This window comes from Candidatus Enterococcus ikei, from assembly GCF_017316105.1.
Taxonomy (GTDB): Bacteria; Bacillota; Bacilli; order Lactobacillales; family Enterococcaceae; genus Enterococcus_L; species Enterococcus_L ikei.
Genome location: NZ_JAFLWD010000011.1, coordinates 57,672 through 111,538, shown reverse-complemented (window position 1 = coordinate 111,538; position 53,867 = coordinate 57,672). Strand labels below are relative to the sequence as shown.

Here is a 53,867-nt window from a genome sequence, read left to right as displayed (position 1 = left end):
GTTAAACTAACAAGAGATGTTCCCAGGAAAAAAATACCAATTAAACCTAATATAATTTTTTTCAAAATAAATAATTCCTTTCTTATGTAAAATATTAATCTACAATTTATAGAATAGTAGATAGAAAAATTATAGTATGAAATTAAACAAATAGCAATAAATAATATTTTTTTTTGATAAGTAATTCGAACTAAAATCTGTGAGAATAGGAAGTTTAAAGCTGTCGTGGTATGTTTTGTTGAAAGAAAGTATATTAAATAATCTAGAAAAAAGAGGGGGATGCTCAAAAAAATGGAATTTATTTAAAGATATAGATATTAACTGTTTATTATAGGATGTCTATCTGTTTGTTATTCTTTTAACTAAGTAAAGGTAGTTTGAAAATGAAAAAAATCAAGTTATTAGGAACACTAGGGTTGGGATTACTATTTATCGGACTAGCATCAACTTGCTCATGCAGAGGATGAGTATTACGGAGAACGTGGTTATCCTACAAAGCAATATGGTTATACAGATGAATATGCTATCGCTTTAGAATTACCGCTACTAGGAATACCGACATTTTTCCCGGATGCTACAAATGATCCAACTTTACAATTTGGAGTATTCAAAATTACAGATCTTGAAAAAATGAATTATTTTGAAGCAGAAGCAGATATGAACAGTATAGACATGTTGCAGTACGCAAAAAATCTAAAGGAAGCGCAGATATTCGGAAAAGTAAGTGATCTAAGACCTTTAGGTAATACCAAAAATCTTGAGCACCTATCTTATAGTGGGCCAGCTACTTCGTTAGATTTTATTAAAAACTTAAAAAAATTAGAATCTGTATTTATTGACGCGACTAGCTATGATAATCATCATTCAGAGAACAATGATGATTATAAAGCAATTACAGATATCTCCATTTTTGACGAGTTAGAAAATGTAAAAGATATTTCTGTAAGCAGTAATGACAGACCGTTTCTGACTGTCAGTTTGAAAAAAGAAATGACAAAATATGTACTAGTGAATCCATTTATTCTCTCAAAACAATTTAAAAATGCAGCTTTGGAGATTACATCTACTACTCCAGGATTTACGTTTGAAAATGATATCCTAACTTGGGATAATTTATCACCTGAAACAAAAGAGTTGGAAATTTCATGGAAGATCAAAGGCTCATCCAACAAATTTAAATTTGCAGGGGAAAGTAAGATTCCTCTTTATTGGAAATAATAAGCATAGGAAAATTAGGGTAGAAGCTTGAAGTACATTCAAGTATTTTATCCATTTGACTGTAAGTGTAAAAAAATATAAAACAAACAGGCTCACTTGAACTAAGGAGCCTGTTTGTTGTAAGTATTATTATGTTTGTTGAAACTGACTATTATATAAAGAAGCATATAACGAAGGTTTCGCCAATAACTCTTGGTGATTCCCTTTTTCTACAATATCGCCATCTTTCATCACTAAAATCAAATCAGCATTTTCAATCGTAGATAAACGGTGTGCAATCACAAAACTTGTTCGATTGTTTGTCACTTCATCCATCGCTTTTTGAATATGAGCTTCTGTTCTGGTATCAACACTAGATGTTGCTTCATCCAAAATAACTACAGGAGGATTGGCCAAAATAATTCTGGCAATCGTCAATAATTGTTGCTGACCTTGTGACAATGAGCCGTTTTCACTGGAAATGATCGAATCATAGCCATTTGGCAATGTCCGAATAAAGTGATCACATTGGGCGATTTTAGCAGCTTCGATGACTTCTTCCCGTGTTGCGTCCATTCTTCCGTACGCGATGTTTTCCGCAATCGTTCCTTCAAATAGCCACGTATTTTGTAAAACCATCCCGAACATTGCACGTAGATTTGTTCTTGAAAGATCTGTGATATCTACGCCATCAAAGGTGATACGACCTCCATTTAATTCATAAAAACGCATGAGTAAGTTTACTAACGTTGTTTTACCTGCACCAGTTGGTCCGACGATCGCTACCATTTGTTTCGGTTTAACCGTGAAATCAACTTGCTTCATCAACATTTTTTCTTCTGTATAACCAAACTGAACGTTATCAAAAGCAATGGCGCCAGTTGGTTGATCGATGATTTGTAAGTTTGCTTTTTCTGGCACATCATCTTCAGCATCTAAAATCTCAAAGATCCGATCCACAGCTGCCAAGGCTGCTTGAATCGAGTTGATGACATAAGAAGCTGTAGAAATCGGTTCAGAAATTTGATTGATATATTGTAGATACGCTTGTAGTAAACCGATTGTGATACCGCCTTGTAAGACTAAGAATGCACCAATGATCGCACTGACGATAAAAGCCAATTGATTGATTAAACGAATCGCTGGATAAATCGCAAAGTTCATAAATTGCGCACTTAGAAATGCTTTGTAATGTTTTTGGTTCGTTTCTGAAATGACGTCTTTGGCATGATCTTGTTGATTAAATGTTTTCGTCACTAAATTCCCAGATAAAAATTCTTCTGTTTTATTATTTAAAATCCCAAGTTCAGCCTGACTTGCTTCGGCTAGTTTTTTGTTTTTGTTGGCAATTTTACCAGTTAAGTATGAGCTTCCTGCAATCAGGACAACGACGATCAATGTCAGTTTTACGTCAATGTAGAATAACATGATCCCGGCAAAGACGATCGTTGAGATCGATGTGAAGAATTGATTGATCCCAGTTAAGAAAACTTGTGATAGCTGATTTAAACTGGTTGTTGTTCGGCTTAAGATATCCCCTACTTGATGTTGATCGAAAAAGGCCATTGGTAATGATTTGAACTTTTTCGTAACTTCTTTTCTGACTCTTAATGTGATACGTTCGCTTAGGGAAGCCATCACACGTTCTTGTGTGTAAGACATTAAACTACTGATGACTGAAAATACGATCAGGATCAAAACGGGTGTCAATAAAGCTTCTTGCACCATTGGGAACGTGATATGACCGACTCCGTGGGTTTTGATCAGGGTAAGCAAATCATCAATAGCGATACCCATGATGAAAGGCATAGCAATGACTAAGGCATTCCCAATCAAACTACATAGAATCAAACCGAAAAATATCGGGCGTTCAGGTCGAATTAATTGAAAGAATCGTTTTAATGTTTGTTTATTTAATTTTTCCATCAGACTAGCGCTCCTTCCTTGATAATCCCTTGTGAGCGTGCAAACTCTTGGTAGGTTTTATTATTTTGTAATAGTTGGCTGTGTGTTCCTTGACCAACGATTTTTCCTTCATCTAGGACAATAATATTGTCTGCTTGTTGGATCGTGCTTAATCTTTGGGCAACGATCAGCAACGTTTTATCTGCCATTTCTTCTTTTAACGCGAGTCTTAACGCGGCATCTGTTTGATAATCAAGCGCTGAAAAGCTATCGTCAAAGATATAAATATCCGCAGGTTTGATCAACGCTCGAGCGATACATAAACGTTGTCTTTGACCACCTGAGAAGTTCGTTCCGCCTTGAGCTACGAATGAATCATAGCCATCTTCTAACGTAGCAAGATAAGAAGCAAGTTGAGAAATTTCAGCCGCTCGATCCATATCTTCTTTAGTGGCTTCTGGATAGCCCATCAATAAGTTGCTCTTGATGGTTCCGCTAAATAGAAAAGCTTTTTGAGGAACGTAGCTGATCTTAGAACGTAGCTCTTCTTGTGTGACATTTCTAATATCCACACCATCGAATAAAATCGCGCCTTCAGAGACATCGCTAAGTCGTAATAATAATTTTGCTACCGTACTTTTACCAGAACCAGTCCCGCCAACGATGGCAGTTGTTTTGCCTTTTGGAATACTGAAATGAATATCCTCTAAAACGGGTTCATCTGCTTGATCATAACTAAATGTTACATGGTTTAAATCAATCAAGGCATCTTGTGATCCAGTTTCTTCAAGTAAAACAGGTTGGTCCGTATCTAAAATTTGATCTTGTGTATTCAAAATCTCTTCGATTCTTTTTACTGAAGCGAGTGATCTTGGTAGCATAACTAAAACCATTGCTGCAATCATCAAGTACGCAAGCGTTAGTAAAGAATATTCAACGACTGCTGAAACAGTACCGATTTGCAAAGTACCAACAGCAACTAAATTTCCGCCAAACCATAGAATAGAAGAGAAAACCACACCCATCAACAAGAAGGCAACAGGAGTAATAAAAGCAAAAATACTATTTACTCGGATCATGCCATTTGCGTAATCAGAAAATGTTTTATTTGTTCGTTCTTCTTCATAATCTTGATTGTTAAAAGCTCGAATCATATTGATTCCTGTGAAAAATTCTCGTAAGGTTACAATGATTTTGTCCATTTTAGGTTGGATCAATAAGGAAAGTGGTGTTCCTTTTTTCATTAAGATATAAACGATCAACCCAAAAGTGGCAATTGCGATCAGTGGTACTAAAGCTAATGTCGCTGAATAAGTGAATGTCATATAAAGCGAGAATATGGCAATGATCGGTGCTGGTAAAATCAGTTGTAGAAACAACACGATCATTTGTTGAATATTATCAACATCATTTGTCATTCTTGTGAGCAATGAACCTGTTCCAAAATTATCTGCATCTTTAATAGAAAATGTTTGTAGTTTGTCGAAAAACATCTCCCGTGTTTCCAAACCAAATTTAGCGGCTACTTTAGCGGAAAGATAACTTCCAGCAATTGCTGAAAGCGCACCAAATAAAGCCATGGCGAGCATTTTAAGCCCAATTGTTTTGATGGATTGTTCGTCGCCGCTTGCAATCCCCACATCGATTAATTGTGCTACTAGTAACGGCACACCAAGTGTCCCGATAATTTGTAAACATAAACAAATGACTGTAGCAAAAATAAGTGTCCTATTCTTTTTAATGAAAAACTGAATGATTTTCATGTAAATTCCTCCTTTTCAAGACTCAAAGGGAATTCTACACCTTCAAGTCACTTGAAGGTCAACGATTTTTGTTTATAATTAGAATAAGAGGTGATTTTTATGGAAAAAGAGAAATTATTGACAGTAGGACAAGTCGCTGAAATCACGAATTTGCCAAAGTCGAAAATCCGTTATTGGGATGATATGAATCTACTGACCTCATCTAGAAACCAGCACAATGGTTATCGAATGTTTGACATGGAAGATATCTTAACAATCAGTGATATCGATTTTTATCGAAGGTTGGATATTCCCATTAATAAAATGACGAATCTTTATCGAAAATCACCAGAAGAATTATGGGCAATACTAGATGAGACTGAAAAACGAGTTGCCGCAGAATTAGCTGAACTAGAGAAAAAGAAACAAGGGATCAAACACAGAAAAGACCAATTATTAAGTTTGATCGAGTTGAAAGAAAAAGAATTTCTTGACGAACCATTGGATATAGAACGAATCATCCCAATTGATTTAAAAGATCCGAATGAATTACATGCATACATTGATAATCCTTCTAGCTTAGTGGTGTATATTGATTCTAAAAATGAAAAAGAAATCACCTATGGCTTTGCCGTGACAACAAAAGAATTTGTAGAAGAAGTGACGATTTGGCAACAACCTGAGCAACAAAACAAATCATATAAGCAATTCCTATTAACAATCAAATCAGATGATCCTTTAGAAAATAATTTCCAATCAATAAAAGGAAAATTGGAGCAACAAGGCTATCAAACTGGAACAATGGTAGGACGATATATTATGACTGCAGAGGAACAAGACGGATTTTATAGAGATTATTACAAGGCTTGGGTCGAAGTGAGTAAATAATGTTGGGCATAAAAATCGTAATATTGATAGGAAGGTGCTATGATTTATCCAATTACAAAAGGATGATCAGCAATGGAAAAATTACAAACAATTCAAGAAGTAGTAACCTTTATAAATGAAAATCATCTTGCTTTTTTGTATGTCTCGCAAGAAGACTGTTCAGTGTGCCATGCCCTCAGACCAAAATTGATGGAGCTGTTAAAAAAATACCCTAAAATTGAACTAAGAGAAGTTGAAGCAGATCAGGTCAAAGCTATTTCAGCAGAATATTTGATTTTTTCAGCACCGACATTGCTTTTTTTCGTTGATGGAAAAGAGTATCTTCGTGAAGGAAAGTTTGTTCAGTTTCAAAAATTAGCCGACGCAATCGCGCAAATTTATTCATTTGAATCAAATAAAGTATAGTTTAAAATCAGTAAATTCAGGGGCTTTGGTAATGTGTAAGGGTGTTTGTTGTCAAAATGTAAGCGTACTATTGACAAAGAAAATAAGTCGTTGTATACTTTGGTCAACGGATCGTTACTGGTTAAGCAGGCGTGACCTTTCACATTACTTTTTTTGGTGATGTTTGATATGGTCAGGTCTTTTTTCGTTTTTCAAGTCAAGAACAGGAGATAATTTCAATGAAAATACTGAAAGTTTTTAATAATAATGTTTCTTTGGTTTTAAATGATGACAACATCGAAGAAATCATTATGGGCAAAGGCGTTGGCTTTAACAAGCGTGAAGGTGACGTGATCGATTCAGCCCTGATTGAAAAAAGGTTTGTTCTTGAAGGTAATAATTCCGTTAACAATTTAGATAATCTGCTTGCACGAATCGATATTGAAGATATTGAACTGGCCAGTGATATTATTCAATTAGGGGAAGCAGAATTAGAACAGTCCATTGATGATTCCATTTTGCTGACATTGTCCGATCATATCGGTTTTGTTTTAAATCGAGCTGCAGAAGGATTACAAATGCGCTCACCACTGGAATGGGACATCAAACAGATTTATACGAAAGAATATGCATTTGCGTTGAAAGCCGTTCAAATGATGCGGGAGAAAACAGGGATTGCTATTCCAGATCAAGAAGCAGCTTTTATAACCCTTCATTTTGTCAATGCCTATAATTCTACTAGCAATATGAACGAAACGATGCTGACAACCAAAATCATTCAAAGCATTATTGACATTATTAAATACCATTATGGCAAAGAATATGATGAGACATCTTATGATTTTACTCGTTTCATTACCCATATTCGTTACTTTGTCAAAAGACAGTTGGATAAAGAAATTTCATCAAATGAGGATTCATCTTTGATTAATCTGATCGCTGTCAAATATGAACAAGATTATCAGTGTGCAGTCAAGATCAAAACATTTTTGGAACAACAATATGATTGGGTGATTTCCAATGATGAATTGATGTACTTAACACTTCACTTAAATCGCTTATCAAGCAATCAATAGGATCGTTACTGGTGAAGCAGGCGTGACCTAAGAAAAACACTTATTGTATAAGTGTTTCTTAGGTCACTTTTTTTATAAAAAAATGAATCGAAGAGAGGAACTACCATCATGCGTTATGAAGAAGAGAGTAAAAAAATCATCGAACTTGTCGGCGGCAAGTCGAACATCAATAGTTTAGTTCACTGTGCGACACGTTTAAGATTCAGTTTGAAGAATACAAAGAAAGCGGACAAAGAAGCTTTAGAAAAACTATCGTATGTAATGTCAGTAGTCAACAGTGGCGGACAATATCAAGTAGTAATCGGCAGTAAAGTACCAGATTATTATGCGGCGATTCAATCACTCGCTGATTTAAACGAAGATGCCCCTAAGACTGAGAAAAAACTAAGTTTTAATTATGTATTCGAAGTGATTTCTGGCGCTTTTTCACCATTGATTCCAGCAATGGCAGGTTCTGGAATGATCAAAGCTGTATTAACGATTTTAGTTGAAATGAACTTGTTGGCGGACACTAGTTCAACTTACATGGTACTAAGTGCAGCAAGTAATGCGATCTTTTACTTCTTACCTGTTTTCTTAGGAATAACGTTGACGAAAAAAATCGGTGGCAATATGTATGTTGGTGGCGTGATCGGTGCAGCTTTACTTGAACCATCGTTTACTGGCATGATCGGTCAGGAAAAGCTAGATTTTTTAGGAATCAATTTAAACGTTGTCGATTATGCAACAACCATTTTTCCGATATTTGTAGCAATTTTTATCTACTCATTCGTGGATAAAATCTTACGCAAAATCATTTTTAGAGACCTTCAATTATTTGCAGTGCCAATGTTTAGTTTAATGATCATGGTTCCATTAACGGCGTTGCTTTTCGGTCCATTTGGAACAGTGATTGGGGATGCGTTGTCACAAGGCGTGATGTGGTTGATTGGTAAAAGTGCGTTGCTTTCAGGAATCGTATTAGGTGGCGGAATGCCATTTATGGTTATGTTTGGCTTGCATTGGGGCTTTTCACCAATTACGCTTGAAAACTTGACCGTTATGGGTGGTGACCCGATTGAAGGAATGGCTGTTGCGGCTGTTTTTGCTCAAATCGGGATCGCAATTGGTTTTTATTTGAAATCTAAAAAGCATTCAAAAATGAAAGCTTTAGCTGGACCGTTAGCGTTGACTGGTTTATTTGCGGGAGTAACTGAACCGATTGTTTATGGACTGATTTTAAGATACAAACGTTTATTGCCTATCATAGCGATTTCTGGTGCCATTGGTGGTGCAATTTGTGGCGTGACAGGTGTTACGATGAATGCTTATGTATTCCATAATATTTTCTCTATCCCAGTTTATACACCAAAAATCGGTTATTTCATCGGAGTGGGTGCCGCTTTGATCGCAGGTGCAGTATTGACGTATTTCTTCGGTGTCAAAGAAGATGAAATGACAGATTTCTTACCTGAAACAGATCAAGGGGAAGATGATTTTCAAGAAGAACCGGTGAGCGAACAAGTAATGAATGAAACAACAGTTTATGCACCGCTTGAAGGAACAGTGATTCCTTTGAAAGAAGTAGATGATGATGTTTTCTCTAGTGAAATTGCTGGAAAAGGGGTTGCCATTATCCCGACTAATAATAAAGTAGTTGCGCCATTTGATGGAACTGTCGTAGCGATTTTCCCATCAAAACATGCGATTGGGTTAAAATCAAACGGGGGCAGTGAATTATTGATCCATATCGGAATCAATACTGTCAATTTAAATGGTGAACATTTTGAAACAAAAGTTGAAATGGGTGATACGATTACGCGTGGGCAAACCTTATTAGTTTTTGATCGTGAAAAGATCGAACAAGAAGGCTATGCAATGACATCGCCAGTTATTTTGACAGATGCACCAAGTATGGAAACGATGGACATTGTCAATACTACTGAGTCAGTAACACCAGAAACCAAACTATTTGTTGTAGGCTCAAGCAAGGAGGAAACGGAGAAATGAGAAACGATTTTTTATGGGGTGGCGCAGTAGCTGCTCATCAAGTTGAAGGTGGGTTTAATCAAGGCGGCAAAGGCATAAGCATTGCTGATGTAATGACCTCTGGTTCAAAAGATCATGCGCGAGAAATTACAGATGGTATTATAGATGGAAAATTCTATCCCAACCATGAAGCAATCGATTTCTATGGCCATTACAAGGAAGATGTTCAGTTATTTGCTGAAATGGGCTTTAAATGTCTAAGAACGAGTATTGCCTGGACCAGAATTTTTCCAAATGGAAATGAACAAGAACCGAATGAAGCTGGACTAGCGTTTTATGATGATTTATTTGATGAATTATTAAAATATGGTATTGAGCCAGTGATTACTTTGTCTCACTTTGAAATGCCGTATCATTTGGTTAAAAACTACGGGGGCTGGCGTAGTCGTGAACTGATCGGCTTTTTTACGAAATTTGCTGTAACCGTGATGGAGCGCTATAAAAATAAAGTGAAATATTGGATGACCTTTAATGAAATCAATAATCAACGCATCTTGGAAAATCCAATTTATTCATTTACTAACTCAGGTATTTTGTATCAAGAAGCTGAAGATAAATTAAAAACGATGTACCAAGCAGCGCATTATCAATTTGTAGCAGGTGCGATCACAGTTGCTGAAGGGAAAAAAATCAATCCTGATTTCCAAATCGGCTGTATGCTGGCAGCAACTCCAAATTATCCACTGACAAGTGATCCAAATGATATTATCGCTGCCCAACAAGAAGATGAAAAGCAGTTATTTTTCACGGATGTTCAAGTTAGAGGGAATTATCCACGTTGGACGATCAAAGAGTGGGAAAGAAATGGTTATGAACTGGATATTACGGATGAAGATTTACAAAAACTAAAAGCTGGAACAGTAGATTATATTGGTATCAGCTACTATTTAAGCAATACGATTTCAACACGACCAGAAGCAATTCGTTTAGAAGATGACTTGCTTGGAGACAGCTCTCTTGTTGAAAATCCTTATGTCAGTATGACGGAATGGGGCTGGTCGATTGATCCGGCTGGATTACGTCATTATCTAAATCTTTTAAGTAATCGTTATGAGCGCCCCATCTTTATTGTAGAAAATGGTTTTGGCTATGCAGACGAGCTAGTTGAAGACAAGATTCATGATATAGAAAGAATCGATTTTCTTAGCCAGCATATCCAAGAAATGAAAAAAGCTATCGAATTAGACGGTGTAGATGTTTTAGGCTACACGGTTTGGGGCTGTATCGATCCGATTTCATTTACCACCGGAGAAATGCGCAAACGTTATGGTTTTATTTATGTAGATCGTGACAATCAAGGGAATGGTTCATTAAAACGAATCAAAAAAGATTCGTTTGAGTGGTATAAACACTTGATCCAAACAAACGGAGCAGAAGTATAATTCATAGTTCTCTCACTGTATTTTAGTAAAATAAATACAGTGAGAGCTTTTTTGTGTAAAAAAGCATAAAATAGAGTGGACAACGTAGAATGGGGAATGAACAAATGAGAAAGAAAATTGGGTTTATTTTACTCAGTATAATAGTAATTTTAGTTGCAATTATTTATTTTGGTGGAGAGAAAGAACAGAACGAAGAAACGCTATTTAAGAAAGAAGCCATTGAATTTTGGGTAGTCAGTGATCCTCATTATATCGATAAAAGCTTAACGGATTCAGGTTTAGCCTTTAAAAAAATCAAACAGACAGCAGCGGGAAAAGAACTTGATTATCAAAAAGAAAGCTGGCAGGCTTTTATCAATAAAGCGATCGAGCAAAAGCCGGATATGTTGATCATTACAGGAGATTTAACATTAAACGGTGAAAAAGTCAGCGCAGAAAAACTAGCCGAACTACTCAAACAATTAACAAACAAAGGAATCAACGTTTTTGTGATTCCAGGAAATCACGATGTTAATGATGGCTGGGCTAGAAAATTTGTTGAAGAGAAACAAGAAAAAACAGAGGCGATCTCAATCGCTGATTTTAAAGAAATATTTGCCGATTTTGGCTATCAAAATGCCACAAATTACGATAAACATTCATTAAGCTATTCAGTGGCAGTCAACCCAAAATATAATTTTCTTTTCCTTGATTCCAATATATATCCTGAAGACAATCAACCTCAAACAAGACCTGCAACTGGAGGAACGATTCGCGGAAAAACAATGAAATGGGTCAAAAAGCAACTAGAAAAAGCGAAACAAGAAAAGAAAAAAACACTGGTGTTTGTACATCACAATATTTATGCCCATAACAAGCTATTATCAAGCGGCTTTGTGCTTAATAATGCGGACGACTTCAAGCAAGTTTTAGCGGATTATCAAGTACCAATTGTTTTTTCAGGCCATATTCATGCTCAAGATATCATGACTGAAACAATCAATAATCAACCACTAACTGAAATTGTGTCCAGCTCTTTTTCGATCGCACCTCAAGGTTATGGTGTAGTGAAACTAAACGGCAATTCATTTGACTATCAAAAACAAGAAAATACGCATTCCGTTTCTGAAATAGAAAATTATCCCCAATATATCAAAGAACTGTTTATTGAAGATGGAAAAAGACTGGGTTATTCTCAGTTGATCGATGCTGGATTATCCGATAGCAAACAACTAGATATTGCAGCTGAATTTGTGGGAGAAGTAAATTATCGCTTTTTCTCTGGGAATGATTTTATTACGGATAAAGAAGTGGAGAAAATCAAAACAGAAGCAGGTTATCAAATCATTACTGAAAATAGTAAATTTTTAAAAGAGTACATCGATTCGATTATCCAAGATAAAAACCAAGAAGACAATCGATTGAAACAGAATTTTAACTAATACAATTTTTGCAAACTTCCCAAATTTCAGATGAATGAGGGAAGTTTTTCTATTGATAGCTTTTGGTTATCATACCTGCGAATAAACTATTATCAGTTTCGGGCGTTTTGTACTATCATAATAAGATAAAGAAAACGCTATAACATAAACGATAAAATGAAGTAGAGGAGCGAAAAAAATGGAATTGATTTCAGGTGAAAAGGGATTTGAATTGGTACACCAAAGTGGCAACTGGGTACTAAAAAAAGAGATTGGTTTTTCTCCAGTTGAAATGTTAGTAGCATCTATCGGCGCATGCGGAGCCTATGTCTATGAAAAAATATTAACTAATTCTCACGTTGATTTTACGATTGAAAAGGTAGATATCTCTTATGAACGAGCAGAAGCTAAACAAGCGAAACCGTTAAGTAGCGTGGCAATTACTTTTTCAATTCGTGTCTCAGAAGAAGAACAAGGAAAAGCTGAGCGAGCATTGAAATTGATTGGAAAGAATTGTCCAGTCATACAATCGTTAGATCCAGAAATAGCAGTTGTTGAAAAAGTCACTTTTGTTTAGTTGATCCCTAATTATTATAATAGGAGGAATAGAATGAAAAAGTTTTTTGCAATTAGTGCGCTGGCACTTTTATTTTTTGTAACAGGTTGTAATTCGGCTGAAAAAACAGGGACAAACGAATCAAAAAAAGCAGTCGTTCACTTTACGGAGCCAGCAGAACTACTAACACTTGATACAACGCAAGAAGAAGATTTCACTAGTTTCAATGCTCAAAATCAAGTCCTTGAAGGGCTTTACCAATTAAATAAAAAAGATGAAACAATTCCTGCTGTAGCCAAAGAGTTGCCAGAAATCAGTGAAGATAAACAAACCTATACGATTTCTTTAAGAGAAGATGCAAAATGGTCGAATGGTGATTCAGTCACTAGCAAGGACTTTTTATACGCGTGGAGACGAGCAGTGACACCAGCCACAGCGCCATCATATGCTAGCTTATTTGTTTCTTCCATAAAAAATGCAGCGGCTATTTATCAAGGGGAAATGAAGCCAGACCAACTCGGTGTAGAAGCGCCAGATGAGCATACCTTAGTCGTTCATCTGATCAAGCCGATTCCTTATTTTACATCATTACTAACGTTTGAAACCTTTTTCCCAATCAACCAAACGTTTGCTGAAAAACAAGGCAGTGACTATGGAACATCAGCTAAAACAACACTTTATAATGGTCCCTTTGTTCTAGAAGGTTGGGAACAAAATTCTGATACTTGGAAATATGTCAAAAATCCAAAGTATTGGGATAAGGAGAATGTAAAAGTCGGTGAAATTCAAACAACTGTTGTAAAATCAACCAGCACAGCAGTCAATTTATACCAAACCGATGAACTTGATCGTGTAGTATTAGATGGAGAATTCTCGAAACAATATAAAAATGATCCAGATTTTCAAAATCAAAATGACACCAAAATGGGCTATCTTCGCTTTAATCAAGGACAAGGCAAGCTTTTAGAAAATCTCGACTTAAGAAAAGCTATCTCTCTGGCAATTGATCGTGATACGTTTGTCAAAAACATTTTAGGAGACGGATCTATTGCAGCAACAGGTTTTATTCCGCAAAACTTCGTACAAAATCCTAAAACTGGTGAAGATTTCCGCCAAGAAAGTGGAAGTCAGCAAACCTTTAATAAAGAAGCAGCTAAAAAAGCTTTTGATCAAGCTAAAAAGGAATTGAACAAAGACGAAATAACGTTGGTTTACCTAACCAAGGATACGGATACTGAGAAAAAAACAGCTGAATATTTAGCGAGTCAAATCTCAGAAGTATTGCCAGGAATTAAATTAGAGATCACCACATTGCCAAGCAATAACTTACAAGAGCGCTACTTATCTGGTGATTATGATATTGCTTTTGGTCAGTGGATGCCTGATTTTAAAGATGCGATCACATTTTTAGACATGTTTGCTTCAACTTCAGGGTTAAATCATGTCAATTATAAAAATCCGGCATATGATCAATTGATTAAAGCTGCGTCGGATACGGATGCATTAGATGAGGAAAAAAGATGGTCAGATTTATTACAAGCAGAACATCTTTTATTAGCAGAAGACTATACGATTGCACCGATTTATCAGCAGCAGACAGCTTTATTGCAAAAGAAAAATATTAGCGGTGTGGTAAAACATGGTTTTGGCTCACCGTATAGCTTTAAATATATTCAAGTAGAAGAAAAAGAATAGATAAAAGTTAGAGCAAAGTCTTTTGGGACATTGGCTCTAGCTTTTTTTTTCGTAAAAAAAGAATAACTTTCACTTGACACATGAATATATGTTCATGTATTATAGGTGTATAACATATGAACGGATAATCATTTGAAAAAACATAGTGTATATTTTCAGAAAACAACCAAAAAGGAGGAAGAATAAAATGGAAACAACTAAAGCGCATACTCATAACTGTACAAACAAAAAAGGGCATGATCACGATCACGACAGCAGTCATGGACATAGCCACAACCATGGCAAATCGCCAGTTATTTTATTTTTCACAGGATTAGCTATTTTCATCGTTGCATTTTTTATCAAGGAAAGCTCACTTTTACAAAATATTCTTTTTGTCAGTGCAATGCTATTATCTGGATATCATATTATCTTGGAAGGTATTGTCGATACGATCAATGAATCAAAAGCACAACGAAAATTTATACCGAATGTTCATATTTTGATGACACTAGCTGCATTTGGTGCGACCATCATTGGAAATTATGAAGAAGGGGCATTACTCATCATTATCTTTGCGGCAGCTCATTTTCTTGAAGAATATGCAGAAGGCCGTAGTAAAAGAGAAATTACGAACTTGCTTAAAATGAACCCAACAGAAGCTCGTTTGATTCAAGCCGATGGTAGTGTGAAGACAGTAGATGTAGCTGTCTTGAAAATCGGTGATAAATTGCAAGTTCTCAACGGTGACCAAATTGCCACAGATGGAATTATTCTTTCAGGACGTACTTCGATCGATGAATCTTCGATTAATGGTGAAAGTATCCCTAGAGAAAAAACAGTTGGTGACGAAGTGTTTGGTAGTACGATCAATGGCAGTGGGACATTTACGATGGAGGTTACGAAAGATAGCAGTGATACAGTTTTTGCTAAGATTCTTCAATTAGTCAATCAGTCTCAATCAAATCTGTCAAAAACAGCTACGAAGATCCAAAAACTAGAACCGTATTATGTGACGATCGTCTTGATTTTAGTCCCGATTTTTATAGCAGCTGGACCATTTCTATTTAACTGGTCATGGAATGAAAGCTTTTACCGTGGCATGGTATTTTTGATCTCTGCCTCCCCTTGTGCGCTTGCGGCAAGTGCAGTACCAGCGACGTTATCAGGAATTTCCAACTTAGCTAAAAGAGGAGTTTTATTTAAAGGCGGTTCTTATTTAGCAAACTTGGCAACCATCAAATCAGTCGCCTTTGATAAAACTGGAACATTGACCAAAGGCAAACCATCCGTTACTGATTTTTATTTTTTAACAGATGCAACGGAATTAACGGAGCAAAACTGTATTGACCTAATTGTAGCAATGGAAAAAACAGCCAATCATCCATTAGCGAATGCAATCCTAGACAAATTTAAAGCAGAAACAGAACTAACGTTGACGGTTGAAAATGAAATTGGCCAAGGGCTAGTGACAGAATATCTTGGCGATACGTATCAAATCGGCAAACCAGAAATTTTCAGTTTAGTTAATACCCAAATTAATGCTCATAATGAACAATACGCAAAAGAAGGGAAAACCGTTGTTTATTTTGCTAAAAATAATGAAGTGATCGGTTTGATCGCTATGATGGATGTACCTAATGAAAATGCCAAAACAGTCATTAATTACTTAAAATCACAAGGAATCCATACAACGATGATCACTGGAGATGCTGTATTAACAGGTCAAGCAGTTGGTCGTCAAATCGGGATTGATGAAGTGATTGGAAATGTATTGCCGGAAAATAAAGCGGCAATCATCAAAGATCAACAAGCTCGCTTTGGTAATGTGGCGATGTTAGGAGATGGTGTTAATGATGCTCCTGCATTGGTAACAGCTGATATCGGTGTAGCAATGGGTGATGGCACAGATATCGCTATCGATGTAGCTGATGCTGTATTGATGCAAAATGATTTGACTAAATTTAGCTATGCACATAAAATTTCTAAACGTTTGGATCGAGTAGTTTGGCAAAATATTCTCTTTTCAATGTTCATCGTAGTTCTCTTGATTACCATGAATATCTTTGGAAAAATGGATATTACGATTGGTGTGATTGCCCATGAAGGAAGTACGTTATTAGTTATACTAAATGGATTACGTTTACTGATCCCATCAAAGGACTAATAAAAATGAACGTGTTTAGCTCAGAGAACCAAAAAATTACTATCTAACCAATGCTTATCTATAACAAGAAGGTATCAAATTGCCAGAGGATGAGGCAAAACTAAATTTAGTTTTGCTTCATCCTCAGTTTTTTTGTCGTTATCACAATAAATAGTATCGGTAAATTAGGAACTAGCAAATATGTTTTTTTTACGATAAAAAACTTAAAATGAAAAAATATTATTAAGTAATTAGTTTGGAGAAAATAAGATATAGTAAAAATATCAATAACAAATATAAATATAGAAAAAATATGATTATCTATGGAATCGTTGTTTTTTTATGTAATTAGTTTGATATTTCAAGTTAATAATAAGGCGGCACTTGTATTTGAGTTAGCAAGTGATAAAGTTGAATTAAAGGGAAACTTGGGCATACGAGGCTTTCTCTGTGCTGAATGATAGCTGTTGATCATAATTGCTAACGAATTAAATAGATTAACAAAATAGGATGCCGCTTATATGCATAATTAATGTGAAATGAAAAATATTTATATAATGATATATTGATAAAAAAACAATAATTTTGTTATGTCTGAATTTGTTTTTTTGTAAAATAATGAAAAATATGTATTTGGTTGTGCAAAGAATAGTAATACGCCGTTAATTCAGTTTGTTTGTTGAGCCGTTATCTGATAAAATAGGGGAAGGTAGGTATAGTTTGAGCATTTTTGTCAATAAAAAAATTACCGTACGTGTCATTATAGTTACATATACAAGCAACTCATATAATTTACTTAATAGTTAGTTACGTACATTAAAAATAATCAATAAAAGAAAAGCCCCATTTTTGTAGAAGGAAGTGAGCATATGCTAAAAATTTTTGGCAAAGGTAAAAAAAGAAAAAAATACGAAAATTACGATGAATATGATGATGAAGATTACGACGACGAAGATTATGATGACGACGACTACGATGACGAAGATTATGATGACGACGACTACGATGATGATGAATATGATGACGACGACGAAGATTATGATGACGACTACGATGATGATGAAGATTACGAAGAAGACGATGATGACTACGACGATGATGATGATGATGAATATGATGACGAAGAGGAAGATGCTCGTCCGTTATTCTCAAGGAAAAAGAAAACACCTGCACCAAGAAAACCTAGTCCAAAGAAAAAAAGACCACCAGTTAATGAAATTATCGATGACGGTGAACTAGAAGAACTTCAAGAAGAAAATGAACAGCTTCAAGCTGACGTTCGTGAGTTAAAAACAGAATTGCGTAAAAGTAAAAGAGACCTCACACGTTTACAAAATGAAGTAGAAGCTGCACGTCAAACAAACGAGTCATTAGAAAATGAATTATCGATGGTGCAAGCTGTGCCAAAAGATTATGATGCTCGTATGGCAGAACTTGAACAAGTGAAAAGTAAATATAATAACCTTTTACGTGAAAGTAATCGCCAAATGGATGAGACTGACTTAAATCGTAAAAAAGCTGAGCGCTTTGCGAATAAAATCAGACAGTATGAACAAGAGTTATTGGCCAAACAAGAAGAAATAGATAAACTTTCAGAAGACCGTATCGTAATCATGTCGTCAGATACGCCTACTGACAAAGGTGTCTATGAAGAACTAGCAAAAGTTCGTCAAGAGTTAGAAACAGCAAAACAACAGTTAGCAAACAAAACAGCTGATGTTGATCAACAATTGACAAAAGAAGATATTGGCGAAGTCTTATTGGATGCTAAAAAACAAGCAAAAGAAATTATCAATCAAGCAAATCAACACGCAAATATGATTAACGAAGAAACAAAGAGAAAAGCTAACGTTTTAAAACGCTTAGAACGTGCTGAACAAGAATACCAAAACTATTACAAACGCATCAAAGATGTTAAGGAAGAATCAGAACAAGCCTTCAACCAAATCATCAACTTGGTGAAAGAAGATTCAGATCAATAAGAAAAGAGAGGACACAATGTGAAAAAAAGAAATCTAAACAGTAAAAAGTTACGATTATTAAGTGTAGGGTTGCTTACTTCAAGTGCTGTCCTTTCTGTTACTGATGTTCAACCAATTCTTGCTAAAGAAATCGATGATTCAGCAACAATAGGTTCTCAAGAACAAGAGCATGTAGAAATACTATCTTCAACTAAGGAACATGAAACGACAGAAAGTACAGTGGAAGGCACAGAAACTAGTTCTTCTTCTGGTAGCACTACAACTTCTTCGACAGAAGCTTCAACGGAAGAAAATAGTAGTGAATCAATAAGCTCGACTGAGGAGACCAGTTCTACACAGGAGACGACAGAGTCAACAGACACATCTACTACGTCAACAACTGAGTCAACGACTAGTAGCTCGACAAATACGTCAAGTAGTAGTACTACAAGCACGACTAGTTCAACAACGACTCCGTCAAAACCTAAACCTAAACCTAAACCTAAGCCACAACCAAGTAAACCGTCAAAACCTAAGCCAAATAATCCGACACCGCCAGTTCAAGGGCCTATTCAGCAGCCGAGTACAACGTCGCGGCCTAGTAGACCAAGTACTGGAACGGTGACTGGAAATAATACAAATAGTAGTTCAGCTGGTTCAGATCAGGTATTTCATATCAGTCCTAATCTGACAACCAAAAGTTTTGTTAAAGTAATTGGCGAAGATGCTCGCTCGATCGCTGGTGAGAACAATTTATATGCTTCAGTGATGATTGCGCAGGCAATTTTAGAAAGTGCTTCTGGAAATAGTGCACTAGCTTCTGCACCTAACTATAATTTATTTGGAATAAAAGGTAGCTATGAAGGTGCCAGCGCCAATTTTCTAACGAGTGAAGATAATGGTTCTGGGAGCATGTTTACGATTCGTTCCAATTTTAGAAAGTATCCATCGTATAAAGAATCACTTGGAGATTATGTAAAGCTTCTTAGAGGTGGTACCGATTCTAGCAGTGCTTTTTATAGTGGTACTTGGAAAACCAATACAAAATCTTATAAAGATGCAACGAAATTCCTAACAGGTCGTTATGCAACAGATACTAGCTATAATTCAAAATTGAATGGCTTGATTGATGCGTATGATTTAACGCAATATGATACATTGAAAGATAAAGGAAAAACTAAAAAAGCTAAAAAAATTACGTTGAACACTTCTTTTGATAAGCTAGAGAAGAAAGATGACAAAAAAGATCAAAATATTGAATACCTTACACATATTGTGAAAAAAGGTGAGTCACTTAAATCAATCAGTGATCTTTACAATATTTCTACACTAGCTATTTTAGAGAAAAATCAATTGGATCGTCGGATGCTATTTATCGGTCAAAAATTGAGTGTTCCAAAACAAGAAGATAAAATTACTGCAGTACCGAAAGAAGCAGCAGTAGATCGCTCATTAGAGATGGTTCAAAAGCTATCTAATGCATTTTCAAGCAAAGAGACTAAGCAAAAAACAACTAAAAAAGCAGCAACTAAAAAAGAAACAAAAGCAAAAGATTATCAAGTGAGTGCAACTCGCAAGAAAACAAAAGAAACATACGAAGTGAAAAAAGGCGATACGTTAGCAAGTATTTCTAAAAAAACTGGTATCTCAGTGTGGTCGTTAAAAGAGTGGAACGACTTGGATCAATATTTCTTAACTGAAGGACAGCAGCTTGTTTTAGCGCCAGTTTATGATCTTCAATCATAAAAAGAAGAAAGGAGAACGGTTTAATGAATGATTATTTCGATGTGTTTTTTCACCAACAAGCAATCCCATTCACTACAGGGACCGTTCTCTATCAAAAAGATAGCACAGAAGAAATAGTTGAGGCGTGTGAAACGCTCTATGAACGGTCAACAGGGGATTTTCTTACTTTTCTGGAGAACGATGAGATCTCTAGAAAAGTTATTTCTTCACCATTAAAAAAATATGTTGAGATTCAATTTTTCCATGCCCAATTGAATTGGGATGTATTATTGGAAGAACTAGAAGAACTTTTTCCACAGTTTATTTGGACCAAGATACTTGAAGAGGTCGATGGCGTTTTTAGTACATATTTATGTGAATTGATTCCTGTTTCTTTTAACACTGGGGAAGAACCGGTTCACTTTACTGTTTCAGCGAGTCTAAAGCAAATGGGTTATTCTAATGGGGAATCAGTTAGTAGTATTTTAGAGGCTAAACTTATCTCTGCTTTTCAAGAAGAAGAGGAAGTAACGATAGCTGCTGAAACCATAAGTTTTCCAGTAGAAGTATCTATAGAAGAGAATGTTGAACAAGAAGACATTGAAGAACCAGTTTTCTCTGAAAAGGATGAAGAAGAAGCTGAATCAAGTAGTGAACCAGTGGAGGAAGCTAATTTAGTGGTTCCTGTTCGATCAGGTGAAAATGAACTCTTGTTTTTAAAAGAAAGCTTGAAACGAGAGAAAGCGTCAAAGGAACGCGTGCGGGTAGCAAAAGAAAAATTGGAGTACGAGCTGCTCGCCATCGAAAACAGCTTACTCGTTAGTGGGTTAAAACGATTCAAAAAGCATCAAAAAACATCAATTGATGAAGAAGACTGGTATAAGCCTGTCCGAATTGATTTGATTCAGTATGATGATTTGTATAAAAAAGCTAAGTTTATCGAACAATCTTGGCGCTTAAACCACCAATTAGTAACAACTACTGAAAAAATGACAGTAACCAAAGATCAATGGGTCTATGAACGAGCGCGCATTGAAAAAATCAAAAATAGTGTATCAGAAATGGATTTACAATCTATGATGGAACAATGCCATTTGATCAATGAGCGGGTAAAAATTCGCCCAGGGTTTTTATTTTTTAAACCAAGAGTGAAATTATATCAAATCGATTATGAACAATTAGAAAAGATTAGTGCTTTTTTCGATATTATTCAAACAGAAAATAGGTTATTAGAATCAGTAATCGAGCAAAAAAATCTAAATGCATAACCAATAATGAAGAAAGCAGAAATGCTAGGTAACTACCTGGTTTTCTGTTTTTTTGTTTTTTACAAAAGAATATGGGCTTTAAAGTGTCTATTTTTTACCTTTGAAATACAGAAATTTATTGAAAAAGAGACGCTGAATCATAAAAAATCAGCTAAAAACTCTGTAATAATTCTGAGTTTTTGTAACATAACATTCGTTATAAAATATGACAAGAAGAAATTTCAGAAAAAAACATGATTTCTTTCACTAGAAAATTTTGATGAAAACTCAGTGCGAACAAGTGTTTCTGCGACTTTTTTTTACAAGCTGTCATGTAACGAAAACACTCGTAACGAATTGTCACTATATCTTCACCTATGAAATATTTTTAGATGTTAAAGTATGCAAAGTCGATAAACAAACGACGAAAATATTTTTTACAAAGGAGAAACAACATGAAATCACTTAAAACGATTTTATTAGCAACAACTTTGACTGCAGGATTTGGTATTTTTATGGGAACGACTGACGCGCACGCTGATAGCTTATATACAGTAAAATCTGGAGATACATTATCTACTATCTCTCATCAATTCAGCGGAGACAACGGCTTGATCGATTTAATCGCAAAAGATAATAATATTTCTAATATAAATATGATCTTTGAAGGGGAACAACTAACGATCAGAACTGCTGAAGAAGCAAAGCAAGTACCAGTTCAACAGGAAACTGCTGAACAAGTAACTCCAGCACCTGAACAAGTAACACCAGTACAAGAAGCACCAGTTGCACAAGAAACAGCTTCAACAACTGTAGCAACTACGTCATCTGCCAAAGAATGGATTGCTCAAAAAGAATCTAGCGGTTCTTATGGTGCTACAAATGGTAAATATATTGGTAGATATCAATTAGACGCTTCATACTTAAATGGAGATTATTCAGAAGCAAATCAAGAACGTGTGGCAGATAGCTATGTAGCAGGACGCTATGGTTCATGGGAAGCAGCTCAAGCTTTCTGGATGGCTAATGGTTGGTATTAAGCCAAAACAAGCAAGTAGTTAACTAAGTCATAAAATAAACAGAGAAGCAGCCTTTTGAAGGGCTGCTTCTTTTTTATACAATCAGTATGCTGATAGGCGACTTTATCTCAGATGTGAGTATAATTTAAGTAGATGAATACTATTTGAGGAAGGAGGAAGAACGATACCTAGCTGATATATACATCTCAAAACAAGAACGATTAGCATTATGGCAGAATAGCAAGAAATAATTACCAATTACGGGACAGAGCTAGGGAATCCACAATTTACGAGCAGGAGGGAAAGTCTACATGAAAAAACAAACACTACTGAACAGTATATTTAGAGTACTTCGTTTAATTTTAATTGCGTTTATAGGATATTTAGTTTATAAGTCATTATTTTCAGAAATTCTAACAAGAAAAATCCATATATTCTTATACATCATTTTTTGGTTATTCAGTTCATATCTGGTTCTCCCCTTTATCAATAAGCTGATGACTGGGCGGTATTTACCAGATTATTTTATTGGTCGCTCTAGAACAAATGATGGGCTTCTAGGAGATCCAATCAATCTAGCTTTTATAGGCTCTAAAGAAGAATTAGAACAACTTTTCATAAATGCTGGCTGGACGAAAGCAGAGCCGCTGTCATTGCATTCTAGTTTCCAGATGATCATTGCCAGTGTTTTTTCGAAGTCGTATCCTAGCGCGCCAGTTAGTTCTCTATTTTTATTTAATAAGAAACAGGATTTAGCTTTTGAACAGGAAATCAAAAATAATCCAAGGAGAAGGCATCATGTTCGTTTTTGGGAAACACCAGATAATTGGTATTTACCAGGAGGAAGAAAAGCAGACTGGTTGGGTGCTGCAACATATGATAAAAAAGTTGGTTTTTCTGTTTTTACAGGTCAAATCACTCATAAAATCAATTCAGATATTGATCACGAACGTGATTTTGTTTTAGAGACGTTTACAGAATCCAATCAACCTGTTTCTGTTGAAGTCGTGAAACACTTTACAACAAGTTATCATGGGCGCAATGGTGGTGGCGATGAAATTTTTACGGATGGTAACTTACCTTTTATTAAAATAGAAAAAGTGGAAGAGGTTACTTCTGTTTCCACCGTTTATTCGTAGTTAGTGTGTGGGACAAAAGTGCTTTTTACTTTTGTCCCACACACTTCCACTTTTTTAGATAGTTCAGCGTTTTAGATTAAGTAAGTACGTTTCACAATGTACCTTGGTAAAAGAAATAACACCAGATAATAAGAATAAACTAATGAGAGTGCCTTCTCGCACAAAAATTGGCAAATTATAGATTGAGGAAAGGATTAACGAAGTAGCAACCGAAAACAAATCGATTCCATATCTAAATTTTGTAAAGGAATAACCTGTCAAAACTGATAATACAATACAAACACTTTCAATTGGAAAGGGCAAGATACCAATAGAAATGACCATTCCCGTGGCAAAACCTGCTATACAGGTGCCTAATACAAAGATCACCATTTTAAAGAAATAATTCTCTAAGTTTAGCGGAGCTAATAGTATATAGGAAAAAAAGTTTATAATGTTACCAAGACATAGTATTGAAAAAAACATCAGCAAGTATTTCAAAAATTGCTTTTGTTTTGATAATAAAATAAACAGTAATAAAAAGAAAACATTCATTAAAAAAGTGATAGTTCCCACTTTGATATTGCTGGTAGAAGCAATCGCCACATTTAATGAATTAAAACTACTGACGCCAATATCTGCTTTTAGCGTTAAACTAATGCCAATTCCACTAAGCGCATAAAAGAAAAGTGAAGCTAAAATTTTTTTCATAAGAACCTCCTAATGTAAAAGCAAGTAAGCATGCTCATTTTTAAAACGAATGAGAGCCATCTACCTTTTAGTAGTAATTTAGCCGAAAGTCAATCATAATAATAGGAGATATCTCATGTTTTAAGGAGGAAAAATGAAAACTTATAGCTTAAATCAACTAGTAAAATTAACTGAAAAGGAACCTTTAAAGCTTCCAGACTATTTTTCTAAACATGTGTTGGAACAAGCCATGCTTTACGTTTATGATAAAAAAGAATATATTATTCGTTTCGATAAACAAGTAGATCACTTATTTCTTTTAATTGAGGGGAAGGCCAAAATCTACAAAATTCATGAAAATGGTCGACGCTCTCTGATTCAATTTTTAAGTAGAGGGGATTTTATTGGCGAACTTTCTTTGTTAGAAGTTGAAGAACAAGTTAAAGATGTGCAAGCAATTGATCAATGCATTTGTCTAGCTCTTCCTTATCATAAAGTGAAGCAAGAATTGTTGAATGATAATCATTTTTTGAGAATGATGGGTAAATACTTAGGTGAAAAAATCTTATTAAGAGTTGAACATTTTTCAAATAACCAAAACTATAAGTTGAAACATCGTTTAGCTGCATATATGTTACAAACCGAGGTTGAAGGGATCTATGCTGAAAAACAAACAGAGACAGCTGAGTTTCTAGGAGTTAGTTATCGGCATTTAATGCATACCCTAACAGAATTTCAAAAATTAGGTTTTATTATAAAACAAGGGAAAAGTTATCGAGTGAATCGTGATGAATTAATAGTACTTGCCACTGGCTTGATTGAAGGATAAAAAGCTGAGAAATCGAACCACATTAGCTTCAATGTTCATCCAAAAGTCTGAGAGAAACTAATACTTTTGAATGAGTAAGAAAATACAATAAAATGGTAAGCTTATAAAGAAAACAGCGTTATCATTTTGTTAGTTATGGAGTAAAAAATGTGGGGAGAAGAAAAAAATGAAAAAGGATCAACGGAACATTGTATACTTGATATTAGGTCAAATGATCTCGGTATTTGGAGGGGCGATTTTACGGTTTGCCTTATCACTTTTTGTGTTAGACCAAACAGGAAGAGCGGATATTTTTGCGACTGTTTTAGCAGTTTCCAGCATACCTGTCTTATTTGCGCCGATTGGAGGGGCGATTGCGGATCGGTTTGATCGCCGAATGTTGATGGTGTTGATGGACATCTCCAATGCTATTTTAGCTATTTTATTATTTTTTGTATTAGGGATGAACCAATCGGTTTTTCTGATTGGCATTCTATTATTTATCTTGTCGATTGTTGGAAGCTTTGATACACCAGTTGTTACAGCGAGTATTCCTCTATTAGTAGATGAGAGTGAATTGGAAAAGGTTAACGGAATGGTTAATGGTGTTCTTTCAATGTCCAATGTTGTAGCGCCGATTATTGGTGGAATTCTATATAGTTTGTTAGGGGCTCAAGTACTTGTTATCAGTAGCACGCTCTTCTTCATTTTGGCAGCGATAATCGAATCGTTCATTCACATTCCATTTGAAAAAAGAGCATTAGAAAAAGGCGTGTTCAAAACATTAACATCAGATCTAATAGAAGGCTTCAAAGAAGTTCGTAGAAACCAAGTGATTTTGAAGTCCATCCTGATTGCGGCCTTAGTCAATTTTATTTTGGCATCATTTTTTATTGTGGGTACACCAGTAATTTTAAGGGTAGTCTTACAAGCAAACGACTCAATGTATGGTTTAGGGATGTCTATAGTCAGTTTGTCTACAATTTTAGGTGCTGTTTTTGCGAGCTATTTTACTAAAAAATTACGATTGAATAATCTGTATCTCACCTTTACATTATCTGGATTACTGTTATTTGCAATGAATATAGGCTTAACATTTGCAGGAAGTTCTGCAGGAAATAGGGTGGGGTTCACTTTATTTGTTATAACAGGTGTTCCTATAGGTATGCTGATGAGTATCATATCCATCTACTTGATTTCGATGGTTCAACGAGTGACACCAAAAGAAAATCTGGGAAAAATAATGGCTACCATCGTAGCATGCGCGCAATGTGCGGTTCCGTTAGGGCAAGTAATGATCGGGATGATATTTAAACAGACAAGTACGAATATTGTTTTACCATTATCTGTTGTTGCAAGTGTAGTTCTGTTGATCTCAGTCTTATGTTATTATTTGTTCAAAAAGACAACAGAAGCAGATATTTATAGGATAAAAGAATAAAATTTGATCAGAAAATCAAATAATTTTTTTCAACTAAAGAAGAAGTTCGCTATTCAAATGAAAGCGAGCTTCTTTTTTAGTTATAGAATAAATACCTAGATTTTTCGTTTATTTTTTTTGTTTATCAAAAAAGTATAATATTTAAACTTTTTTTGATAATAAAAAGGAGCAGTTTTTTTATACTATTTATTGAAAGGAGAAGTGTGAAAAAAATCCTGTTCTAAGTAAGAACAGGAAATAGAGTTAACGGAAAAAAGAAAATGTGGATATATTTTTATTTTTATCTCTTTTAAAAGGTTAAGTGATTTGGATAATATTGTCAATTGCATATTTTAAAGATAAGAATACTGAGAATTATGTCAATAGTATATATTTTTTTTATCTTTTGTAAGTATAGCTTACTTTTATTCCAAGGAGATATCAATTTTTTCAATAATTTCTAAATATTTTGAGAAAAACCCATTTTTTTATAGCCGTCAAATTCGCCGTCAATTATTTTTGTGAAAGGGAGATTACTTTGGCTAGAAAAGGAGAAAACATTTATAAACGAAAAGATGGTCGTTGGGAGGGTCGATACGTTAAGGGCAGGAAAACCAATAAAGGGATTCACTATGGCTATGTTTATGGTCAAACGTATAAGGAGGTAAAGGAAAAACTAACAATAAAAAAAGCAACAATGCTTTCCGTACAAGAAAAATCTGAACAATTTTATGGAACGCTCAATAATTGGTTGGATTATTGGCTTGAAACGGTAATTAGTACAAAAGTAAAACCAGGAACATTTGATAGTTACAAAAGCAAAATTGACTGTCATATTCGCCCAACAATTGGAGATAAGGGATTAAATGAACTGACGACTAAACATTTAACAGATTTTATTGAAATTACAAAGAAAAAAATTTCTACCAATTCACTTCACTCCGTTTTTAGGGTACTAAAAACATCATTGAAATATGCAGAGAAGCTTCATTTTATTAGAAGTTCAGTATACGAAAACGTGGAACTACCAAAAATAAGAAAGCCAAAAATAACGAATATCTCGCAATTTGAGCACAAACTGTTAATAAAAGAAGCAAAAAAATCAGCCGATGGCCTAGCGGCACTGATTTCATTAGAAACAGGTATGCGGATTGGGGAGATAGCAGGTTTGAAGTGGGAAGATATTGACTTTGACAATAAAGTACTGTCCGTTAAACGGACTCTTCAAAGAGTAAAAACTTACTCAGAAAGTGGTTATAAAACACAAGTCATTGAAGAAAAGCCAAAATCTGAGACTTCAGAACGGATCATTCCACTGTCTTCTGATTTATTGGAGCAATTAGTAAAGAAAAAAAATATAAGTCGAAGTACTTATGTTGTTTCAAAAAATCAAGGTTTTACTGAGCCGAGAACTATTCGTTATCAGTTTAAGCGGCTGTTACGAACTTTTAAATTAGTCGACTGTTCTTTCCATGCGTTGAGACATTCTTTTGCTACTCGTTGTTTGGAAAAAGGGATAAATATTGCTGTAATCAGCTCATTGTTAGGACATGCTTCAACGAAAATGACACTTGATATTTATACAAATTCAAACTTAACAGAAGAACGAATCGCAGTAGAAGCTGTAGCTGCTATCTAACAGGAAAACCTGTATTCGCCGTCATGTTCGCCGTCAACTTAAAATTAAAAAGTTGATATAAAGAGGTTTATGGCATATATTCCTGTTCTTACTTAGAACGAGAAAATTTTATCAGAATTGTAAAAAATAGTAATTATAGTTAATTTTACTCCATATCATAAAAAAATAATAATTATTGAACTGTAAATCACTATTTTTATTTGGAAATGGGAAATAATTGTGTAAAATCGATGGGATTATAAGAAACATAATAAGGAGGAATTAAATGTTTAACATAGCTCTAGTAAACAATGTTGAAAGTAGCAAATTAGAATACATAACAGCTTTGAAAGAAAAAAAGTGTTCGATTCATCAAATTGATCCAACTGAAATTCGTGAAAGGGTACCAAAAATGGATGCTGTGATTGTCACAGAATCTGCTTTAGAAAATATTGGCTTGACCTGTGAATTTATTATCAAAGTAAGGGATTTAACAGAAGGTTTTGTTTGGGTTTTATCTAATGAATCCTCAAAAGTAAACCGAATTGTTCATCTACAACTGGGAGCAGATGGCACATTCGATAATCGAATAGACTCAGATGAATTTTGTTTATATGTCATGAATACTCTTGAACGAAGATTAGGGAAAGAGGGGCAAAAAAATAGTTATTCACAAATAGAGTCGTCCAAAAAAGAACAACAAATTCAAAACATTCGCTTAGTTCCAACAAATTTCTCTGTAAACATTGAAGGAAAAGGGGAAGTCGGACTAACTAAACTAGAGTTTAAGGCATTGGAAACGCTGATTCGCAATAAAGGCGAAGCGATTTCCTATGAAGAACTTTATAAAAGTGTATGGGGGAAAGAGAAAGGCGATAAAAAATATCGAGTAGCCAACCTCATCTTTCATTTAAGAAAGAAATTGGAAGACGATTCTTTTAAGCCGAAATATATCCGAACAGTTCGTTCTAGAGGATATATGTTGTCTAGTTGAAGACTAAATGGTAGAGATACCTTTAAATTGATTTCACTTTTTTCACTTAAAAGAATGTATTTAATTTTGAGTGGAGAAATTGAAATAAAGTGTGGTCTACACACAAAAAAATATGTGTAAGAAAGGAGTTGAGAAAAAAATGAAAACAAAAAAAGGTGTATTGATTGTAGGGTGTTTGTTGATTGTTCTGGTTATAGTAGTAGCTTTTCGTCTTAATGATACGAAAATCAAAGCTGAACATGCAGATGTTATAGAAAATTCTAGTCAACAATCCATTGATCCCCTCATGAAGAAAACGGAAGAAGAGTTACATGCTCAGGAAGATATTACGCTACCACAAATGAATGCATTTATGGAGGGGAGAGATTATCTGGATCCTCAATCAATAGCGGATGGAAAAATTACTGGTGGAATGACCAATTTGGAGTATCAGCTAAAGTATAAATCTTTAAATGCACAACAAAATGATGCATGGAATGCTAAATATAACTTTCGTCCAGAAACCAATGTCAAGCATGTTTCTACTTATGCAGAGTTTGCAAAGTACTACGAAGATAATGGGGTTTCTAAAATAGTACTTGATAATGATATCGTGACTACCAGCAATACCGTGAACCTTGGAAGAACAGAATCAATTGAGATAGATGGACAAGGTTATTTACTACGATTTGGGAATGGGTCTATCAATCTTTCTGATTTAACTAATATAGCGGATTTTGGACAAGCGTTCTCCGATGTTCCAGTCTTTCATATGCATGATATTCAAGTTGCAAATGGAAATGCTGCACAAATCGAAGCTGTGAATAGTTGGGGGTTTGTTAATGGTCGCAATTCTGGAGATTATACTTCTGTAAATGCTAATCCTAGAAATGGTTTGTGGCGTTATCGAATTGGTAACGTGTATACCCCTTCTGGATCTGCTGCAACAAATAATCAGAATATAAGAGGACGATTGATTTGCGCAAATCGTGCAGAAGTAAGTGTATGGGGCTATAACAAGTTAATTACTGGTGCTGAAAATTTTTACACCGGAGGAATGACGTATGAACCTTATGCGTATTATTCTGGGAAAATAGCTTACCATAACTATTCAACAATTTGGTTCATACAACCAGTGGGCACTAACAATGACAGTGGGAATAGTACTGGGACGATGAAATTCGATATTGGTGAAGGTGCTTTTGTTTACTTGCATAATACAAGAGATACAAGTACCGCTTTTCCAGGAGTATATGAGCATTTTGATCAGATAAAAGTAGGTAAAAATGCAACATATAATGCAAATATAGCTGGATCAGCATTATCCTTTAATAGAGATAATTCAAGTTTCTTAGCTGAAGAAGGTTCAACTGTAAATTTACTTTCTCGTCGTAATTCTCTTAACTATCCTACACTTGTTATTGGAAGTTCAAATAGTACGCATGCTACTACTGGTGTTGGAACTGCACCTAGAAATGTCAATGTAGAGTTCAAATCGAAAAGTAAAGTTTTTATTGTTGGTAGTAATAATTCTGGAGTTATAGGATATCGTGGCACCTCTAAAGGTGGCTCACAAGTGTTATTTGATAATCCAGAAACTTTCGATATTCGGAACTTACGTACGAATACAGGGGCAACTAGAGCATTTCTAGGGGATGAGAATACAGATCGGGGGAACCATAAATTTATTATACGAAATTCAGATATTTCTATTTGGGAAAATTCAATCGATATGGATGGGGCTCCTACGTATGATTATGCAGATGTTCAAGAAGTACAAGTTACAAATGCTGTAGCAGCAGGGAGCGTTACAAGTACGAATGATGATTTAAGAACCCAGTACACGCGAAGTAATTTCAAACGTATTTCAGGAATGAACAGTACACCAAAACTTAATTGGATACCCGTAACCGATGCTGACTATAGTCAAAAAGGAATAGTTCAGATTGGGTATACTGCGGTCGGTGGTGAAGATCCATTTGACGAAAATGGTGATGCAAAGGTTAAACCGGTTTATGCAGATGATATCCGTAAAGCGTATGTTGATTATATTGATACTCTAGGAAATACCTATACTGGCGTAAGTACGAAAGATAATTATGTACATTGGAAAAAGGCAGATCATGCAATTGCAGGGTTTCAGCTTGCAGGGAAAGAGATGAAAGGGACTCCTAAGAGAGCAACACTGACTAATGGAGTGTTAACACCTTACAGGATTGGAGAAGTAACAGCAACAACTGTGATCGATGTTACGCCACCAGATCCCGCAAAAGTTGAAAGTGGAAAAGTGACAAATGCGACGAAGCAGTTGACTGGAGTAGGGGCCGAATCTGGAGCCCAAATTTATATCGACACCAACGGGATACGTCAAGCCGGTGGAACCGTTAATGACGATGGTACATGGGTGTATGATTTACCGGGATATCTAAGCAAAGGTGATGTTATAGAAATCTTTCTAGAAGATAGTGCAGGAAAAATTACAGAAAAACTGGAGCCAGCTGCCCCTTCGACAAATAATGAAAATGGAAATATCAATCCAACTGTCGATATGAACTATCGCGATGCAACTTTTAAAGCTATTACTAAGTATGTTGTAGAAGATGTTATTCCAGATCAACCAACTTTAGTTAAAACGGCTATTTCAAGTGGAGGGGAAACAACTTCAGTTGGTGACATAGTAACCTACACATTAAAAGCAAGCAATCCAAAAGCTGATTCTCAAGATTGGAAAAAGGTCCGACTCGTTGATCAACTTGCGGAAGGGTTAGAATTTGACCCATCGAATCATGGCATTACGATCAATGGTGAACCGATCCAAGACTCCCAATTTGAGTATGAGGAATCAACACGTACGTTGACAATCCTTGCTGGTGATATAGCTGCTAAGAAAAATATAACAGCAACATTTAATGTAAAAATCGGTCGTGGAGTGGTTGGAGAGAAAATCAAAAATAAAGCGTCGGCTTTAGGAGATTCACCTCAAGAAACACCATTCGTTCCAGGTCCAACCAATCCTAATTCAGGACATGTTCTCATCTCAGTTGATTCTCAGGAGGTTCCTTTGCCGGGAGATATCATTCATGGCATTATCGAGTTATCTTCTTTTCCGACTGAAATTGATTTTGGAAAACAAAGAGCAACAGGGAATACAACGCGTGTTGAAACGCCAGAATATTCTGAAGAGTTGATTGTGTCAGATAACAGAGGAACACTGAAAGAATGGATGCTTACAGTAAAAGTAGACACACCTATGACATCGCAATTAAAGGAAAATGTTAAATTGCCGCGCGCGATTCGTTTTAGCAAAAATGGAAATGAAAGTGTTCTAGATGGTAACGCATATGAAATCTTTACTCATAAAAATGACAAACAGGGTGATGTCAATATTACTGAGACTTGGAAAAAAAATGGTCAAGGGTTCAAATTAGAAGTACCACCAAACCAAATCGGTTCTTTGGGTGTGTATAAAGCGATTCTCGTTTGGGAGCTAGCGGATGCACCACTACCGACACCATAATGGAGGGAAAATAAGATGGAAAGAAAAAAAGTAATTTATTTGATTATGACCGTAGTTTTATTTTCCTTACTAGGAGTAGGTAGATCTATGCAAAGCTATGCAGACGAAGGAGGAGCGGTAAATACGGATGGTGAAATTTCTTTTTTTGAAGAAGAACCCATCAAAGATTCTAGTAAACCGCCATCTGATAGTGATTCTACATCATCTGTTATCGAAAAGCCAAAAGGCAGATATCCTTCTACGGGTGAATTAGTGATAAAAAGTTTGGGAATCAGTGGGATGGCTTTAATACTGATTGTAGGAATTTTATTTCTTTGGAAGCGTAAAAAGGAGAATGAAAGGAAGGCGAGAGAACATGAATAAAAAAGTCCTCACCTTATCAACTTTAGTTCTTCTGTCTTTTGGTAGTGGTTTTCTGATGTCTAAGACAAGTTACGCTGAAAGTAGCGCATATCTAGTCAACGGTACTGTTGAGTTTGATGGTGAATACAAACAAGTTGTTGTAGATCCTGAAAATCCTGATCAGACTGTCGACCCAGGAACCAGTCCGAAGACGGATGGCAACCTTAGAATTGATTTTGTTCCTCAGCTTCACTTTGGGAGTAACAAGATTTCAACAGAAGATAAAATCTATCCTGTACATGGACAATTATTTCATGGCGATACTGAAGCTAGAGGGAATTTTATTCAAGTCTCAGATTTTCGTCCCAACGCAGCAGGTTGGACTCTTCAAGTTCGACAAGAAACACAATTCAAAAATAATAACACACTATTTAATGAATTAGATGGAGCGATGCTATCTTTTGATAAATCATGGGTAAATACTACTGGTGATTTAAATAAAGCGCCAGAAGTCTCCAAAGAAATCATCCGGATTGATAATATTGGTGAAACCTATCAGTTAGCAAAAGCGAATAACGATCATGTTAAAGGGACTTGGAGTATTATTTTTGGGGCATCAGATAGCAACCCCAGTGGAAAAAAAAGTACATTGAAACCCAAAGTGGACAGTCAAGGCAATCCTGTTTTAGATCCGAATTTTGAAAATAAGCAGATTGTTGAAAATAGTGCTGTCACTTTATCTATACCAGGAGTAACTAAAGTCGATCCGGTATCTTACAAAACGGTGTTAACTTGGATATTAGCCGAGTTGCCATAAATAAAACACAAAAACTAGGAGGAAACACAAATGAAATTAACACACAAATTATGCGGCGCTGCATTATTAGCAGTTGTCGGAGTAGCAGTGGCAATGCCAAATGCAACAAAAGCGGACAATGGAACAGCAACACAATACAATGGACAAGGAACTGTTGAATTTGAAGATGATACAGATGCCTCTTCTGACAAACCACATATTCCAGGTGATTCAAGTGAATTAGATTTAGAGCCTAATCCAGATAAAGGTCCTTTAAAGATTTTAGGAGCTAGCCCACTACAATTCGATAAAAGTAAAATTATTGAGCAAGGTGCAGCAGATGAAATGAGAGATATTCCTGTAAATAAATATCAGGATCCTTCAGGAGTTATTACTGAAAACTTTGTTGAATTCAAGGACAAACGTTCAGATACATTAGATCACTCATATACAGTAACAGCTAAGCTACAAAAGCAATTTACTCATGAAGTAAATACTGAAGGTATTTTGAAAGGTGCTGAAATTCACTATAAAACAGCACGTATTCATTCAGCATTTGCTGACGATGCATATAAGCCAGTTGGGTTAGAAACAGCCTTTGAATTAGCACCAGCAGAAGATGGAAAAGAGCCAGGTGCAGCGGTACCTGTTCTTAAAAATAGTGATTCTACAAAAGGAACTGGATACTGGGATATTTCTTTCGGAGACAAAACGATTGAAGCCGATGCTGAAGGTAGCGCGGAACAAGCAGTTACTTTGAAGGTACCAAAAAACTTGAGTTTACTAAAAGGAAAATATTCTGCAACGATTTTATGGGAAATCACAGCTGGTGTAAATCCTTAATAAAACAGAGACAACTTATTTGAGTTGAAGTAAAACAAGATTGAAATAAGTTCACTGATTTTAGAATCAGTGCACTTATTTCTAATTTTAGAGAGGAAAGTTTATGAATAAGAAAAAAACGCACTTTTTTAAATTTGTTTTATACATAAGTTTATTACTAATTCCAAGCACTAATGCATTTGCTACTGAAAAAATAAAAGGAACGGATCAAGAAGCAAAGGGAGGGTTTAGTTTTGAAACAGTCAAATCAGAAAAACAAGTCAGTGATGCGAATTATTTTGATTTAAAACTTAGCCCAGGAGAAAAACATAAAGTACAAATTAAACTTAACAATGCTGAAGAAAAGCCAATCGATATTTTGATAAGCCTAAATGGTGCTAAAACAAACAGCAATGGTGTCATAGAATATGGTCCAACAACGATTGAAGATGACGCATCCTTAAAATACAAATTTACAGATATTGTCAAAGGCCCAGAAGAAGTAACGATACCAGCAAAATCTTCGATAGATGTTGATTATGAGATTACAATGCCAGCAACCGAATTTGATGGACAGATTGTTGGTGGATTTCAGATTCAGGTGAAACCAAATGAAGAGGAAGAAAAAAAAGCTGATGGCGCAGTAATCAATCGTTATGCTTATGTAGTTGCGATGGTGTTAAAAGAAAATGACACAGAAGTTATGCCCAATTTAAAGCTTAATAAAGTGCATCCAGAGTTGCGTAATTTCCGAAATTCGATTTTTATTAATTATTCTAATGAAAAGCCTGCATTTCTTGAAGAAATGACACTTGAAACTCAAATCACTAAAAAAGGCTCAAAAGAAGTTCTTTATGATTCTAAACAAGCAGGAATGCGGATGGCTCCTAATACAATGATTAATTATGCTGTTTCAATGAATGGTGAAAAAATGATTCCTGGTGACTATCAAGCGCATATTAAGGTAACTGCTAGGGGAGACAAAAAATGGGAATGGCTAGAAGATTTTAAAATAACAGATGAAGATGCAGATAAATTCAATGATCAAGACGTTAGTTTGTTACAAGAGGCCAGCTTTGATTGGAAACTAATTGCAATGTGTGTTGGTGGAGTAGTAACACTGGGACTGATTGTTTTCTTTGCAATTCGAGCATTCAATAAGAAAAGTGGTAAAGGAAAAAGAAAGAACTCTTCAAAAGCGAATAAAAAAAAGTAACAGAGGTAAGGAGGAACCGATAAATGAGTGTTTTAGACTGGCTGTTCATTGGGTTATTGTCAATTGCTAGCCTCTGTTTAGTTTTTGTATTAGTGTTCATCCTGTTATCTGTTTCCACGAAGCAAAGAATGACTGAATTAAGGAAGAAGAAGTTACGTAACGAAAAGAAACAAAAAAGACGTAAAAAAGAAATTATTTTTCTGAAGCGAAAAAGTAAGTCGCAGTTAGTAACAGCTGTAGTAATGTTTTTTTGTGGCGCTCTGTTTATGGCAGGTTCATTTTATTCAAGACATTACCAGCAAACGCATTTAAGCCAAAGGGATTCTGAAGCAATTGTACAAGGTTATTATTTGATCAATAACATAGAAGAACAACTTCAAGCTGCATCAACAAGTGAAAATAAAGCAAAAATATCAAAAAATATCATAGAACTAGCGGGACGACTTACTAGCTATGGAGCTCGAATGGCTGATGTTCGATTATCGGTAGAAGGTCAAAGTACACTAACTAGAATGTATCAGTTGATGAAAGAGTTAGGGGTTAATTTAAACAACCAACCAAAGGAATTTCTTGATAATGATCAGAGGTTAGAGGAATTTGCAGATGATATAAAAAAAGCAAAGACACAACAAAAAAAAGTATTTAGCTATTTTAAAGTAAATGAAGACGCCTTGAAAAAGAGGAAATAAGGATACCTAGAGAGAGGTTATGGACAAAGGAGGGGTCCTATTATGAGTCTAATCAAGGGAAAAAAGAGTAGCAATAGAACAAAGAAAAAAAGGAAGCAGCTAACGAAAAAAAAAATCTCCCCTCCAAGATCTCAGAAACCTCAACCAGAAGCAAAAAAAAGATTCAAACGAAGTAAGGTGCCGCAGACTCATTTAAAGCCACCTAAAAAAAAGAATACTCAAAAAAAGAAAAAGCTGAAAAGAAAAAAAATAAAGAAAAAGCGACTGAGACGATTACTAATAGAGTTAGCTTTAACTATTTTTGTAACGAGTGGAATCTTGTATCTCGTTTCTGTACCAACGTTTACAATTGCTAAATTTGAAGGTTACTCGATGGATCCAACAGTCAATGAAGGGGATACAGTTTACGTGAATAAACTAGCCCAAATCAGACGATACAGACTTGTCTATTTCAATGTTCCGAACAATAAAGAGAAATCTGTTAGAAGAGTTATTGGCTTGCCTGGAGAAGAGGTCTTTTATAAAAATGATAAATTGTTTGTGAATAATAAAGAAAAAATAGAAACGTATTTAGCAAAATCATTATATGATGCTAAACAAACTGGAATAGTTTTAACAGATGACTTTAATGTTAGGCATTTGACGGGACAGTCTACAATTCCAAAAGGTAAATACTTAGTCCTTGGAGATAACCGAAAATATTCTTCTGATAGCCGGTATTATGGATTAATTGATGAAAAAGATATCATCGGAGTTGTTCAAATGAGATTAATGCCTTTCCATAAAATGATGAGGTATTAAATAGAGAAAGTTTTGAGAGAGAGTATGAATAAAGAATATTCATTAGGGAAAAGAAATTTAAAGTATAAACAAGCAGTAAAAAAGGTCAAAAGGAATAGAAATGGATTAGTTCATAAACCCAATCGTAAAAGAAGCGAACGAGAAGCTGAAAAACAATTAAAAAAAGTAAAAAGGTTATTCAAGATAGTCTCAAATGGGTTCTTTTTTCTTTTTGCTGTTTTTTGCTTGCTGTTTTTGATTAAAATGAAAGCACATATGGTTGAGGGGCAATCGATGAATCCAACGCTGAATCATCATGACTACATATTAGTGAGTAAAAAAAAGAAACCCGAAAGATATGATATCATCACTTTTGCACCGCAAGGAAAACCGAAAGAATCTTATGTAAAACGTGTGATTGGTTTACCGGGAGATACGATTTGGACAGATAGAGGGTTTCTTTTTATTAATCATCAAATCTCTGATGAAACCACAATTCCATATAATGGGAATCAAATAGGTGCTGTAGATTTACCAGATGGAACAGTGAAAATCAATTTAGCAAAAGAAGCATATGATGAAATGAGGTCACTACAAATTATTCCAGAAGGAAACTATTTTGTTTTAGGTGATAATCGCAATCATTCTAATGATAGTCGTCAGTTTGGCTTGGTTTCTTCTGATCAAATTGAAGGAGTGATGGTTCTCCGTTATTTTCCATTAAATCAGTTTGGCGCAGTGAAATAGTAATACAAGTAGAAGGATACGCAAAAACGGTGTCCTTCTTTTTTAAAATTTTAAGATGAGGTTTAAAGAATGAAAAAAATATTGAACTATATACAGAAAAATGGGTTCTTTCTACTTAGTAGTTTTATCGTACCTATTATGATTATGGTAGTGGTTTATTATAGTGTAGGTGTTTATCCTGGTGGTCCAAAGAGTATTCTTGTAAGTGATGCCTTTTCACAGTATTCTAATTTTCATGCTAGCTTTAATAATGTTTTACATGGTAAACAGAATATTTTTTATTCTTGGTATGGTTCTTTAGGAATAAACTATTGGGCTTTGATTTCGTATTATTTAGGCGGAATATTTACACCTCTTGTTTATTTTTTTGATAATCAATCTATTCCAGAGTTTTTCTATTTTCTTACGTTATTAAAAATCGGCTCGATGGGTGTTTCTTTTTGGCTATATGCACAACAGACATTCACTCTTAAGGCTTGGCAGCAACTTATATTAAGTATTATGTATGCTCAAATGAGTTTTCTAGTTGCCCATGCAGAAATTGTTATGTGGATTGATGCTCTTATTTATTTACCATTAGTAGTGTTAGGGATCGATCGCATAATAGAGAAAAAGAAACCGATTGTTTTATTTGTTACCTACCTCTTATTATTTTTGTCGAATTTTTATATGAGTTTTATGATTGGTATTTTTACTGTTCTCTATTTTATTGCTCGCTTATATATAAACAAAAAAGAGTATGTAAACAATAGTTTAATGTATTTGATTACCTCAGTGCTTTCAGGATTAGCTTCAATGATTATTATTTTACCTATGTTGTTGGATATAAGGAATAATGGTGAAGAACTAAGTAAAATCAAAACAATCAAAACGGCTTCAACAGGAGTTCTAGATATTATTGTAAAAAATATGATTGGTATATACGATTCTACCAAATATGGAACAATTCCTTTTATTTATATAGGATTATTTCCTTTGATTTTATGTTTGTTATATTTTATGTCTAAAAAAGTATCTATAAGAAATAAGATTGCGTATGGCTCACTATTTTTGATTTTGATTTTGAGTTTTTATTTTGAACCACTGAATTTATTTTGGCATGGTTTTCATTCTCCGAATATGTTTTTATTCAGATTTAGTTTTTTATTTTCGTTTTTGCTATTAATGGTTGCAGGTTACAGTTGGGAAAAATTAGCCGAATCAGATTTTAATAGGATGGTCAATCTAATTATTGGGATGATCACATGCGTTATTTTAGTCAGTATCTTTGGCGAGAAATTACACTACACGTATATTTCTGTAGTCTCAATTATTGGAACGATCATTTTTCTGATTGTCTATCTACTTATGAATTATTTCTTCTTTAAGAAAAGAAAACAGAGTCATTTTATGGCGGTGCTGTTTGTTTTAATAGTGGTCCTTGAGGCGTCACTAAATTCAAAGGGAATTATTAATGGTATGTCATCAGAATGGCGTTACCCTAAAAGTGATAGCTATGAAAAAGCGTATCAGCCGATTCGTACATTAGTTGATAAGGCGGATGAGCGAAATACTAATTTTTATCGGATGGAAAACCTTTCGCAAGTGACGATCAATGATAGCTTTAATTATGGTTACGCAGGTGTTGGGATGTTCTCTTCAATTCGTAACAGACATTCATCAGAATACTTATCTGAATTAGGATTCTTTTCAGTAGGAACCAATTTATCTATTCGATATGAGAATAATACTTTGTTGATGGATTCCCTACTAGGGATAAAATATATCATTGATAAAACAGATCCAATGAAATATGGTTTTGAGAAAATTGCAACAGAAGGCGAATATTCTCTCTACGAAAACAAAGAAACACTACCTTTAGGCATTTATACAAATGAAGACATCTTCTTACCAAACGCTGTTCAAACTCAAATAGATTTATACAATCAATTATCTGGCATGAAGGATTCGTTTTTCTCTATTGATGAAATAGCTCTTGTCGATTCTAAAAATGTAGAAATTTCTGAGTCGGGAAATGATGTGGAGTATAGAGCTTTAGATACAGAAGATCCAATCGTGCTTATTTGGGAAGTTGATGTTCCTGCAAAAACGCAGTCGTATATTTCTTTGTATCCTGTTCAATTTAACAAAAGTGTTGATGCAATGCTTCGACTTGATGTTGGGGAGAACTCTCATGTAACAGAATATCGAAAAAGCGGGCAATTTTTTAATATTGGTTATTATGAAAAGGCAACAAAAGTGAAGGTAAAGGCATTATTTTACTTATATCCACGCGATAACAGAAAAGATTTTGATTCAATTAGTTTTATTAAACCAGATGCTGCACATTTAGATATAACAAAATATCAAGCAACATTAGATAAAATTAAAGAAAAAGCGATAGATTTCAAAATTAAAGGTCGAAAAGCGATTGCTAAAATCGATACCAAAGAAGAGCAAGTCATCTTTACGACTATTCCTTATGATAAAGGCTGGAAAGCATACGTAGACGATAAGGAGGTAGAGATTCCAACCTTTAAAGATGCTTTTTTAGCAATTCCAGTTCCAAAAGGTAAACACACATTAGAATTGGTCTTTTTGCCGCAAGGCTTTTTAATAGGAGCTGTGTTATTTGTAAGTGGTATAAGCTTGTTTATTGGTTATGTAGTCTATCTGAATAGAAAGAGTCACTACTTTAAATCTTGATTTAGTTAGGAATGGTGAAAAATTGATGTGGCGGTTGAAACGAAATGTAAGTGAGTATCCTAGTTGGCTTTTGTATATGATGTTTCTTTTTTTGAGTATTCTGTGCATCTATTTTACATTCATTTCAAATGGAAAACTTTATGCAGGAGACGATGTTGTTTTTCATATGGGGAGGATTGAAGGGCTAAGTAGGGCAATTCAGCAAGGAGATTATTTTCCTAAGATCAATTACTATTTTCTTTTTGGTATGGGATACGCTTCAAGTATTTTTTACCCAGATCTCTTTTTATATCCAGCAGCTCTATTTAGAGTTGTTGGTTTCACTATAACTCAAAGTTATATACTATATATGATTTTAATCAATTTTTTGACTTTTGTTTCGGGCTATTATTCATTTTTATATGGATCAAAAAATAAAACAAAAAGTTTATTCTTTGCTGTGATTTACGGCTTAGCTTCCTATCGTCTATGTGATGTGATCGTTCGAGGCGCGTTGGGAGAAACGTTAGCCTTTTTGTTTCTTCCAGTTGTTATTTTGGGAACAATACAGATTGTCCAAGGAGATTATCGGAAGTTTTTCTTTTTGGGGATTGGTATGGCAGGAATTTTTTATGCTCATTTATTGTCAACAGTTATTTTTTCCATGTTTATAGGTCTGTATTTCCTTTTAAATATCAGAAAATTAGTAAATGAGAAACAGCGTATCAGCTATTTTCTATTATCTATAGCGCTGACGATTATTCTAGTATCACCAGTACTGTTTCCACTACTAGAACAGCTGATGTATCAGCAGTTAAATGTTCAGACAAAACCAATTTTCTACTTACAAAATAGTGCGAGTAGTTTATTTAAATATCTAAATATCAGTATAAATAATACAGGCTTTAATAATTTAGGTATATTTATATTTAGTTCAATGGGGTATTTAATTTTATGTGTAAAAAAAATAACCACTACAAGCAAACAAATGCTTATTATTGGAAGTATCTTTCTATTTGTAACAACTGATTCCTTTCCCCATGCTCTTTTTCACAACACATTACTAAATACGATACAGTTTACATGGCGATATTTTATGATCATTTCAACTGTTATTTGTTGGGCATTAGCGGATAGCTTGGATCAATTATTACCTAAAAAAAGCGTAAAATTTGTGAGTATCATTGTATTTCTTTTTATGATCATTCAATCGATTTCATATCAAATGAATGCAAAGGAGGAAAAAAAATTTCTGCATAAGGATTTTGAAAATCCTAATCCAGCTGCATTGGGAAATGGAAAAGAATATTTACCGATTAATATGGATTTTGACCGATTCATTAATAATCCTCACAATATGCGGGCAGGATCGAAAAAGATTAAGTTGATCAATCTGAAGCGTGGTTACGATTTTATTCGTTTAGATTACGACGCACCTGAAGAGACAACACTTACTTTTCCATTAACCTTCTATAAAGGATATACAGTCAAGTCAACAGGCGATCCGTTAGTTAGGGGATTACAAAATAGTAAGGAAAATGTTGGCTTGAGTGAAGTTGTAGTAAAAGGAAAAGGACAATTAGCAATCAGCTACACAGGGACTAAGATTCAAAAAATAGCTAAAATACCTGCCGTTGTCCTAATTGTTGTCTCAAGTGTCCTTTTCTTAAGGAAGCGACAATTACTTGAAGAGAAGAATAATATGAGGAGTTAAGCAATTAAATAGGTCAGAAAGTTTGGAGGAATGAAATGAAAAAAATTAAGGCAATAAGTTTAGTAATGACAATGCTGATACTGATTTCTGGATGTGCTAAAACAAAACAAGGGAAACCTTTGTCTAATGAGGAGGCAAGTTTATCATGGTCTAAAAAACAAGATAAGCCCTTTAGCTTGGTTAGTTTTCCGGAGGTTTCTGAAGAAGAAGCAAAGAAACTTATGAAAGAAAACTATGATATTTCTGTTACAGATTTTTATATGTCATCCATAAAGAATACCAAAGAAGCGTTCTCCAATAAAGAATACCAATGGAATGAACCTATCTATCGTGTTAAAGGTTCTGATCAAGAACTGATCATGCATACTTTTATGGAATATCAAAAAGCAGATGAGAATCTTGATATTTATGGCAGTTTAGAAGCTATCTACAAATTTGATGCCAAGAAAAAAGAAAACAAATTACGTCGTCAAAGTTTAATCATCATTGGTGAAAAAATAGCGAGTGAAAAGACTAAAGAGGGAATTGAACTTCTTTTACAAAAAGAAAGTAAGACAATGAAAATAGTTGATTCAGAAAAAGTAATCAAAAAATATCAAGAAACAATAAAGAAACCTAAAGATGAATTAGCGTACAAAACGATTAGGATATACGATGATTCAAGAAAAGCTGTTAAAGATAAAACAATTGGTCGGATTATCCAAGTTGTTTTTAACTCAACAGGTGAGGTATGTGAGTTAGAGATGAGTATCACGGATTATAGTGATTAAGCATACTGTATGAAAAAAGAAGACATTCCTTGTAGAAAAACGAGGATGTGACAGAATGATGTGCGCCCTAATAGTTGTACGTAAATTATCTACTGTTTATCAGGATTTCACGTGAGTGGGACATGACTCGAAGAGTTATGTCCCACTCACGTTTGTTTCAGTTACCCAACTTCTGGAAAATAATGAAGTAGTAGTGTAAGTGCCAGTGATTCTATCTGTTTGGCTACAATAAAAAAGGTTTTGGATATCATGGTTATTAGTAGCAATTACTTACAATTTGTTTTATTCTAATGTTAGAAATAAAGGTAATCCCACTGACAAATGATGAAAGCAGTAAGGAGATGGAAAGATAAGCTTAGTGTCAGTTTTTTATTGTCCTATAAAGAATATAAAACTTAAAACGAGGTGGAAAATTTGAAAAAAGTGTTTAGAAAAAATGTAAACGTTTTATCAGTTGCCGTACTTATTGTTTCTAGTTTAGTTTTATCTTTATCTATGTTTGTTCCCAATCATTCTGTTGAAGCAGTGGAACCTTCTACTTATCGTAACGTCATGTATTATGGGGACTGGTCTATATGGGGGGGAGAAGATAATTTTTATCCTAAAGATATCCCAGCGAATCAATTGACTCATTTAAACTATGCATTTTTAGATTTTGATAGTAGTGGCAATTTAAAATTTACGGATAAAGATGCAGCAGTGGGCGCACCTGTCGGGCAAGAAGGCGTTCAGTGGAATAGCGCTAGCGCAGGAGTTTTAAATGCAATTCAAGATATACGTGCAAAAAATCCTAACTTAAAAATTGGTATTTCAATCGGCGGCTGGTCAAAATCAGGTGATTTCTCAGATGTCGCAGCTAATCCGACGACTAGAGCTAATTTTGTCAGCAATATCGCTAAATTCATTAAGTATACTAATATGGATTTCGTTGATTTGGACTGGGAATACCCTGCTTCTGTTCGTGAACCAGATAAAGTGGACAACACAAACGATGAAGGAACACCGCATGCCAAACCTGCGGATAAACAAAATTTTATCACACTATTACAAGATATTCGGACCGCCATCGATAAACAAGGAAAAGAGTTAGGCAAAAACTACGAGCTATCCGTTGCATTGCCTGCTTCACAAAACACCTTAAAAAATGGTGTGGATGTTGCAGAATTATTTAAAGTGATCGATTTTGCTAACGTGATGACGTATGACATGAATGGGGCTTGGACACCAAATAGTGCGCATCATAGTGCATTATATGGCAATCCATCTGATCCTAATTATGCCAGTGGATTTTCAGTAGATCAAACAGTCAACTATTTAAAAACAAATGGTGCGCCGTCTAATAAAATTGTGATTGGTGCAGCCTTTTATACTCGTGGTTGGAATAAAGTAGCTGCTGGAACAGATACTGCTCATCCAGGATTATTCCAAGCGGCAGAAAAAAATAATAAAGATGCTGATTTATCACCAACTTATGGTGCGAATAATAAAAATCCCTTAAAATCAGGCGATGGAGGTCGTGCAGGTGGTGTTTGGCCGTATCGTAATATTGCAGATCTTAAAGTAAAATCACCAGGCTTAAAAGAATATTGGGATGATGTAGCAAAAGCGCCTTACATGTATAATCAAACAACAGGTGAGTTTTATACCTATGATAATCCGCGCTCGATTAGTTACAAAGCAGAATATGTGAAAAATAATCAATTAGGCGGCGTGATTTCATGGATGCAGTCACAAGATAAAGCGACCGATACGACGAAGCGTGACGAATTAACGAAAGCAATCAAAACAGGTTTATTTGGTTCAGCTAACTTGCCAGCCAATAAAACGATTTATGCTGATTTAAATGTCAAAGCGACAATCGTACCCTACAATGAAAATGGTGCTGGCTATGAAATCACAGTTAAAAACAATGAGACTTCAGGTGAAACAGGTGATGTGCTAAAAGCCGTTGAAGCGGCCTTTGAAACAGTAAAATTACCTAAATTATACATTCCAGTCAATGCAGCCGAAACGCTGACTGCTGGCGACTATAAAGCTGGAACTGTTACCGTTGAAGGGAGCAATGTTGTGGTTGATCTATCATCTGTTTATGATGCACAACAAATTCCACAAGGCACAAGTTATACATTTAGATTGAAATCGAATGCTGCAACCGTTGATGTAAATCGAATCAGCAGTATAGCATTGACGCAACGAATCGCAAAAAATGGTGCGGAACTTGGCAAACAAACAATCTATGGTGGCGGCGCGGTCAATCCAGATCCAACAGATACAACACCACCAACGATACCAGGGAATCTAGTGGCAGGAACGATTACGGATACTAGTGCCGTATTAAGTTGGTCAGCATCAACAGATAACGTGAAGCTAGCAGGTTACAAAGTATACCGGGATGGCATTTTAGTAGGAACTGTTACGAATACAACCTATACAGATACCAGTTTAAAAGCCAACACGACATACAATTATACTGTAAAAGCGTATGATGCTGCGGGCAATCTTTCAGCAGATAGTAATGTGGTTTCAGTAAAAACAAAAGAAAGTACAACACCGCCTGTGACTAATGAATGGGATGCGTCTAAAGCGTATAATGGCGGTGATATTGTGACATATCAAGGTAAGACCTACAAAGCAAAATGGTGGACTCAAGGTAACGTACCTGGAACAGAACAATGGGGTCCTTGGGAATTAGTGGGATAAAAAGATAAAGAGTTCAAGACAAAAGAGTTCAACTTATTTTCAAAGGGATTGTTTCTGATTCCATCATTTATTCGCATTTAGGGTGTGAAACAAAAGTGATTTTTACTTTTGTCTCACACCCTTTCTTTTATTCTGGTGGTGTATCTAAATAGTCATGAATAAAATGTGCATATTTTTCAACAATCGCTTGTCCTTTTGGCTTTAAAACATAGATTCCAGGATTGACCATATCTGCGATATAATCATTTGTAAACTCTTTATTTAGCAGTTGAGTTGCCTGCTCTTTAGTATCACATTTCTTCAAGCCATTTTCTTCAAACACTTTGTTCAATTGAAATAAAGACCAGTAATCAATAACTGAAGCATCATTTAAAATATCTAGATAATCAGCAAACAATAACTCATTTGTAGCTTCTACAGGATCAATTCCTAACTCCATTTCAAAGAATTCTGGAAAAACGGGAATGGCGGAATCTTTTTCAGCAAGCCAATCCAGTAAGATTACTTCGCCTGGCAATAAACCATCCTCATTGCGGACCATCCTTTTCTTTGGCACAATTTTAGTTGTACCCAGAGCAATAGATTTTAGCCAGTCATCGATATTTCGGTCTGCTGACATCACTGGAAATTCTGGATAAGTTTCATAAATAGCCACGATTTTTGCAAGTTCTTTATTTAAGTCAACAATCTCCTTTGGTTCTTTTTGTTTAAAGAAATCAAATAATCCCATATCTTGCTCCTCTTGTTTATATTTATCAATGTATCAAAGCTGTTTTACTGATATAAACTGGTGTATCGCCTAACAAAGTAATCCAGGAAAAACGTCAAAGGATAATTCCCGATGCGGACATAGTTTGTTGTCGTAACATTCATGGATAGGTCGAATTGGTTCGTCAGTGTATTTTGTGTATGCTGTGTTAAAAGAATCGATTTGGCTGGACTATCACTGATTTTTCTCATCAGTTCACTACTTCGATTGAGTAATGAGCCATAAGATGAAATGACGATCACGATCGACTTTTCACTCAGTTCTTCTACAAAGGCTTGTTGTGTTTCTGCTGTTTCTCCAACAAAAACCAGCTTTTGGTTTAGGAGAAAAGAAAGTTGCAAATCTTTTGCCAGCTCAAGTGTGGAACTGTAACCAATCAGAATCACTTCATCTGCTTGGTGGATATCAGCTAATAAATGATCGACCTGCTCAATATCGATTGTTGCTATGACATCGTTTACTGCTGTGATGATTTCTGCTCCATAAGAAGTAAGGTAGCTTTTTGGATCATCTTTAAGATCAATTAGCTCTTGTTCTTTCATCCGCAAACCACTATGCTTTTTCATCGTTCCTAAAACAATCAGAGATTCTCTTAAAGAAGCAAAGTTAGATAAGCCAAAATGATGGCAAAAACGTGTAAGAGTTGCAGGTGAAACAAAACAGCGTTCTGCAATTTCAGTGATGGTCAGTGTTTGTATTTCATTTAAATGGTTAAAGAGATAGATGATGATTCGTGAATACGTCGCATCTCGTTTAGTTGTGTTTAAATAATGGAGAAAATCAAATAGATCAAGCATCAAAAAACTCCTTTGCAAAGGTTCATTTTCACAAATATGAAAATGGGGACAAATAATGAAAATAACCCTTAAAATATAAAAATAACGCAACTTGTTCTCATGTTAAGATAAGGTTGTTACATCAATTATACACTAAATCAATGACCGAGAGGATGGGAAAATATGAGCGGATTTCCACAGAACTTTTTATGGGGCGGTGCGACGGCTGCTAATCAGTTTGAAGGAGCATTTTTAGAAGACGGTAAAGGTTGGTCGACAGCTGATACAGCACGATTCATTAAAGAAAATGGCATAAGCATGACGGAATTATTAAAACCAACAACAAGAGCGGATATAGAATTTGCAATGAATGATAAAGAAGGGGTTTATCCGAAACGTCATGGGATCGATTTTTATCATCGATATAAAGAAGATATCGCATTATTTGCTGAAATGGGTTTTAAAACATTTCGTTTGTCGATTTCTTGGCCCCGCATTTTTCCAAATGGTGACGAGCTAGAACCAAATGAAGCAGGTTTAGCATTTTATGATGCGGTTTTTGATGAATGTCTGAAATATAATATTGAACCTTTAGTGACAATTTCACATTATGAATTTCCTTTAGGTTTAGCGTTTAAACAAAATGGTTGGGAAAGCCGTGAAACGATTGAAGCGTTTGAACGATATGCTCGTGTCCTTTTCAATCGCTATAAAGATAAAGTGAAGTATTGGCTAACATTTAATGAAATCAATATCATCGGAATGACGGGTTATTTAAGTGGTGGTATTTTAGCAGATGGTGAAAAAAATATGTTGCAAGCGCAGTACCAAGCAGCTCACCATCAATTTATCGCAAGTGCCTTAGCTGTTAAAGCTTGTCATGAGATTATTCCAGATGCGCAAATCGGCTGTATGTTAGCGAGAATGGAAGCTTATCCAGAAACGTGTAATCCTTTAGATGTAATGGAAAGTGTGAATAGCGACCATTATAATTTATTTTATTCAGATGTTCAAATTCGTGGATATTATCCAAGCTACATGAACAAATTCTTCCGCGACCATAATATTACAATCAAAAAAGATGCTGCTGATGAACAAATTTTACGTGAAGGAACCGTTGATTTTATGTCGTTCAGCTACTATATGAGTAGTATCGCATCTCACAAAAAAGAGGGAGATACGACAGGTGGAAATCTTCTTGGCTCTAAGAAAAATCCGTATTTAGAAGCGAGTGATTGGGGCTGGCAAATTGATCCTGTTGGACTTCGGGTTACATTGCATAAATTATATGATCGGTATCAAGTGCCATTATTTATCGTGGAAAATGGCTTAGGCGCAAAAGATGTGGTCGAATCAGATGGCAGCATTCATGATAGTTATCGTATTGACTATCTAAGAAGCCACATCGAACAAATGGAACAAGCGATTGATGAAGGTGTGGATTTGATGGGGTACACACCATGGGGCTGTATTGATTTAGTCAGCGCAAGTACAAGTGAAATGTCAAAACGCTATGGGTTTATTTATGTTGATTTAGATGATGAAGGCAAAGGGACATTAGACCGTTCTCGCAAAGACTCATTCTATTGGTATAAAAAAGTAATTGAAACAAATGGAGAAGACTTAAGCTAAACGATTGTCCCTAAACGTAAATCTTATGAAAGCGTTGCATCTTGAGTTAGAATGCATTATACTAAAAACAAGAAAAAAACATGAATGACGAAGCAGTCATTTTATAGAGTATGTTACTGATTAAAGCAGGCAGAACTCAAATTACCTAGGAATGTCCTTTCCTGGGTAATTTGAGTTTTTTTTTCTGGAAAGGAGTAAATCAAGTGAAAGTAAGTCAAATTTTAAACAACAATGTAGCGATCGTAAGCAGAGGAGATAATGAGGTCATTGTTTATGCCAAAGGATTGGCTTTTAGAAAAAAAGTGGGACAAGTGATTCATGAAAATGAAATCGAAAAGACCTATGTTTTAGATTCAAATGATATGCTAGAACATTTTAGTTATTTGCTGTCTCATTCAGATGCTAATCACATTACTTTAATTAACCAAATCATTGCTTACGGAGAAGAAAAGTTAAGTGAACAATCAAATGATTATTTGAGTTTGACCTTACTGGATCACATTGAATTTGCATTGAAACGTGCAGCCAAAGGACAATTTATTCGCAGCCCATTGACTTGGGAAGTAAAGAAATTTTATCCACAGCATTTTGACATTGGCATGTATGCATTGAACTTGATCAATGAACAATTTCAACTGACATTTCCAGAAGACGAAGCTGTTTCGATTGCGTTACACTTTGTCAATCTGCAAGAGGATAAGAATAATCTAGACGAAACGATCCGTTCGATGGAAAGTTTAAGAGATATCTTATCGATCATTCAGTACCATTTTCAAATCAAGTTAGACGAAGGCTCTATGAATTATATGAGGCTGATGACCCATTTGCAATATTTTATTCAACGAATCATGACTAAAAATAGTGATGAAGAAAGTGACACGATCTTGAACGAACAAATCAAGTTGATGTACAACGATTCGTTTGAATGTGTGCAGAAAATCAGGGTTTATATTCAGCAAAAGTATGCCTGTGATCTAACGGTCGATGAAGAAACCTATCTTATGCTCCATATCCATCGAGTGACGAATCGGAGTCAAAAAGAGAGGACATAAGACAATGAAATATCAATCATTCAATGAAGAAATCATCCGCCTGATAGGTGGAAAAGACAATATTCAAGCAGTCGTTCACTGTATGACTCGCTTGCGTTTTACCCTAAAAGATCGTTCAAAAGCGAAGACAGAAGAACTAAAAGCGCTCGATGGTGTGATCGATGTTGTTTCCAATAATGTAGCGTATCAAGTTATTATTGGTACTCATGTTAGTGAAGTACATGCCGAATTGATTAGTATGCTGGGAATTGCACCAAATTCAAATGAGGAGACCGAAGTAAACGAGAAGAAAAATCCGCTGAAAGCAGCAATGGATCTACTTTCTGAAACAATGACACCAGTAATCGAACCAATTATTGCCTCTGGATTGTTAGCTGGATTTTTATCCTTATTTTCAATTATAGGACTAATTTCAGCAGACAGCCCAACTTATCAATTATTAGATTCGATTCGTTCAGCCGTATTCTTCTTTTTACCTATTTTGATTGCAATGTCTTGTGCAAAACGCTTAAAAGCAAGTCCCTATTTAGCTGTGGCATTAGCTGCAACACTTGTTTCAAGCTCAATCAATGACGTAGCAGGCCTAAGCATTTTTGGTATTCAATTGCCGCAGATGGTTTATGCAAACTCCTTTATTCCTATTATTTTAGCCGTTTGGTTTATGGGACAATTAACGGTATTATTAAAGAAATATGTTCCTAAGTTTTTGCAGTATTTTTTAAATCCGCTACTAATCATGGTGATTTGTCTGCCAGTGACGTTATTGATTTTTGGGCCGATCGGTATTTGGATCGGCGATGGTATTGGCTGGTTCTTTGAAGTTTTGCATAACACGTTTGGCAGTTGGATCGTTGTGATGTTATATGCGGCACTTCAACCATTCTTAATTATGCTGGGTGCAGGGAACTTTATGATGCCATTAGCGTTGAATTTTGTGAATAAAATGGGCTATGATCCAATCTTCTTAGCGGCAGCGACGATATCTGATTTAGCAGTATCTGGCGCGATGTTGGGCTATTTCTTAAGAGCAAAGGATTCTAAACAAAAACAATTATTTGGAACAGTTAGTTTCAGTGCTTTGATGGGGGTCACGGAACCAGCGATTTATGGTGTGTTTATTAAATATAGAAGACCTTTTGTAGCAGTCATGATCGGAGGCGGAATCGGAGGATTGTTTGCAGGATTAATGAATGTCAAAACATATTCTATCGTTTGGGGATTGATGGGGTTACCATCTTATGCAGATAATCAAGATTTCTCTAACTTGGTTTTTATGATCATCAGTGTTGTAGTTGGTTTTGTTACAGCGGCAATTGCAGCATACATTTTAGGAATTCCCCAAGAAGAAAAAGAAGGACAGAAAAAAGAATCGCTTAATGAAAACGATCAAACTAAGCTAGCTACCTTAAAGAAGGTTCCACTTGCTTCAGTTGTAGAGGGAAAGATAGTTCCTTTGAGTGAAATCAAGGATCAAGCCTTTTCAACAGGCGCATTAGGGAAAGGCTTAGGTATTATTCCAAGTGATAATCGAATCGTTGCACCAGTCTCAGGAGAAGTGTCAGCTGTCTTTCCAACGAAACATGCAATCGGTATCAAAACGGAGCAAGGAGTAGAGGTGTTGATCCACATCGGCATTGATACCGTTGAACTTGATGGAAAATATTTTGATACGATCGTTTCACAAGGGGAGAGTGTAAAACAAGGACAATTACTATCAACTGTTGATTTTGAAGAAATTCAAACAAATGGGTATGATCCAACAGTGATTGTGGTTATTACAAATACTATGGACTATCTAGATGTGGTTCCAGTAGCACGAGAAAATGTAGTTACTGATGATGAATGCTTAACTGTTATTTTATAGTGTCTAGCTTAGCAAGCTAACGCTACGCTTTTAATTTAAGGAGAAAATACAATGAAAAAAAATGAATTTTTATGGGGCGGCAGTATTGCCGCTCATCAGTGCGAAGGTGCTTGGAACAAAGATGGCAAAGGAGTAGCGATCATGGATCTGGTCACACAGGGTAGTTATGAAACTCCGCGCAAAATTTGTCAAACGATCGAATCTGATAATTATTATCCATCTCATGATGGTATTGATTTTTATCATCGATACAAAGAAGATATTGCTTTATTTGCTGAGATGGGCTTTAAAGCATTGCGTATTTCTATAGATTGGTCAAGGATTTATCCTAATGGAGATGAAGAAGAAGCCAATCAACTAGGGATTCAGTTTTACCAAAATGTCGTAGATGAGTTGCTAAAAAATAAAATCATCCCGATCGTTACGTTATATCATTTTGAAATGCCTATTCATTTAGTCAGAGAATATGGTTCATGGACGAGTAGGAAAGTCGTTGATTTTTATTTAAAGTATTGTGAAACGATGTTTGAAGCACTAAAAGGAAAAGTCCATTATTGGGTGACATTTAATGAAATGAACCATATTGATCCCCAAACAGAAGCTTCAGATATTTTTACTTACATTATTGCAGGATTGAAATACACCGAAATGGAGAATAAAAAACAGACGCTGGCGACAATTAGCTATAATATGACATTAGCGAGTGTAAAAGCTGTTAAAATAGCGCGTAGAATTGATCCTGCAAACCAGGTAGGCTGTGTCTTTGGATTGACACCAGCATATCCTTTAAATTGTGATCCACAAAATGTCATGAATTCTTTGAAAGAAACAGATCGGGAATGTTATCAGATAGATGCTATGTGTATGGGAAAATTTCCAGAGTACAAATTGAAAGAATACAGCGCACAAGGAATTGAATTGGAGATTTCTAAAGCAGATCAACAAGCGTTTGAAGAAGGAAAAATTGATTTTATAGGATTAAACTATTATTCTTCTAGTGTGGCGCACTATGAAGGTGATGATAACAACGAAGAGACCTTATTCGGTGGTGTTCAAAATCCTTACCTTGAACAAAGCAAATGGGGCTGGGCGATTGATCCGATTGGATTAAGGTATATGCTAAATTATATATATAGACGTTATGGATTGCCGATCATTATTACTGAGAACGGTTTAGGTGCGGTGGATCAATTAGAAAGAGATGGGGCAATTCAAGATGACTATCGAATTGAATATGTCCAAAAACACATAGAACAGATGGAAAAAGCGATCGTAGAAGATTATGTGGATTGTTTTGGCTATTTAATGTGGGGACCGATTGATTTAGTTAGTGCAACGACTGGCGAAATGAAAAAACGCTATGGTTTTATTTACGTCGATAAAAATGATGATCAGACAGGAACTTTGGAACGAAAGAAGAAAAAATCGTTTGAGTGGTATCAAGAAATCATTACCCAAAATCCGACTTTCAGTGTCTAGCCTGAAAAGTAGGCTGAATACTTCTGTTCCCGCTGTTTATTCGGGTTTAGGGTGTGAAACAAAAGTGAACTTCACTTTTGTTTCACACCCTTTTTTTCATCGATCATTTGTTGTTGTGAAGTCAATGCACAGTCTAGGTTCAGAAGTATTATTTTTGCCGGATTTCAACAAAAATTATTGCGCGATTTTATGTATCAATTGTTTTTCAAACGGAAATTTTTGATTGAAGTCTTCTTGTTTATGACAGACACCGAAATACTTTTGTGTACTAAAAACTGTCTTAAATTCAAAATTCTGTTATATAAAATATCATTTTTTCCTATAATATAAAGCTTTTTTGAGCAAATATATGTAATATTATAATCAGGGATGATAGACTAAATCTGTTATTGGAATTATCAGAATTTTTCAGACGGTTTATTGAAAGCACTTTTATAGAAATGAGGAATAAAATGTATTATGTTATGATGCCCTCTCATGATATTCGTCGAAATTTAGCAACGGAACAGTATTTGTTGAATGAGCGAACATTTGATGAACCACTTGTCCTATTTTATATCCAAAAACCTTGTGTGATTATT

Annotated in this window: 41 protein-coding genes (1 of these 41 only partly in view); 36 read left to right on the top strand and 5 right to left on the bottom strand. The window is 35.2% G+C overall.

From position 1 onward, the window contains the following. Positions 1-630 precede the first annotated feature (630 nt). Positions 631-1,218 carry a hypothetical protein gene (locus tag JZO69_RS05970; protein ID WP_207111978.1) on the top strand — a complete coding sequence of 196 codons (588 nt, stop codon included), beginning with the start codon at positions 631-633 and terminating at the stop codon, positions 1,216-1,218. Between the two features lie 129 nt (positions 1,219-1,347). Here JZO69_RS05970 and JZO69_RS05965 read toward each other — a convergent pair whose 3' ends face one another. Then, positions 1,348-3,123 carry an ABC transporter ATP-binding protein gene (locus JZO69_RS05965; protein WP_207111977.1) on the bottom strand — a complete coding sequence of 592 codons (1,776 nt, stop codon included), beginning with the start codon at positions 3,121-3,123 and terminating at the stop codon, positions 1,348-1,350. Then, a complete protein-coding gene (locus JZO69_RS05960; protein ID WP_207111976.1) occupies positions 3,123-4,865 on the bottom strand; it encodes an ABC transporter ATP-binding protein in 1,743 nt (580 codons plus the stop codon). The genes JZO69_RS05965 and JZO69_RS05960 overlap by 1 nt, the downstream gene beginning before the upstream one ends. A gap of 99 nt (positions 4,866-4,964) precedes the next feature. Here JZO69_RS05960 and JZO69_RS05955 point away from each other — a divergent pair, with 99 nt between their 5' ends. From JZO69_RS05955 to JZO69_RS05890, 14 genes are all read left to right on the top strand, one after another. Next, on the top strand, positions 4,965-5,732 hold the full coding sequence (locus tag JZO69_RS05955) for a MerR family transcriptional regulator (RefSeq protein ID WP_207111975.1): 768 nt from the start codon (positions 4,965-4,967) through the stop codon (positions 5,730-5,732). Positions 5,733-5,804: 72 nt separating this feature from the next. Beyond that, the gene (locus tag JZO69_RS05950; RefSeq protein WP_207111974.1) at positions 5,805-6,137 is read left to right on the top strand and encodes a thioredoxin family protein; all 333 of its coding nucleotides are present in this window, start codon (positions 5,805-5,807) and stop codon (positions 6,135-6,137) included. 218 nt (positions 6,138-6,355) lie between these two features. Beyond that, positions 6,356-7,192, top strand: coding sequence for a BglG family transcription antiterminator LicT (gene licT / locus JZO69_RS05945; protein WP_207111973.1), 837 nt, complete (start codon positions 6,356-6,358; stop codon positions 7,190-7,192). A gap of 108 nt (positions 7,193-7,300) precedes the next feature. Next, positions 7,301-9,181: a beta-glucoside-specific PTS transporter subunit IIABC gene (locus JZO69_RS05940; RefSeq protein WP_207111972.1), complete on the top strand. Its 1,881-nt coding sequence runs from the start codon at positions 7,301-7,303 to the stop codon at positions 9,179-9,181. After that, a complete protein-coding gene (locus JZO69_RS05935; RefSeq protein WP_207111971.1) occupies positions 9,178-10,602 on the top strand; it encodes a 6-phospho-beta-glucosidase in 1,425 nt (474 codons plus the stop codon). The genes JZO69_RS05940 and JZO69_RS05935 overlap by 4 nt, the downstream gene beginning before the upstream one ends. Before the next feature lie 104 nt (positions 10,603-10,706). Next, the gene (locus tag JZO69_RS05930) at positions 10,707-12,023 is read left to right on the top strand and encodes a metallophosphoesterase (protein WP_207111970.1); all 1,317 of its coding nucleotides are present in this window, start codon (positions 10,707-10,709) and stop codon (positions 12,021-12,023) included. Between the two features lie 178 nt (positions 12,024-12,201). Then, positions 12,202-12,579, top strand: coding sequence for an OsmC family protein (locus JZO69_RS05925; RefSeq protein WP_207111969.1), 378 nt, complete (start codon positions 12,202-12,204; stop codon positions 12,577-12,579). A 33-nt stretch (positions 12,580-12,612) separates the two neighbouring features. Then, positions 12,613-14,253, top strand: a complete 1,641-nt coding sequence (locus JZO69_RS05920) for a peptide ABC transporter substrate-binding protein (protein WP_207111968.1) — start codon at positions 12,613-12,615, stop codon at positions 14,251-14,253. Positions 14,254-14,440: 187 nt separating this feature from the next. Beyond that, positions 14,441-16,399: a heavy metal translocating P-type ATPase gene (locus JZO69_RS05915; RefSeq protein ID WP_207111967.1), complete on the top strand. Its 1,959-nt coding sequence runs from the start codon at positions 14,441-14,443 to the stop codon at positions 16,397-16,399. Positions 16,400-17,247: 848 nt separating this feature from the next. Then, positions 17,248-18,360 (top strand): hypothetical protein, encoded by a 1,113-nt coding sequence (locus tag JZO69_RS05910; protein ID WP_207111966.1) that lies wholly within the window; start codon positions 17,248-17,250, stop codon positions 18,358-18,360. Positions 18,361-18,378: 18 nt separating this feature from the next. Beyond that, positions 18,379-20,085 carry a glucosaminidase domain-containing protein gene (locus JZO69_RS05905; protein WP_207111965.1) on the top strand — a complete coding sequence of 569 codons (1,707 nt, stop codon included), beginning with the start codon at positions 18,379-18,381 and terminating at the stop codon, positions 20,083-20,085. 23 nt (positions 20,086-20,108) lie between these two features. Then, positions 20,109-21,332, top strand: coding sequence for a hypothetical protein (locus JZO69_RS05900; RefSeq protein WP_207111964.1), 1,224 nt, complete (start codon positions 20,109-20,111; stop codon positions 21,330-21,332). 434 nt (positions 21,333-21,766) lie between these two features. Beyond that, complete coding sequence (apf, locus tag JZO69_RS05895; protein ID WP_207111963.1) at positions 21,767-22,351, top strand: aggregation-promoting factor; 585 nt, start codon at positions 21,767-21,769, stop codon at positions 22,349-22,351. Between the two features lie 290 nt (positions 22,352-22,641). Further along, positions 22,642-23,469 carry an LssY C-terminal domain-containing protein gene (locus tag JZO69_RS05890; protein WP_207111962.1) on the top strand — a complete coding sequence of 276 codons (828 nt, stop codon included), beginning with the start codon at positions 22,642-22,644 and terminating at the stop codon, positions 23,467-23,469. Between the two features lie 63 nt (positions 23,470-23,532). On the opposite strand, the gene JZO69_RS05885 is transcribed toward JZO69_RS05890, so the two are convergent. Then, on the bottom strand, positions 23,533-24,159 hold the full coding sequence (locus JZO69_RS05885; protein WP_207111961.1) for a YczE/YyaS/YitT family protein: 627 nt from the start codon (positions 24,157-24,159) through the stop codon (positions 23,533-23,535). Positions 24,160-24,292: 133 nt separating this feature from the next. Here JZO69_RS05885 and yeiL point away from each other — a divergent pair, with 133 nt between their 5' ends. The 16 genes from yeiL (at position 24,293) to JZO69_RS05805 (ending at position 45,714) form a co-directional block, all read left to right on the top strand. After that, positions 24,293-24,967 carry a transcriptional regulator YeiL gene (gene yeiL / locus JZO69_RS05880; RefSeq protein ID WP_207111960.1) on the top strand — a complete coding sequence of 225 codons (675 nt, stop codon included), beginning with the start codon at positions 24,293-24,295 and terminating at the stop codon, positions 24,965-24,967. 166 nt (positions 24,968-25,133) lie between these two features. Next, positions 25,134-26,387 (top strand): MFS transporter, encoded by a 1,254-nt coding sequence (locus JZO69_RS05875; protein WP_207111959.1) that lies wholly within the window; start codon positions 25,134-25,136, stop codon positions 26,385-26,387. A 517-nt stretch (positions 26,388-26,904) separates the two neighbouring features. Further along, on the top strand, positions 26,905-28,005 hold the full coding sequence (locus JZO69_RS05870) for a tyrosine-type recombinase/integrase (protein ID WP_207111958.1): 1,101 nt from the start codon (positions 26,905-26,907) through the stop codon (positions 28,003-28,005). Positions 28,006-28,270: 265 nt separating this feature from the next. Further along, a complete protein-coding gene (locus JZO69_RS05865; RefSeq protein WP_207111957.1) occupies positions 28,271-28,978 on the top strand; it encodes a DNA-binding response regulator in 708 nt (235 codons plus the stop codon). Between the two features lie 139 nt (positions 28,979-29,117). Beyond that, complete coding sequence (locus tag JZO69_RS05860; protein ID WP_207111956.1) at positions 29,118-32,474, top strand: isopeptide-forming domain-containing fimbrial protein; 3,357 nt, start codon at positions 29,118-29,120, stop codon at positions 32,472-32,474. A 15-nt stretch (positions 32,475-32,489) separates the two neighbouring features. Next, on the top strand, positions 32,490-32,837 hold the full coding sequence (locus tag JZO69_RS05855) for an LPXTG cell wall anchor domain-containing protein (RefSeq protein ID WP_207111955.1): 348 nt from the start codon (positions 32,490-32,492) through the stop codon (positions 32,835-32,837). After that, a complete protein-coding gene (locus JZO69_RS05850; protein WP_207111954.1) occupies positions 32,830-33,633 on the top strand; it encodes a WxL domain-containing protein in 804 nt (267 codons plus the stop codon). The genes JZO69_RS05855 and JZO69_RS05850 overlap by 8 nt, the downstream gene beginning before the upstream one ends. 30 nt (positions 33,634-33,663) lie before the next feature. After that, positions 33,664-34,455: a WxL domain-containing protein gene (locus tag JZO69_RS05845; RefSeq protein ID WP_207111953.1), complete on the top strand. Its 792-nt coding sequence runs from the start codon at positions 33,664-33,666 to the stop codon at positions 34,453-34,455. Between the two features lie 103 nt (positions 34,456-34,558). After that, on the top strand, positions 34,559-35,650 hold the full coding sequence (locus JZO69_RS05840; protein ID WP_207111952.1) for a WxLIP family cell surface protein: 1,092 nt from the start codon (positions 34,559-34,561) through the stop codon (positions 35,648-35,650). A gap of 23 nt (positions 35,651-35,673) precedes the next feature. After that, on the top strand, positions 35,674-36,339 hold the full coding sequence (locus tag JZO69_RS05835) for a hypothetical protein (protein ID WP_207111951.1): 666 nt from the start codon (positions 35,674-35,676) through the stop codon (positions 36,337-36,339). Between the two features lie 42 nt (positions 36,340-36,381). Next, complete coding sequence (gene lepB, locus JZO69_RS05830; protein ID WP_207111950.1) at positions 36,382-37,140, top strand: signal peptidase I; 759 nt, start codon at positions 36,382-36,384, stop codon at positions 37,138-37,140. Between the two features lie 24 nt (positions 37,141-37,164). Beyond that, positions 37,165-37,866, top strand: coding sequence for a signal peptidase I (gene lepB / locus JZO69_RS05825; protein WP_207111949.1), 702 nt, complete (start codon positions 37,165-37,167; stop codon positions 37,864-37,866). A gap of 69 nt (positions 37,867-37,935) precedes the next feature. Continuing rightward, positions 37,936-40,551, top strand: coding sequence for a YfhO family protein (locus JZO69_RS05820; RefSeq protein ID WP_207111948.1), 2,616 nt, complete (start codon positions 37,936-37,938; stop codon positions 40,549-40,551). A 25-nt stretch (positions 40,552-40,576) separates the two neighbouring features. After that, entirely contained in the window at positions 40,577-42,244 is a 1,668-nt protein-coding gene (locus tag JZO69_RS05815; protein WP_207111947.1) for a glycosyltransferase family protein, read from the top strand. Positions 42,245-42,279: 35 nt separating this feature from the next. Beyond that, complete coding sequence (locus JZO69_RS05810; RefSeq protein ID WP_207111946.1) at positions 42,280-43,014, top strand: hypothetical protein; 735 nt, start codon at positions 42,280-42,282, stop codon at positions 43,012-43,014. Between the two features lie 414 nt (positions 43,015-43,428). After that, a complete protein-coding gene (locus JZO69_RS05805; protein ID WP_207111945.1) occupies positions 43,429-45,714 on the top strand; it encodes a glycosyl hydrolase family 18 protein in 2,286 nt (761 codons plus the stop codon). A gap of 127 nt (positions 45,715-45,841) precedes the next feature. Here JZO69_RS05805 and JZO69_RS05800 read toward each other — a convergent pair whose 3' ends face one another. Together JZO69_RS05800 and JZO69_RS05795 are read right to left on the bottom strand one after the other, a co-directional pair. Continuing rightward, positions 45,842-46,444: a hypothetical protein gene (locus JZO69_RS05800; RefSeq protein WP_207111944.1), complete on the bottom strand. Its 603-nt coding sequence runs from the start codon at positions 46,442-46,444 to the stop codon at positions 45,842-45,844. A gap of 44 nt (positions 46,445-46,488) precedes the next feature. Further along, positions 46,489-47,280 carry a MurR/RpiR family transcriptional regulator gene (locus JZO69_RS05795; protein WP_207111943.1) on the bottom strand — a complete coding sequence of 264 codons (792 nt, stop codon included), beginning with the start codon at positions 47,278-47,280 and terminating at the stop codon, positions 46,489-46,491. Between the two features lie 162 nt (positions 47,281-47,442). Between JZO69_RS05795 and JZO69_RS05790 the strand changes: the two genes are divergently transcribed. From JZO69_RS05790 to lplA, 5 genes are all read left to right on the top strand, one after another. Next, positions 47,443-48,891, top strand: coding sequence for a glycoside hydrolase family 1 protein (locus JZO69_RS05790; protein ID WP_207111942.1), 1,449 nt, complete (start codon positions 47,443-47,445; stop codon positions 48,889-48,891). A gap of 203 nt (positions 48,892-49,094) precedes the next feature. Continuing rightward, positions 49,095-49,943: a PRD domain-containing protein gene (locus JZO69_RS05785; RefSeq protein WP_010770699.1), complete on the top strand. Its 849-nt coding sequence runs from the start codon at positions 49,095-49,097 to the stop codon at positions 49,941-49,943. A 4-nt stretch (positions 49,944-49,947) separates the two neighbouring features. Beyond that, positions 49,948-51,807, top strand: a complete 1,860-nt coding sequence (locus tag JZO69_RS05780; RefSeq protein WP_207111941.1) for a beta-glucoside-specific PTS transporter subunit IIABC — start codon at positions 49,948-49,950, stop codon at positions 51,805-51,807. 51 nt (positions 51,808-51,858) lie between these two features. Next, positions 51,859-53,286, top strand: coding sequence for a glycoside hydrolase family 1 protein (locus JZO69_RS05775; protein WP_207111940.1), 1,428 nt, complete (start codon positions 51,859-51,861; stop codon positions 53,284-53,286). 452 nt (positions 53,287-53,738) lie between these two features. Beyond that, positions 53,739-53,867, top strand: partial view of a lipoate--protein ligase gene (gene lplA, locus JZO69_RS05770; protein WP_207111939.1) — the start only. Its footprint extends 885 nt past the window's final position; 129 of the gene's 1,014 nt are visible here — the first part of the coding sequence; it begins with the start codon at positions 53,739-53,741; its stop codon lies beyond the right edge, outside the window.

What these genes read in the sequence shown, in the direction of transcription:
- JZO69_RS05835 (WP_207111951.1), top strand. Translation starts at nt 35,674, where the DNA reads ATGAGTGTTTTAGACTGGCTGTTCATTGGGTTATTGTCAATTGCTAGC.
- lepB (WP_207111949.1), top strand. Translation starts at nt 37,165, where the DNA reads ATGAATAAAGAATATTCATTAGGGAAAAGAAATTTAAAGTATAAACAA.
- JZO69_RS05940 (WP_207111972.1), top strand. Translation starts at nt 7,301, where the DNA reads ATGCGTTATGAAGAAGAGAGTAAAAAAATCATCGAACTTGTCGGCGGC.
- JZO69_RS05850 (WP_207111954.1), top strand. Translation starts at nt 32,830, where the DNA reads ATGAATAAAAAAGTCCTCACCTTATCAACTTTAGTTCTTCTGTCTTTT.
- yeiL (WP_207111960.1), top strand. Translation starts at nt 24,293, where the DNA reads ATGAAAACTTATAGCTTAAATCAACTAGTAAAATTAACTGAAAAGGAA.
- JZO69_RS05910 (WP_207111966.1), top strand. Translation starts at nt 17,248, where the DNA reads ATGCTAAAAATTTTTGGCAAAGGTAAAAAAAGAAAAAAATACGAAAAT.
- licT (WP_207111973.1), top strand. Translation starts at nt 6,356, where the DNA reads ATGAAAATACTGAAAGTTTTTAATAATAATGTTTCTTTGGTTTTAAAT.
- JZO69_RS05865 (WP_207111957.1), top strand. Translation starts at nt 28,271, where the DNA reads ATGTTTAACATAGCTCTAGTAAACAATGTTGAAAGTAGCAAATTAGAA.
- JZO69_RS05795 (WP_207111943.1), bottom strand. Translation starts at nt 47,280, where the DNA reads ATGCTTGATCTATTTGATTTTCTCCATTATTTAAACACAACTAAACGA.
- JZO69_RS05925 (WP_207111969.1), top strand. Translation starts at nt 12,202, where the DNA reads ATGGAATTGATTTCAGGTGAAAAGGGATTTGAATTGGTACACCAAAGT.
- JZO69_RS05965 (WP_207111977.1), bottom strand. Translation starts at nt 3,123, where the DNA reads ATGGAAAAATTAAATAAACAAACATTAAAACGATTCTTTCAATTAATT.
- JZO69_RS05845 (WP_207111953.1), top strand. Translation starts at nt 33,664, where the DNA reads ATGAAATTAACACACAAATTATGCGGCGCTGCATTATTAGCAGTTGTC.
- JZO69_RS05915 (WP_207111967.1), top strand. Translation starts at nt 14,441, where the DNA reads ATGGAAACAACTAAAGCGCATACTCATAACTGTACAAACAAAAAAGGG.
- JZO69_RS05775 (WP_207111940.1), top strand. Translation starts at nt 51,859, where the DNA reads ATGAAAAAAAATGAATTTTTATGGGGCGGCAGTATTGCCGCTCATCAG.
- lepB (WP_207111950.1), top strand. Translation starts at nt 36,382, where the DNA reads ATGAGTCTAATCAAGGGAAAAAAGAGTAGCAATAGAACAAAGAAAAAA.
- JZO69_RS05800 (WP_207111944.1), bottom strand. Translation starts at nt 46,444, where the DNA reads ATGGGATTATTTGATTTCTTTAAACAAAAAGAACCAAAGGAGATTGTT.
- JZO69_RS05900 (WP_207111964.1), top strand. Translation starts at nt 20,109, where the DNA reads ATGAATGATTATTTCGATGTGTTTTTTCACCAACAAGCAATCCCATTC.
- JZO69_RS05810 (WP_207111946.1), top strand. Translation starts at nt 42,280, where the DNA reads ATGAAAAAAATTAAGGCAATAAGTTTAGTAATGACAATGCTGATACTG.
- JZO69_RS05930 (WP_207111970.1), top strand. Translation starts at nt 10,707, where the DNA reads ATGAGAAAGAAAATTGGGTTTATTTTACTCAGTATAATAGTAATTTTA.
- JZO69_RS05840 (WP_207111952.1), top strand. Translation starts at nt 34,559, where the DNA reads ATGAATAAGAAAAAAACGCACTTTTTTAAATTTGTTTTATACATAAGT.
- JZO69_RS05885 (WP_207111961.1), bottom strand. Translation starts at nt 24,159, where the DNA reads ATGAAAAAAATTTTAGCTTCACTTTTCTTTTATGCGCTTAGTGGAATT.
- JZO69_RS05790 (WP_207111942.1), top strand. Translation starts at nt 47,443, where the DNA reads ATGAGCGGATTTCCACAGAACTTTTTATGGGGCGGTGCGACGGCTGCT.
- JZO69_RS05920 (WP_207111968.1), top strand. Translation starts at nt 12,613, where the DNA reads ATGAAAAAGTTTTTTGCAATTAGTGCGCTGGCACTTTTATTTTTTGTA.
- apf (WP_207111963.1), top strand. Translation starts at nt 21,767, where the DNA reads ATGAAATCACTTAAAACGATTTTATTAGCAACAACTTTGACTGCAGGA.
- JZO69_RS05960 (WP_207111976.1), bottom strand. Translation starts at nt 4,865, where the DNA reads ATGAAAATCATTCAGTTTTTCATTAAAAAGAATAGGACACTTATTTTT.
- JZO69_RS05815 (WP_207111947.1), top strand. Translation starts at nt 40,577, where the DNA reads ATGTGGCGGTTGAAACGAAATGTAAGTGAGTATCCTAGTTGGCTTTTG.
- JZO69_RS05890 (WP_207111962.1), top strand. Translation starts at nt 22,642, where the DNA reads ATGAAAAAACAAACACTACTGAACAGTATATTTAGAGTACTTCGTTTA.
- JZO69_RS05955 (WP_207111975.1), top strand. Translation starts at nt 4,965, where the DNA reads ATGGAAAAAGAGAAATTATTGACAGTAGGACAAGTCGCTGAAATCACG.
- JZO69_RS05950 (WP_207111974.1), top strand. Translation starts at nt 5,805, where the DNA reads ATGGAAAAATTACAAACAATTCAAGAAGTAGTAACCTTTATAAATGAA.
- JZO69_RS05935 (WP_207111971.1), top strand. Translation starts at nt 9,178, where the DNA reads ATGAGAAACGATTTTTTATGGGGTGGCGCAGTAGCTGCTCATCAAGTT.
- JZO69_RS05860 (WP_207111956.1), top strand. Translation starts at nt 29,118, where the DNA reads ATGAAAACAAAAAAAGGTGTATTGATTGTAGGGTGTTTGTTGATTGTT.
- JZO69_RS05820 (WP_207111948.1), top strand. Translation starts at nt 37,936, where the DNA reads ATGAAAAAAATATTGAACTATATACAGAAAAATGGGTTCTTTCTACTT.
- JZO69_RS05875 (WP_207111959.1), top strand. Translation starts at nt 25,134, where the DNA reads ATGAAAAAGGATCAACGGAACATTGTATACTTGATATTAGGTCAAATG.
- JZO69_RS05855 (WP_207111955.1), top strand. Translation starts at nt 32,490, where the DNA reads ATGGAAAGAAAAAAAGTAATTTATTTGATTATGACCGTAGTTTTATTT.
- JZO69_RS05970 (WP_207111978.1), top strand. Translation starts at nt 631, where the DNA reads ATGAATTATTTTGAAGCAGAAGCAGATATGAACAGTATAGACATGTTG.
- JZO69_RS05780 (WP_207111941.1), top strand. Translation starts at nt 49,948, where the DNA reads ATGAAATATCAATCATTCAATGAAGAAATCATCCGCCTGATAGGTGGA.